This is a genomic window from Bradyrhizobium sp. SZCCHNRI3043 (assembly GCF_032377735.1).
GTDB lineage: Bacteria > Pseudomonadota > Alphaproteobacteria > Rhizobiales > Xanthobacteraceae > Bradyrhizobium.
Map to the genome: position 1 here is coordinate 225640 of NZ_JAUHID010000007.1, position 57064 is coordinate 282703.

Annotated in this window: 53 protein-coding genes and 1 riboswitch (2 of these 54 running past the window's edge); of the genes, 20 read left to right on the top strand and 33 right to left on the bottom strand. The window is 65.4% G+C overall.

What is annotated here, in order from left to right; translation table 11 throughout:
* From QX124_RS17330 to QX124_RS17345, 4 genes are all read right to left on the bottom strand, one after another.
* On the bottom strand, positions 1–475 hold the start of the coding sequence (locus QX124_RS17330) for an ATP-binding protein (protein ID WP_315797794.1). It extends 833 nt beyond the left edge of the window; the window shows 475 of its 1308 coding nt (coding positions 1–475); its start codon is at positions 473–475; its stop codon lies off the left edge, out of view.
* A gap of 28 nt (positions 476–503) precedes the next feature.
* A complete protein-coding gene (locus tag QX124_RS17335; protein WP_315740515.1) occupies positions 504–1559 on the bottom strand; it encodes a lysylphosphatidylglycerol synthase domain-containing protein in 1056 nt (351 codons plus the stop codon).
* 517 nt (positions 1560–2076) lie between these two features.
* Positions 2077–2382 (bottom strand): hypothetical protein, encoded by a 306-nt coding sequence (locus QX124_RS17340; RefSeq protein WP_315740516.1) that lies wholly within the window; start codon positions 2380–2382, stop codon positions 2077–2079.
* A 4-nt stretch (positions 2383–2386) separates the two neighbouring features.
* Positions 2387–3781, bottom strand: a complete 1395-nt coding sequence (locus QX124_RS17345; RefSeq protein WP_315797795.1) for an OmpA family protein — start codon at positions 3779–3781, stop codon at positions 2387–2389.
* A 164-nt stretch (positions 3782–3945) separates the two neighbouring features.
* Between QX124_RS17345 and QX124_RS17350 the strand changes: the two genes are divergently transcribed.
* Both QX124_RS17350 and QX124_RS17355 read left to right on the top strand, forming a co-directional pair.
* The gene (locus QX124_RS17350; protein ID WP_315797796.1) at positions 3946–5004 is read left to right on the top strand and encodes a polysaccharide deacetylase family protein; all 1059 of its coding nucleotides are present in this window, start codon (positions 3946–3948) and stop codon (positions 5002–5004) included.
* 115 nt (positions 5005–5119) lie between these two features.
* The gene (locus QX124_RS17355; protein ID WP_315717136.1) at positions 5120–5929 is read left to right on the top strand and encodes an SDR family oxidoreductase; all 810 of its coding nucleotides are present in this window, start codon (positions 5120–5122) and stop codon (positions 5927–5929) included.
* A 128-nt stretch (positions 5930–6057) separates the two neighbouring features.
* Here the strand turns inward: QX124_RS17355 and boxB are convergent, their stop codons facing one another.
* The 4 genes from boxB to QX124_RS17375 all read right to left on the bottom strand — a co-directional run bounded on the left by boxB (position 6058) and on the right by QX124_RS17375 (position 12068).
* Positions 6058–7509: a benzoyl-CoA 2,3-epoxidase subunit BoxB gene (gene boxB / locus QX124_RS17360; protein ID WP_315797797.1), complete on the bottom strand. Its 1452-nt coding sequence runs from the start codon at positions 7507–7509 to the stop codon at positions 6058–6060.
* A gap of 114 nt (positions 7510–7623) precedes the next feature.
* Positions 7624–9312, bottom strand: coding sequence for a 2,3-epoxybenzoyl-CoA dihydrolase (gene boxC / locus QX124_RS17365; RefSeq protein ID WP_315797798.1), 1689 nt, complete (start codon positions 9310–9312; stop codon positions 7624–7626).
* Positions 9313–9407: 95 nt separating this feature from the next.
* Positions 9408–10211, bottom strand: coding sequence for an alpha/beta hydrolase (locus QX124_RS17370; RefSeq protein WP_315797799.1), 804 nt, complete (start codon positions 10209–10211; stop codon positions 9408–9410).
* 339 nt (positions 10212–10550) lie between these two features.
* A complete protein-coding gene (locus tag QX124_RS17375; RefSeq protein ID WP_315797832.1) occupies positions 10551–12068 on the bottom strand; it encodes a benzoate-CoA ligase family protein in 1518 nt (505 codons plus the stop codon).
* A 127-nt stretch (positions 12069–12195) separates the two neighbouring features.
* Here QX124_RS17375 and QX124_RS17380 point away from each other — a divergent pair, with 127 nt between their 5' ends.
* The 3 genes from QX124_RS17380 to QX124_RS17390 all read left to right on the top strand — a co-directional run bounded on the left by QX124_RS17380 (position 12196) and on the right by QX124_RS17390 (position 13861).
* Positions 12196–13116 carry a helix-turn-helix transcriptional regulator gene (locus QX124_RS17380; RefSeq protein WP_315797800.1) on the top strand — a complete coding sequence of 307 codons (921 nt, stop codon included), beginning with the start codon at positions 12196–12198 and terminating at the stop codon, positions 13114–13116.
* Between the two features lie 132 nt (positions 13117–13248).
* A complete protein-coding gene (locus tag QX124_RS17385; RefSeq protein ID WP_315773699.1) occupies positions 13249–13602 on the top strand; it encodes a PilZ domain-containing protein in 354 nt (117 codons plus the stop codon).
* A 4-nt stretch (positions 13603–13606) separates the two neighbouring features.
* Positions 13607–13861 (top strand): hypothetical protein, encoded by a 255-nt coding sequence (locus QX124_RS17390; protein ID WP_315740526.1) that lies wholly within the window; start codon positions 13607–13609, stop codon positions 13859–13861.
* Positions 13862–13873: 12 nt separating this feature from the next.
* On the opposite strand, the gene QX124_RS17395 is transcribed toward QX124_RS17390, so the two are convergent.
* The 5 genes from QX124_RS17395 to QX124_RS17415 form a co-directional block, all read right to left on the bottom strand.
* The gene (locus QX124_RS17395; protein ID WP_315797833.1) at positions 13874–14242 is read right to left on the bottom strand and encodes a hypothetical protein; all 369 of its coding nucleotides are present in this window, start codon (positions 14240–14242) and stop codon (positions 13874–13876) included.
* A gap of 134 nt (positions 14243–14376) precedes the next feature.
* The gene (locus QX124_RS17400; protein ID WP_315797801.1) at positions 14377–15582 is read right to left on the bottom strand and encodes an agmatinase family protein; all 1206 of its coding nucleotides are present in this window, start codon (positions 15580–15582) and stop codon (positions 14377–14379) included.
* Positions 15583–15622: 40 nt separating this feature from the next.
* Positions 15623–16396, bottom strand: coding sequence for an ABC transporter ATP-binding protein (locus tag QX124_RS17405; RefSeq protein ID WP_315773702.1), 774 nt, complete (start codon positions 16394–16396; stop codon positions 15623–15625).
* Positions 16396–17217, bottom strand: a complete 822-nt coding sequence (locus QX124_RS17410; RefSeq protein ID WP_315773704.1) for an ABC transporter permease — start codon at positions 17215–17217, stop codon at positions 16396–16398. The genes QX124_RS17405 and QX124_RS17410 overlap by 1 nt, the downstream gene beginning before the upstream one ends.
* A 151-nt stretch (positions 17218–17368) precedes the next feature.
* Positions 17369–18439: a putative urea ABC transporter substrate-binding protein gene (locus QX124_RS17415; protein WP_315797802.1), complete on the bottom strand. Its 1071-nt coding sequence runs from the start codon at positions 18437–18439 to the stop codon at positions 17369–17371.
* A gap of 74 nt (positions 18440–18513) precedes the next feature.
* Positions 18514–18615, bottom strand: a riboswitch (guanidine-I (ykkC/yxkD leader).
* Positions 18616–18834: 219 nt separating this feature from the next.
* Here QX124_RS17415 and QX124_RS17420 point away from each other — a divergent pair.
* Positions 18835–19170, top strand: coding sequence for a hypothetical protein (locus QX124_RS17420; RefSeq protein ID WP_315740531.1), 336 nt, complete (start codon positions 18835–18837; stop codon positions 19168–19170).
* A 344-nt stretch (positions 19171–19514) separates the two neighbouring features.
* Here QX124_RS17420 and QX124_RS17425 read toward each other — a convergent pair whose 3' ends face one another.
* The 8 genes from QX124_RS17425 to QX124_RS17460 form a co-directional block, all read right to left on the bottom strand.
* Positions 19515–20219 (bottom strand): ABC transporter ATP-binding protein, encoded by a 705-nt coding sequence (locus QX124_RS17425; RefSeq protein ID WP_315797834.1) that lies wholly within the window; start codon positions 20217–20219, stop codon positions 19515–19517.
* Positions 20220–20235: 16 nt separating this feature from the next.
* Positions 20236–21006 carry an ABC transporter ATP-binding protein gene (locus tag QX124_RS17430; RefSeq protein WP_315797803.1) on the bottom strand — a complete coding sequence of 257 codons (771 nt, stop codon included), beginning with the start codon at positions 21004–21006 and terminating at the stop codon, positions 20236–20238.
* Positions 20999–21946, bottom strand: a complete 948-nt coding sequence (locus tag QX124_RS17435; RefSeq protein WP_315797804.1) for a branched-chain amino acid ABC transporter permease — start codon at positions 21944–21946, stop codon at positions 20999–21001. The genes QX124_RS17430 and QX124_RS17435 overlap by 8 nt, the downstream gene beginning before the upstream one ends.
* Complete coding sequence (locus QX124_RS17440; RefSeq protein WP_315740534.1) at positions 21943–22860, bottom strand: branched-chain amino acid ABC transporter permease; 918 nt, start codon at positions 22858–22860, stop codon at positions 21943–21945. The genes QX124_RS17435 and QX124_RS17440 overlap by 4 nt, the downstream gene beginning before the upstream one ends.
* 144 nt (positions 22861–23004) lie before the next feature.
* Positions 23005–24174, bottom strand: a complete 1170-nt coding sequence (locus QX124_RS17445; RefSeq protein ID WP_315797805.1) for an ABC transporter substrate-binding protein — start codon at positions 24172–24174, stop codon at positions 23005–23007.
* A gap of 261 nt (positions 24175–24435) precedes the next feature.
* Positions 24436–25656 carry an ABC transporter substrate-binding protein gene (locus QX124_RS17450; protein WP_315797806.1) on the bottom strand — a complete coding sequence of 407 codons (1221 nt, stop codon included), beginning with the start codon at positions 25654–25656 and terminating at the stop codon, positions 24436–24438.
* A 72-nt stretch (positions 25657–25728) separates the two neighbouring features.
* Positions 25729–26052, bottom strand: coding sequence for a 2Fe-2S iron-sulfur cluster-binding protein (locus tag QX124_RS17455; protein WP_315797807.1), 324 nt, complete (start codon positions 26050–26052; stop codon positions 25729–25731).
* Between the two features lie 8 nt (positions 26053–26060).
* On the bottom strand, positions 26061–27284 hold the full coding sequence (locus tag QX124_RS17460) for a cytochrome P450 (RefSeq protein WP_315797808.1): 1224 nt from the start codon (positions 27282–27284) through the stop codon (positions 26061–26063).
* A 78-nt stretch (positions 27285–27362) separates the two neighbouring features.
* Between QX124_RS17460 and QX124_RS17465 the strand changes: the two genes are divergently transcribed.
* The 3 genes from QX124_RS17465 (at position 27363) to atzF (ending at position 30792) form a co-directional block, all read left to right on the top strand.
* Positions 27363–27869 (top strand): MarR family winged helix-turn-helix transcriptional regulator, encoded by a 507-nt coding sequence (locus QX124_RS17465; protein WP_315740539.1) that lies wholly within the window; start codon positions 27363–27365, stop codon positions 27867–27869.
* 349 nt (positions 27870–28218) lie between these two features.
* Complete coding sequence (locus QX124_RS17470; RefSeq protein WP_409997709.1) at positions 28219–28758, top strand: DUF805 domain-containing protein; 540 nt, start codon at positions 28219–28221, stop codon at positions 28756–28758.
* Between the two features lie 246 nt (positions 28759–29004).
* Complete coding sequence (atzF, locus tag QX124_RS17475) at positions 29005–30792, top strand: allophanate hydrolase (protein WP_315740541.1); 1788 nt, start codon at positions 29005–29007, stop codon at positions 30790–30792.
* A gap of 186 nt (positions 30793–30978) precedes the next feature.
* Here atzF and QX124_RS17480 read toward each other — a convergent pair whose 3' ends face one another.
* From QX124_RS17480 to ugpB, 10 genes are all read right to left on the bottom strand, one after another.
* Positions 30979–31710, bottom strand: coding sequence for a GntR family transcriptional regulator (locus QX124_RS17480; RefSeq protein WP_315740542.1), 732 nt, complete (start codon positions 31708–31710; stop codon positions 30979–30981).
* A 2-nt stretch (positions 31711–31712) separates the two neighbouring features.
* Entirely contained in the window at positions 31713–32105 is a 393-nt protein-coding gene (gene hpxZ / locus QX124_RS17485; protein WP_315740543.1) for an oxalurate catabolism protein HpxZ, read from the bottom strand.
* Positions 32086–33486 carry an AtzE family amidohydrolase gene (locus QX124_RS17490; protein ID WP_315740628.1) on the bottom strand — a complete coding sequence of 467 codons (1401 nt, stop codon included), beginning with the start codon at positions 33484–33486 and terminating at the stop codon, positions 32086–32088. Before QX124_RS17490 ends, hpxZ begins: the two co-directional genes overlap by 20 nt.
* Positions 33487–33496: 10 nt before the next feature.
* On the bottom strand, positions 33497–33676 hold the full coding sequence (locus QX124_RS17495; RefSeq protein ID WP_315740544.1) for a DUF4089 domain-containing protein: 180 nt from the start codon (positions 33674–33676) through the stop codon (positions 33497–33499).
* 26 nt (positions 33677–33702) lie between these two features.
* Entirely contained in the window at positions 33703–35511 is a 1809-nt protein-coding gene (locus tag QX124_RS17500) for an ABC transporter ATP-binding protein (protein WP_315797810.1), read from the bottom strand.
* Between the two features lie 138 nt (positions 35512–35649).
* Positions 35650–36552: an ABC transporter permease gene (locus QX124_RS17505; protein ID WP_315740546.1), complete on the bottom strand. Its 903-nt coding sequence runs from the start codon at positions 36550–36552 to the stop codon at positions 35650–35652.
* Positions 36549–37562: an ABC transporter permease gene (locus tag QX124_RS17510; protein WP_315740547.1), complete on the bottom strand. Its 1014-nt coding sequence runs from the start codon at positions 37560–37562 to the stop codon at positions 36549–36551. The genes QX124_RS17505 and QX124_RS17510 overlap by 4 nt, the downstream gene beginning before the upstream one ends.
* Before the next feature lie 195 nt (positions 37563–37757).
* Positions 37758–39380: an ABC transporter substrate-binding protein gene (locus tag QX124_RS17515; RefSeq protein WP_315797811.1), complete on the bottom strand. Its 1623-nt coding sequence runs from the start codon at positions 39378–39380 to the stop codon at positions 37758–37760.
* Positions 39381–39604: 224 nt separating this feature from the next.
* A complete protein-coding gene (locus tag QX124_RS17520) occupies positions 39605–40555 on the bottom strand; it encodes an aminoglycoside 3'-phosphotransferase/choline kinase family protein (RefSeq protein ID WP_315797812.1) in 951 nt (316 codons plus the stop codon).
* Between the two features lie 2 nt (positions 40556–40557).
* On the bottom strand, positions 40558–41883 hold the full coding sequence (ugpB, locus tag QX124_RS17525) for a sn-glycerol-3-phosphate ABC transporter substrate-binding protein UgpB (RefSeq protein ID WP_315786390.1): 1326 nt from the start codon (positions 41881–41883) through the stop codon (positions 40558–40560).
* Between the two features lie 510 nt (positions 41884–42393).
* Between ugpB and QX124_RS17530 the strand changes: the two genes are divergently transcribed.
* The 10 genes from QX124_RS17530 to QX124_RS17575 all read left to right on the top strand — a co-directional run bounded on the left by QX124_RS17530 (position 42394) and on the right by QX124_RS17575 (position 53748).
* Complete coding sequence (locus tag QX124_RS17530) at positions 42394–44379, top strand: ATP-binding protein (RefSeq protein ID WP_409997710.1); 1986 nt, start codon at positions 42394–42396, stop codon at positions 44377–44379.
* Complete coding sequence (locus QX124_RS17535) at positions 44349–46094, top strand: DUF3369 domain-containing protein (protein WP_315740551.1); 1746 nt, start codon at positions 44349–44351, stop codon at positions 46092–46094. The genes QX124_RS17530 and QX124_RS17535 overlap by 31 nt, the downstream gene beginning before the upstream one ends.
* Positions 46091–46834 (top strand): response regulator, encoded by a 744-nt coding sequence (locus tag QX124_RS17540; RefSeq protein ID WP_315797813.1) that lies wholly within the window; start codon positions 46091–46093, stop codon positions 46832–46834. Before QX124_RS17535 ends, QX124_RS17540 begins: the two co-directional genes overlap by 4 nt.
* Positions 46835–47065: 231 nt before the next feature.
* Positions 47066–47677, top strand: a complete 612-nt coding sequence (locus QX124_RS17545) for a sigma-70 family RNA polymerase sigma factor (protein WP_315740553.1) — start codon at positions 47066–47068, stop codon at positions 47675–47677.
* A gap of 365 nt (positions 47678–48042) precedes the next feature.
* Positions 48043–49449 carry a cytochrome ubiquinol oxidase subunit I gene (locus tag QX124_RS17550; RefSeq protein WP_315778247.1) on the top strand — a complete coding sequence of 469 codons (1407 nt, stop codon included), beginning with the start codon at positions 48043–48045 and terminating at the stop codon, positions 49447–49449.
* Positions 49446–50456, top strand: a complete 1011-nt coding sequence (gene cydB / locus QX124_RS17555) for a cytochrome d ubiquinol oxidase subunit II (RefSeq protein WP_315778246.1) — start codon at positions 49446–49448, stop codon at positions 50454–50456. Before QX124_RS17550 ends, cydB begins: the two co-directional genes overlap by 4 nt.
* Positions 50456–50581, top strand: coding sequence for a DUF2474 family protein (locus tag QX124_RS17560; RefSeq protein WP_315757675.1), 126 nt, complete (start codon positions 50456–50458; stop codon positions 50579–50581). Before cydB ends, QX124_RS17560 begins: the two co-directional genes overlap by 1 nt.
* 109 nt (positions 50582–50690) lie before the next feature.
* Positions 50691–51284 (top strand): L,D-transpeptidase, encoded by a 594-nt coding sequence (locus QX124_RS17565; RefSeq protein ID WP_315740557.1) that lies wholly within the window; start codon positions 50691–50693, stop codon positions 51282–51284.
* Between the two features lie 67 nt (positions 51285–51351).
* The gene (locus QX124_RS17570; RefSeq protein WP_315797814.1) at positions 51352–52389 is read left to right on the top strand and encodes an amino acid ABC transporter substrate-binding protein; all 1038 of its coding nucleotides are present in this window, start codon (positions 51352–51354) and stop codon (positions 52387–52389) included.
* Between the two features lie 903 nt (positions 52390–53292).
* On the top strand, positions 53293–53748 hold the full coding sequence (locus QX124_RS17575) for a fasciclin domain-containing protein (protein WP_315797835.1): 456 nt from the start codon (positions 53293–53295) through the stop codon (positions 53746–53748).
* A gap of 215 nt (positions 53749–53963) precedes the next feature.
* Here the strand turns inward: QX124_RS17575 and QX124_RS17580 are convergent, their stop codons facing one another.
* Positions 53964–55103 (bottom strand): acyl-CoA dehydrogenase family protein, encoded by a 1140-nt coding sequence (locus tag QX124_RS17580; RefSeq protein ID WP_315797815.1) that lies wholly within the window; start codon positions 55101–55103, stop codon positions 53964–53966.
* Positions 55104–55261: 158 nt separating this feature from the next.
* Positions 55262–56446: an acyl-CoA dehydrogenase family protein gene (locus QX124_RS17585; RefSeq protein ID WP_315797816.1), complete on the bottom strand. Its 1185-nt coding sequence runs from the start codon at positions 56444–56446 to the stop codon at positions 55262–55264.
* Between the two features lie 161 nt (positions 56447–56607).
* Between QX124_RS17585 and QX124_RS17590 the strand changes: the two genes are divergently transcribed.
* On the top strand, positions 56608–57064 hold the 5' portion of the coding sequence (locus QX124_RS17590) for a carboxymuconolactone decarboxylase family protein (protein ID WP_315797817.1). It continues 89 nt past the right edge of the window; 457 of the gene's 546 nt are visible here — the first part of the coding sequence; the start codon lies at positions 56608–56610; its stop codon lies off the right edge, out of view.

The following is a 57064-nucleotide window of genomic DNA, read 5'->3' on the forward strand; positions in this document are numbered from 1 at the left end:
GAACGTGATCGTGATAGGTGGCGCGGCGGATCTCGGTGGTGGCGATCGCCTCGCGCAGCGCGGTGATGATCTCCGGCGTGCGCAGCGCGAATTGGGCGAGTTCGCCCTTGCGCAAGGCAGGCGCGAGCTGCGCGGCGGCGGCGTTGAGGTGGATGACGCGGCCGGCGCGATCGAGCAGCACGGCGGGATCGGGGATGCCTTCGACCACCGCGCTCACGGCCGGCGCCTCGACCGGGTTGGCGTGGCGCTCCTCCTCCCGCTTGGCGACCGCGCCATGCAGCCGCCACGGCACCAGGGCTGCGGCGGCGATACACAGGAATACCGCCAGGGCCCGCAGCGGCAGCAGCTCGTCCAGCAGCACGAGCCCGGCAAGCGCGAGCGCCGCAGCCAGCAGAATGATCGCAGAATGGCGCAGCCGGTCCGGCCAGGGGGTGAAGATCGAGAGCGCCGTGTCGGAGGGAGCGTCGAGAGCCATCTCGTCCTACTGTTCCCTTGAGCTGGCGTCAGGCACCGGAATCGCTGCGCTTCCTCACAAAAGCGGCTTCGGGCGGGGGGCCCGGATCGAGGCTGAGCGCGGCCTGCCGCAGCCGCTTCGACCGCGTGCTGATGATAACCTCGCGAAACGTCAGCAAGATTACAGAAATGAGGAACGGCGCCAAATAATACAGCATCCGGAACAACAGCATTCCGGCCAGCAGCTCCTCGCGGTCCATCTGCCACAGCCCGACCAGCATCGCGGCGTCGAACACGCCGAGCCCGCCGGGGGAATGGCTGGCGAAGCCGAGCAAGGTCGCCGAGACGAAGATCACGGCCACGACGACGAAGCCGAGATTGGGCTCGTCCGGCACCAGCACATACATCGCGAGCGCGCAGAAGCCGAGGTCGATGATGCCGATCGCGATCTGCAGCAGGGTCAGCGGGCCGCTCGGCAACACCACGGTCCACGGCCCGCGGCCGACCACGCGCGGCTTGGTCCACACCCAGGCGACATACCCCAACAGACCGACCAGGATCGCGATCGCCGCCATGCGGTTGGCCCAGGGCGGCAGCTGGTCGATCGAGGCCGCCGCCTCCGGATGATAGCTGATGCCGAGCCCGAGCACGGCGGCATTGCCGAGCCAGAACGTCAGGCCGGCGAGGAAGCAGATCTTGGCGACGTCGATGGCGTTCAGCCCATGGGCCGAATAGACGCGGTAGCGCACGGCACCGCCGGTGAAGACGCTGGCGCCGACATTGTGGCCGATCGAATAGCTGGTGAAGGCGGCCAGCGCATTGACGCGGTAGGGCACGTGGTCGTGGCCGATCGCGCGCACCGCGAACAGGTCGTAGAAGGTCAGCGTGAAATAGCCGGCGGCAACGAACAGCGCGGCGAGCGCGATCTGATGCGGCTCCGTGCTCTTGATCGCCTCGAGCACCTCGTAGGTGTCGATGCCGCGCAGCATGTGGTAGAGGACGTAGCAGGCGACCGCGATCACAGCGATGCTGATCAGCACGCCGAGCTTGTGCAGGACTTGCTTCTCGCGCAGGAACGTGGCCGCTCTGCGTATGGCTTCAAGCATCTACACCTCTCACCGTGATCCGATCACGACGGCCGGGGACGCCGCGCCCCGGAGGCCGCAGCGTCATGTGCGCATACAACGCCCTCGTAGCGCGTTTCGACGCATTGGGGAACACGGAGCGTGCGAACAAAAGCGTACACATGGATATACTTAGCAGGCTTTACGGAAATGCGATGCACCGTTTTGCCGCACATGAGGCAAGACATCAGGCAAAGACATCAGGCAAGCCATCATGCAGGACGGAGCGTCGGCGCACGCTCCCGGCCAGCCTGCAAAGCCCAGGTTAAACTTCGGTGAGGAACGCGCATCTCCGGGCTTTCCGGGGGGCCCCAGGGCTGGGCGGGTCGTCATCGTTCAACGATAAGCGCCGGCTGCGCGTTTGACAGGGTCGCACCTCGTCAAACCTTCGTGTCTCGCAGTTGCGATGACCCGGGCACGCGGACGGCGGCGCGCGCCGCCGCAGTCTTGGCAGCAGTCTTGGCAGGTGGCGTCGGGCGCAGACCGCCGGGCGGCCGCTTCAGGCCGCCGATTTCGTCCGCATGCTGCGGATCACCACCAGCGCCCGCAGCCACGTGCCGATGGCGCAGCCGACGAGGTAGGGCACGAACATGATCAGCAGCAGCTCGAGCCAGTAGCCGGCCCGTCCGGGGATCAGGCAAGCCACGGCCGCCGCGACCAGGCCGGCGGCCAGCACCGCCAGCAGCCAGGTCAGCCAGCCCGACACGCGCGGGGCGCGATGCACCACGGCGACCCAGCCCATCGCCAGCCCGATGGCGAAGGCGCCGGCCAGCCAGCCCCAGTGAAAGGCAACGAGATAGGCCATGACGTTACCTCACCACGAATTCGATGCGGCGGTTCTGTGCCCGGCCGTCGGCGGTGTCGTTGGAGACGACCGGCTGGGTGCTGCCATAGCCGATCGGGGTGAAGCGGTCGGCCGGCAGTCCGGCCTTGACCAGATAATCGACCACGGCCTGGGCGCGCTTCTGCGACAGCACCTGATTGGCCGCGGGGTCGCCATCGGCATCGGTGTGGCCGATGATCTCGACATTGGCGGAGGGGCAGCGGAACGCGATCTCGACGAGGCGGTCGAGCAGACCGGTGGAATCCCTGTCGAGGTCGCTGCGGCTGGTCTCGAATCGGATCTTCGCCTTGCCGAGCAGGTCCGAGAACAGCTGCTGGCACACCGTGGGATCGACCGGGGCGGCTGCCGGCTTCACCGTGATGTCGGCCTTCACCTGCCAGCCCTGCGGGACATCCTTGGCGAGCCCGGTCCGGATCTGGGCGGCGGCGGCGTCATAGAGCGCGTCGCCGGAGATCTTGATGTCGCGGTCGGACACCACCAGCGTGCCGGTCGACAGCCGCGACAAGGCGCCCAGCGCCGGCACCACCGCATTCACGAAGTTGGTGGGCGCACCGATGCTGTTCTTGAGATTGTCCACGACCTTCTCGCTGAAGAATTTTCGCGATGAAGAGCCGACGACGACGGCGTGGATGTTCTCGTCGGGAACGTTGCCGGCGAGCGTCACGGTGACCGCGACCGGGTCCTTGTAGGCCTGGAAGATGTAGGGCGGCGCCTTGACGTCGTTGCTGGCGACCTTGAAGCCGTCCGGCAGCTTGCCGAGCGCAGCTGCGATCGCCTCGCGGCCGCCGAGCTCGCGTGCCATGCCGGACAATGCGACCTCGCCATCGGAGATCGTGAACTTGCCGTCCTTCAGCCTGCCGATCTGGCCGATCAGCAGCAGCGCCGCATCCTCGAAGCGCGTTGGCGCGCCGCGCGCCAGGCCCATCTGGTCCGCGACCTCCACGCCTGGCAGCGCCGCCCGCGTCGCGTCCATCAGCCTGCCCTTCAAGGCGGGCAACGGCGCATTGCCGCCCAGTGTCACCCGGACGACGTCGCGTTCGGCCGACCAGACGAAGGGCTTGGCCTCGGGGACCAGCCGCGTCTCGTCGTTGACGAGCCGCACGCCGGCCACGCCGTCCACCGCAGCGACCGCATCGCGGCGTCCAGCCTCAGAAAATGCATTGGCGCGCAGCGAGACATCGCGGCCATCCACCGTGATGCTCGTCCTGTCGAGCACGGCCCCCTTCAGGACGGCCGAACTGCGGCCGGCGAGATCATTCTCCAGGGGAACGGTGCTGGTCCAGGCCGCGAGGCCCCAAAGCACGATCAGCGGGAGGACGCCAGGCCACCATTTCCCGCTCCACCTGAAAAGTCCACGCATTCGTCATCCGTCGCATCGAGGAAGCAGAGAGAAAACAAACCCTTGCATGCCTGTCAAACCGGAAATGAGGCGCGCCGCACGGTACGTTGCGACCGCAGGCTAAGGCTTTCTTCAATCATTCGTCGGTAACCTTGTCCCGACACTCACCGGGCCGCATATTTCAGATGAGGCGATTTCGCAAAACCTTTATCCGTGCCGGCCTGGAAGCGCTGTATCTGAGCGGCGCGCATGTCTGGCTGCGCCCGATCTTCTCGGGCGTGGGAGCGATCTATACGCTGCATCATGTGCGGCCGCACCACGACGCCGATTTCCAGCCCAATCGTCACCTCGAGGTCACGCCGGATTTCCTGCGCGAAATGTTGTCGCACCTGCGCGACCACGACATCGAGATCATCACCCTCGACGAGTTGCACAGCCGGCTGGTGGCGAAGGACTTCTCGCGCCGCTTCGCCTGCTTCACCTTCGACGACGGCTATCGCGACAACCGCGACTTCGCGCTGCCTGTCATGCGCGAGTTCGATGCGCCGTTCACCATCTATGTGACGAGCGATTTCGCATCGGGACTGGGCCGGCTCTGGTGGGTGACGCTGGAGCGGCTGGTCGCGAAGGCGCAAACGATCGACATCGAGATCGGCGGGCTGTCGCTGCAGCTCGATGCATCGACGCCGGCAGCCAAATGCGTGACGTTCCAGCGCCTGCACGATTGGCTGCGCGCACTGCCGGGCGAGCACGACGTCCGGCGTGAGATCAGCGCGCTGTGCGCGCGCTACGACGTCGACGAGGCCTCGATCTGCCGTGAGCTCTGCCTGTCCTGGGACGAGCTCCGGGCGCTTTCGACTGAGCCATTGATCTCGATCGGCGCACATTCGATCAGTCACTGCAATCTCGCCAAGCAGACCGAGGAGACGGCGCGCATCGAGATCACCGACAGCCGTGCTCGGATCGAGAACGAGTTGCAGCGGCCGGTGCTACACATGGCCTATCCCTACGGCGACCGCGCCGCCGCCTCCCAGCGCGAGTTCGTGCTGGCGGCCGCGAGCGGCTACAAGACCGCCGTCACCACCCGCCCCGGCATGATCTTCGCCGGGAGCGCCGATCATCTCACGGCCCTGTCGCGTGTCTCGCTGAATGGCCACTACCAGGACGCCCGCGTGCTGCCGGTGCTGACCTCGGGCGCGGCCACCGCGATGTGGAACGGCTTCCGCCGCATCGACGCGGCATAGCCCCGCCATAACGTTCCCCCGATTGAATTGCGGCGAATTCGTGCGACTGCGTCTCACTTGACGTGCTGGCGCGTCCCGCTCACAAGCACGCATGACATAAGAAAAGGGAGGCTTCATGCTCAGGAACTTGTTCTCACTCGAAGGACGCATCGCGCTCGTCACCGGCGGCTCGCGCGGCATCGGCAAGATGATCGCATCCGGCCTGCTCGCGCATGGCGCGGCGAGGGTCTACATCACCGCGCGCAAGGCCGGGCCCTGCGAGGCGACCGCCAAGGCACTGACGACGGAATATGGCGGCGAATGCGTCGCGCTGCCGATCGACATTTCGACGATGGCCGGCATCGAGACGCTCGCGGGCGAGATCAAGAAGCGCGAGCCCAAGCTCGACATCCTCGTCAACAATGCCGGCGCGGCGTGGGGCGCCGACTTCGACGAATTCCCGGAGAGCGGCTGGGACAAGGTGATGAACCTCAACCTCAAGACGCCGTTCTTCCTGACCAAGGCGCTCGCAGCTCCCTTGCGTGCGGCGGCCAGCGCCGAACGGCCGGCAAAGGTCATCAACATCGCCTCGATCGACGGCATCTTCGTCAACCCGCTCGAGACCTATTCCTATGCGGCGAGCAAGTCCGGCCTGATCCATCTGACGCGGCGCATGGCGGCCAAGCTGATCAAGGACCACATCGTGGTGACCGCGATCGCGCCCGGACCGTTCAAGTCCGACATGAACAAGGCCGCGCGCGACAACGCCGACGAGGTCGCCTCGCGCGTGCCCGCCGGGCGCATCGGCACCGACGAGGACATGGCGGGCACAGCGATCTTCCTCGCCTCGCGCGCGGGCGACTACGTGGTGGGGAATACGATCGCGGTCGATGGCGGTATCGTCTACGCAAACCCGGGGATTCCGGGCGCGGGCTGGGATAGCTGAGAAGGGCGAATAGCGAATAGCGAATAGCGAATAGCGAATAGCGAATAGCGAATAGCGAATAGCGAATAGCGAATAGCGAATAGGCTACTTCCCCTATTCGCTACTCGCAACTCGCTATTCGCCTCTCATCAAGTCTCGATCTTCACGTACTCGAAGTCACCCGGCTTGTTGTCGATGCCGACCTTCGGGGGCGCGATCCACGACGCGTACTCGCCGATCTCGGTGACCGGCTTCATCAGTGAGGAGATGTAGGCACCGTCATCGGTCGAGGGCAGCCAGTCGCTCTTGCGCTTGGCCCAGGTCCCCTCGTCGATCAGGATACCGTCGGGCGTCGCACGGACGTCCTTGAACTCGCCGATGGCGCGGTGGAAGGCGGTATGCGGCAGCTTGAGCTGGAAGTCGTAGCCGGCGGTGCTGATGATCTTGTTCCAGCGCAACAGGCCCTTGACGCAGTCCTGCGAGTAGTCGTCGCGCAGGCGCATGTTGAGCGCGGTCAGCGCCGGCTCGTCGACCCGCTTGATCTCGCCGTCGACCAGCTTGAGCACCGGATAGGTCGCGTTCTTGAGCTGGTGATCGTCCTGGATCTGGGTCTCGTGATAGCGGCCCTTGATGCCGGCATTGAAGGCGTTCGCAGCGTTGGTCGAGACCTCCGAGCCGAACAGGTCGAGCGACAGCGTGTAGTGCAGATTCAGCTTCTTCTGGATCGTCGGCAGATCGATGACGCCGAGCGCGCGGACCTTGGCGATGTCGGTGGGATCATCTATCCTGGCGGCCCGCATCGCCTCGACGGTGCGCTGGATGACGCGGCCGACGCCGGTCTCGCCGACGAACATGTGATGCGCCTCCTCGGTCAGCATGAAGCGGCAGGTGCGCGACAGCGGATCGAAGCCGGACTGAGCGAGCGAGTGCAGCTGCATCTTGCCGTCGCGGTCGGTGAAGTAGGTGAACATGAAGAACGACAGCCAATCCGGCGTCTTCTCGTTGAAGGCGCCGAGCATGCGCGGGGAATCCGCGTCGCCCGAGCGGCGGCGCAGCAGCTCGTCGGCCTCCTCGCGGCCGTCGCGACCGAAATATTTCTGCAGCAGATAGACCATCGCCCAGAGGTGACGGCCCTCCTCGACGTTGACCTGGAACAGATTGCGCATGTCGTAGAGCGACGGCGCGGTCTTGCCGAGATGGCGCTGCTGCTCGACCGAGGCCGGCTCGGTGTCGCCCTGGATCACGATCAGGCGGCGCATCAGCGCGCGGTATTCGCCGGGCACCTCCTGCCAGGCCGGCTCGCCATAATGCTCGCCGAACGGGATCTTGCGATCCTCTTCCTGCGGAGCAAGGAGAATGCCCCAGCGATAGTCCGGCATCTTGACGTAGTCGAACTTGGCCCAGCCGCGCGGATCGACCGAATAGGCCGTGCGCAGATAAACCAGCGACTGCTGGAAGCCCTCGGGGCCCATGTCATTCCACCAGTCGACATAGCCGGGATGCCAGCCTTCCAGCGCCTTGAGGACCTGGCGGTCCTCGGCGAGATTCACGTTGTTCGGAATCTTGGTCGAGTAATCGACGTTCATGATGTTCATGTTCATGGAGACCTCCCGGGGGCTTTGATCTGTTGGAGGCGAGTAGCGAATGGCGAGTAGCGAATAGGGGTTCCAGACATCCTTCCCTATTCGCTATTCGCCACTCCCTATTCGCTCCCCTTACACTCGCGTCATGTCGTATTGCGGCCGCTCGCCGGTGCCGTAGCGCCGGAGCGCGCCCTCCTCGCCGACCGCGTTGGGGCGCTGGAAGATCCAGTTCTGCCAGGCGGTGAGGCGGGCGAAGATCTTCGATTCCATCGTCTCGGGGCCGGCGAAGCGCAGATTGGCTTCGAGACCCGTGAGGCTGTCCGGCGAGAAGCTGGCGCGCTCCTCGAGGAAGACGCGGATCTCGTCCTCCCAGTCGATGTCGTCGAGCGCGAAGGTGACGAGGCCCAGCTCCTCGGCCTCATCGGCCTCGAGCGGCTTGCCAGTCTGCGCGCGGACACGCTCGAGATCGCTGGGATCCGCGAGGAAGCGCGACTCCAGCCGCGTCAGGCCGTGACTCATCGGATAGGGGCCGAAATTCATCGCCGACAATTCGATCGCCGGCGCCGGACGGTTGTCGCCCTGGATGGTGCCGATCAGCATGTAGGAGCGGTCGGAGGCGAACACGAGCTCGGCGAGTGTGCCGGCAAAGCAGGAGCCGGGCTCAACCAAGGTCACCAGCGTCCGCGACGTGACATCGATGCGCTTCAGAACGCGCTTCCAATAGTGACGGATCTCGTTGACCAGCCAATGCGCCTTGTTGGCCTCCAGGAAGGCGTCATGGGCTAGCACCTGGGCACGGTCGCCATGCGACTTGAACACCAGCATGGCGATGCCGAGCTCGTTGATGCGCAGATGCAGGATGGCATCATCCAGCTCGCGCGCAACCTGCAGCGGCCAGAACGATGCGCCCTGCGCGATCATGCCGTCGATGTCGGCGGGCGGCGCGGTTTCGGGGGCCGAGATCGTGATCGTAGCGATGCGGGCGGCGCGATCGATGTCGACGTTGACGAAGCCGTAGCGTACGCTTGACGCATCGATCACGCGCTTGAGCGGCGTGAGCGCAACGCCCTTGCCGCGGCCGTTGCGCTTGGAGGCGGCCGCGAACTCCTTGGCGCGCTCGGCCACCTTGGCATCGACCTTGGAGTTCGGCGCGATCTCATCGACCAGTCGCCACTGCACGGCGCGCTTGCCCTTGACGCCCTCTTCCGTCGTGCAGAACGCATCGGCGCGATCGCGGCGCACCTTGCGCTTGTCGACGACGCGCGTCAGGCCGCCGGTGCCCGGCAGCACGGCGAGCAGCGGAACCTCCGGCAGCGACACCGAGGACGATCCGTCATCGGCGAGGATGATGTGGTCGGTGGCGAGCGCGAGCTCATAGCCACCGCCGGCCGCTGTGCCGTTCACCACGGTAATGAAGCGCTGGCCGGAATTCTCGCTGGAATCCTCGAAGCCGTTGCGGGTCTCGTTGGTGAACTTGCAGAAGTTCACCTTGTGGGCATGGGTGGCGCCCGCGAGCATGCGGATGTTGGCGCCGGCGCAGAACACGCGCGGCTTGGCCGAGCGCAGCACCACGACCTTCACTTGCGGGTGCTCGAAGCGCAGCCGCTGCACGGCATCTGCAAGCTCGATGTCGACGCCGAGATCATAGGAATTGAGCTTGAGCTGGTAGCCCTCGAACAGGCCACCATTCTCGTCGACGTCCATGGCGAGCGTCGCCACCTCGCCGTCGATCGAGAGCTTCCAATGTTTGTAGCGGGAGGGATCGGTCTGAAAATCGATGAACGTCTTGCCTCCCGCGAGCACGCGGTCTTCCCCGGCCATGAGTCACCCTTCGTTGGAGTGCTTATCGTTGAGATGCACAATAATTCATGTTTTGACCAACGTCTACGACAAAAAGCCGAAACATGCACTTTGTTTCATGTTCGTGATGCCGGGGCCGGCAAGGTCGCGGCCGCGAACTCGGCGATGACCCGCAAGGTGGCGTCAGGCGACTCGCGATGCGGGGAATGGCCGGTCTTGGGAAGCATCGTCACCTCGACCGGGCAGTAGCACTCCTCCTGGATGATCTCGACCTGGCGGATGGTACCGTACTGGTCGTCGATGCCCTGGATCACCGCGACGGGGACGCGGATGTAGGCGAGGTCGCCGGTGATGTCCCAGGCCCGGAATGCCGGATCGAGCCAGGCGCCGTTCCAGCCATGGAACGCGTTGTCGACGTCCTTGTGCCAGCGTCCGAGCTTGGCGCGCAGCTCCGTGGTTTCGTAAATGGTCTTGATAGCGGCGATCGACGCGACCGAGACGTCCTCGACGATCACGTGCGGGGCGATCAGCACGACACCGTCGAGGCGATGATCGGCGCGGCCGCCGGCGTAGATCGCCGCGATCGAGGCTCCATCGGAATGGCCGACGAGGAGACCGCGCTGGAAGCCGATCGCATCAAGTAGCTTCGGCAGCACATCGCGGGCCTCGCGTTGCATGTAGTCGAGCGGCCGCGGCAGCGTCACCGGGCTTGAGGCGCCGTAGCCGGCGCGCGAATAGGCGAACACGGAGGCGCCGGTGGCTTGTTGGAGCTTGTCGGGAAAATCGCCCCACAGGCCGACCGAGCCGAGGCCCTCATGCAGCAGCACGATGCATGGCGCGTCGGATGGCTGCGGACCGATCAAGCGATATTCGAGTTGAGCGGTGTCGATGGTGAGGAAGCCTGATGCAGCTAGCGCCATCGCGACCGCTCCGTCTGCACGTGATGTAAAATGCTCCCGCAGCTCGCTCCCTCGTTCCCTCCCCCCTTGTGGGGGAGGGCTAGGGAGGGGGGTAAGCCACACGCACCGGCGCGCGTGGTACCCCCCTCTCCACCTCTCCCCCACAAGGGGGGAGAGAGCCGAGCGGAGTTCGCGGCGATGAGTTGCGTCACCATGCACATATCCCGGCCCCGACATTCCGGACGGCGCAGCGAAGCTGGGCCGATCCGGAATCTCGAGATTGTCTGTCGCTTGATCTCACCCACGTCGAGCTTCCGGATTCGCGACTGCGGCGCGCGCGGGAATGACAGCCAATGACAGCTAATGTGCCCCCTCGCGCAGCTTGAAGCGCTGGATCTTGCCGGTCGCGGTTTTCGGCAGGCTGTCCACCACCTCGATCCAGCGCGGATATTTCCACGGGCCGATCTTCTGCTTGACGTGTTCCTTCAGTGCCTCGTGCAGGGTCGAGCGATCGACGCTCGGGCGCAGCACGACATAGGCCTTGGGCTTCAACAGGCCTTCCGGATCGGCTTCCGGCACCACGGCCGCTTCGAGCACGGAGGGATGCGTGATCAGGGCGCTCTCGACCTCGAACGGCGACACCCAGATGCCGGAGACCTTGAACATGTCGTCGGAGCGGCCGCAGAAGGTGTAGCGCCCATCGGCGTCGCGGACATATTTGTCGCCGGTGCGCGTCCAATAGCCCTCGAAGGTCGAGCGGGTCTTGTGGCGCTGATTCCAGTAGCCCTCACCGGCGGACGGTGCATGCACCAGCATCTCGCCGACCTCGCCGTCCGGCACGTCCTGGCCGGCCTCGTTGACAAGACGAACCTGATAGCCCGGCACAGGGCGCCCCGATGAGCCGTATTTGATGTCCCCGGGCGCGTTGGACAGGAAGATATGCAGCAGCTCGGTCGAGCCGACGCCATCGAGAATGTCGACGCCGAACCGCGCCTTCCAGGCATTGCCGACCGATTCCGGCAGCGCCTCCCCGGCCGAGGTGCAGATGCGCAGAGCGCTGCCGGCCTTCTCATGGCGCAGCGACTCATCGTGCAGCATCGCGGCGAACAAGGTCGGCACGCCGTAGAAGATGGTCGGATTGTAGCGGTTGAGGAGCTTGAACATCAGCGCCGGCGTCGGGCGCTCGGAGTTGAGGATCGTGGTTGCGCCGACCGACAGCGGGAAGGTCAGCGCATTGCCGAGGCCATAGGCGAAGAACAGCTTTGCGGCTGACAGACAGACATCGCTCTCGCGGATGCCGAGCACTTGGCTGGCATAGGTCTCGGCCGTCGCGGCGAGATTGCCGTGCAGATGGCGCACGCCCTTGGGCATGCCGGTCGAACCGGATGAATACAGCCAGAACGCAGGCTCATCCTCGTGGGTCGCCACCGTGTCGAACTGATCGCTCTCGCGCGCGAGCTCCTCGGTGAGCAGCTTGTGGCCGAAGGCATTGGCGCCGGACACGACGACGCAATCGAGATCCGGCATCCGGCCGACAATGTCCTTCACCACGGGATACAGCGCCTCGGACACGAACAGCACGCGGGCGCGGCAGTCGGCGAGCACATAGGCGTATTGTTCCGAGGTCAGCAGCGTGTTGAGCGGCACCGGGACGACGCCCGCGCGCATCGCGCCGAGAAACACCGCGGGGAAATCCACCGTGTCGAGCATGATCATCGCCACGCGCTCCTCGCGGCGGACGCCAAGGCGGCGCAGCATGTTGGCGACGCGGCAGGTCTGCTGTTGCAGACCGCGATAGGTCAGCTCCGAGACCGTGTCCGTGTAGGCGAGCTTGTCGCCGCGACCCGCCTCGACATTGCGGTCAAGCAACCACGACACCGCATTGTACGACTTCACGGCATTCTCCCCGGATTTTTGAATTATAATTCATACAAGGCCATCAACGTCGCTTGCTGTCAATCCTCCTCGGCATTATGTTTCCTGGTCAAAAGAGTACCATAGGGATATGACGCCACACAGCGATGCCCCGCGCGACGACGGCCAGTCCGCGGCCGAGACCGATTTCCTCGACCAGCTGGGCCAGCGGGTGCGGCGGATGCGCGGGCTCGCCGGCATGTCGCGCAAGGTGCTGGCCGAGGTCTCCGGGATTTCCGAGCGCTACATCGCCCAGCTCGAAAGCGGCAAGGGCAATGTCTCGATCGTGCTGCTGCGCCGGATCGCCAATGCGATCAACGCGCCGCTCGACGACATCATCCCCGGCGGCGAGCCATCGCCGGACTGGCCGGTCATTCGCGATCTCCTGAAGAAGGCGAGCCCGAGCCAGATCGCGGAGGTCAAGGAGCTGCTTGCCGGCAGCGCATCGGCGCCGCTGCGGCGTTCGTTCTCAGGCATTGCGCTGATCGGCCTGCGCGGCGCCGGCAAGTCGACGCTGGGCAAGATGCTGGCGGAGCGGATCGGCTGGAGCTTCGTCGAGCTGAACAAGGAGATCGAGCGGCAGAACGGGCTTTCGGTTGCCGAGATCATCGCGCTCTACGGCCAGGAAGGCTTTCGCCGGATGGAGCAGGCCGCCCTGGTGCAACTGCTCGCGCGCAAGGAGCCGATGGTGCTGGCGACCGGCGGCGGCATCGTCTCCGAGCCGGTCACCTTCGACCTGATCCTGACCTCGTTCTACACCATCTGGCTCAAGGCCGAGCCGGAGGAGCACATGGGGCGTGTGCGCAAACAAGGTGACCTGCGCCCGATGGCCGACGACCGCTCGGCGATGGCCGAGCTGCGCAACATCCTGGCGAGCCGCGAGCCGCTGTACGCAAGGGCCAATGCGGTGGTCGATACGGCGGGGCTGTCGGTCGAGGCAGCCGCTGTGCGGCTGAGCGATGCCGTGCAGCCGGTGCTGACGGGCGACGCCCGGATGTTCGCGCGGGCGTGAGACGTCGTGCGACTTCGACCGCGCCGCAAGCGTCCGGTACGCATTAACCACCACCCACATTTCAATACCGGCGAGACTCGCCACACACCCTCCGATTGATTAATCAATCGTTAAGTCATTGGAGGACGTGGGATGCAAAATCGTCGTCGTGAGGCTCGCCAGCGCGTCTACTATGGCGGCGTGCTGACCTTCAATTCAGGCTGCTCGACGCTGGCCTGCGTCGTGCGCAATTTCAACCACCGCGGCGTCAAGGTCGAGCTCGAGGGCAGCGTGCTGCTGCCGGACCGCGTCGAGATCAGCATCGAACGGCGCGGATGGTCACGACCGGCGCAGATGGTGTGGCGCGACGGCGCGGGCGCCGGCCTCGCCTTCCATCACGACGATGGCGAGGTGATCGATCTCGAAACGGCGCGCGCCTTGCGCCTGCAGGAGCGCGCCAACAGGCAGCTCAAATCGCGCCTCGAGCAATTGCTCTCGGGGCACTGAGCAAATGTCCGAATCCTCGCAAGAGCACGACGACTGGCTGATCGCCCCCGATGCGCCGCCGCCGGTCGCGGCGCGCACCGCCGAGCGCCCGCGATCGCACTGGCTCCGGCGCGTCACGCTGCTGCTCGCCGCTCAATATGTCATCGTGCTGGTGATCGGCGTCGCCGCGGCCTCGACCGTGCGCGCATTCGTGCTGCCGGAAGTCACCGGTCGCTTCGAGGCGCTTGCAGCGGCGCTCAAGCGAACGCCGCTGCCTTGAGTTCTGAGCTGGTCACTCGATCTCCCGCAGCTCCGCATAGGTCAGCGGCAACAGGCCGGTGCCGTCGAAATAGACAAAGCGCAGCCGGCGGCGGCGTGAGATGAAGTTCGACGGCAGCGGATCGTAGCGGAAGGTGCCGCCGCCGAGATGCGGCGTCAGGCTGCCGACGTCGGTCAGCGCGTCGATCTCCACCCGCAGCAGCTTGAGGCTGGCGCCATCGCGCAGGATCTCGAACGGGATGCGCGCCAGCCGCAGGAAGCTGGTCGGATCGGGGGCGGCGATGAAGCCGTCGACGAAGGCGGCCTCGACCTTGTCGAGGTCGGGCTCGACGATGGCGGCCGGCTTGGCGCCCTCGGGCTGGTGCGGCGTCTGCCACTGCACCGGTGTGCGCCCGTGCGGATGGTTGTGCCCGGGGCCGTGCGGCGGATGGTCATGATGATGGTCGTGATCATGCGGATGGCCATGATCATGGTGGCGATCGCCGTGGTGGTGGTGGTGATGTCGCATCGCAGGCCTCAATAGCTGACCGGCTTGTTGATGATGGACTTGTGGCTGCCGAGCTTGCCATGGGCGACCATCGAGCCCAGCGCCTCGACGACGACGCGGACGCCGATCAGCGCGGTGATGTCCGAGGTGTCATAGGGCGGCGAGACCTCGACCACTTCGAGGCCGCATAGGCCCTCGGCGGCGACGAGGCCGAGCAGCTTGAGCGCCTCGCGCGGCAGGAAGCCGCCGGGCTCGGGCCAGCCGGTGCCGGGCACGAAGCCGCAATCGATGGAGTCAACGTCGAACGAGATGTAGACCGCGTCGGCATCCTTCCAGGCCAGCTCGAGCGCGATCTCCGCCGTCTTCTCCAGACCGATCTTCTCGATGTCCGCGATGGTGAGGACGTTGGTGTTGCGCTTGCGCGCGACCTCGACACCCTCGCGCGGCACCTGCCAGCCGCCGATGCCGAGCTGCACCAGGTTGGTCGGCGAGACGTTCGGCAAATTGGTCGCCCAGTACCAGGGCGTGGTGTGCATGCGCTCGTCGAGATCCTTCTCCTGGATGTCGATGTGGCGGTCGAAATGAATGATGCCGATGCGCTTGTCGGTACACTGCGCGATGCCGCGCACGCAGGGGAAGCCGATCGAATGGTCGCCGCCGAGCATGATCGGCAGCGCTCCGGACGAGAACACATGCGCGACGCCGCGGCTGATCTGGTCGAAGCTCTTTTCGAGGTTGGCGGGAATGGTGAAGACGTCGCCGGCATCGCACAGGGTCATCTGCTCGCGCAGGTCGACCCCGAGCTCGTAGTTGTAGGGCGTGTAGAGCGCGGAGATGCGGCGGATGCCCTGCGGCCCGAAGCGGGTGCCGGGGCGATAGGTGGTGCCGGAATCGAAGGGAATGCCGATCACGGCGGCGTCGTATTTGGCGACGTCACGGACGTTCTCGACATAGGGCGCCTTCATGAAGGTGTTGATCCCGGCGAAATGCGGCAGCTCACCGCGCGCAAAGGTCGGGATGTCGCGATCGGTCAGGCTGTCGGCACCGGGCAGGCCCATGTCGAGCGCCCATTGCCGCTCCTTGCGCCAACCATTGCTCGGCAGCTTGCCCTCGGCCTCCAGCGCCTGCCAGCCTTGGGTGGCCATCTTGTCGAAGTCCGGATGGTGACGCCGCATGCTCCGGCGCTGCGGCTGCAATCCGGCGCGGCGCGACCGGCGCATGGATGGGAATGACATGAAGACTCTCCTTCGTTTCTTTCGACGTTTCTTGAACTGACTATTGCGCCGCCTGCACGCTGGCGCGGATGAAACCGAGCACGGGCACGGCGCTGTCGCGGGTGAGATCGAGGTCGTAGGTGATGCGCGCGCCGAACCGCTCCGGCGCCTGCGGATCCTTGCGCGGCCGGTCGAGTGCGATCAGCCGCGTGGCGAGGCCGAACGCCTCCTTGATGTCGTGGGTGACCATCACGATGGTCATGTTGTGCTCGCGCCACAGCGGCTTGATCAGCGAATGCATCTGGGCGCGGGTGCCGGGATCGAGCGCGCCGAAGGGCTCATCGAGCAGCAGCACGCGCGGCTGCTTCGCCAGTGCCTGCGCGATCGCCAGGCGCTGCTGCATGCCGCCGGACAACGCGCTTGGATATTTGTCGCGATGCTCGGCCAGGCCGACGGCCTCGATCAGCGCGAGGCTCTTCTCCATCGCCTCCTTGCGCGCCGACCCGAACAGCCGCGCCGTGAACGGGCTCGCCGCGAGCTCATAGCCGAGCAGCACGTTGCCGAGCACGGTCAGATGCGGAAACACCGAGTAGCGCTGGAACACGATGCCGCGGTCCGGCCCCGGCTCGGCCGGGAAAGGCTGGCCGTCGAGCAGCACGGCGCCTTGCGTCGGCTTCTCCTGGCCGAGGATCAGACGCAGAAAGGTGCTCTTGCCCGCGCCGGAAGGACCGACGATCGACAGGAAGGTGCCGGAGGCGATCTCGAGGTTGATGCGTTCGAGCACGACCTGGTTGCCGTACTCGACCCAGACGTTGCGGAACGAGAGCGTGCTCATCAGCGCGCTCCGCCGTCATATGCCCAGGGGAACGCGCGCCGGCCGATCCACACCAAGGCCAGGTCGAACAGATAGGCGAGCAGCGTGATCCAGACGACATAGGGCAGGATCACGTCCATCGACAGATAGCGCCTGACCAGAAAGATGCGGTAGCCGAGCCCGACGTCGGAGGCGATGGCCTCCGCCGAGATCAGGAACAGGAACGCCGGGCCGATCATCAGCCGCAGGCACTTGATCAGGCGCGGCATGATCTGCGGCAACACGACACGGATCGCGACCTGCCAGGTCGAGCCGCCGAGCGTTTGCGCCTTGATCAACTGCTCGCGCGGCATGGCCTGCACCTCGAGTGAGAGATCGCGCACCAGTGTCGGCGTGACGCCGATGACGATCAGCACCACCTTGGACAATTCGCCGAGACCGAACACGATGAACAGAACCGGCAGCACCGCCATCGGCGGGATCATCGACAGCACCGCGACCAGCGTGCCGAAGCCGGCGCCGGCCACCGGCAGCAATCCTATGGCGAGTCCGAGCACGAGACCGATTGCGGCGGAAATGCCGAGCCCGAGCGCGAGGCGCTGCAGGCTCGCCGCCGTGTCGGACCACAGCACGTAGTCGCCGGAGCGGCGATCAGGCTCGGTCGCGAGCCGCTTGGAGGTCGCGACCATCTCGGAGACCGGCGGCAGCAGCTTGTCGTCGGGATTGTCCGCGCGCCGCTGCGCCGATCCGACCACGTAGATCAGCGCGATCAGCAGGAACGGCAACAGGGCCAGCAACAGCCGGCTGCCCCGGTTCGGAACGACGTTCATGGCGCGCGGCATCGACAGACTCCGTCATTCCTCATTGAAAGGAGGCGCGCCAGCGCCGTCTCGAACCATGTGGCCCCGATCCGGGCGTCATTCTTCGAGACGCTTGCGCTCGCGCAAGCTCCTCAGGATGAGGGGAGACACTGGTTGCCCGGCGGGAACACGGTCAGAGCTTCCCTTCGGCCGCCATCTTCATGAAGGTCGGATCGAAGCGCAGCTTCACGTTGCTGGCCGAGCCCAGCGCCTTCGTTGGCGTGGAGATGCCGACCGCGTCCTTCGACTTCACCTTCTCGCCAAGCAGATTGTGATCGAAGCAGAAGGTGCGCACGAGATCCATGATCTTCGGCAGCTCCGGCCCGGTCATGAAGGCGAGCGCGTCCTTCGGCTCATAGTACATGAACGTGGTCTTGAGCTGGGTCTCGAAACCGGCGAGATCGGTGCCCGACAGCTTGGCCATCGCCTCGCGCGCGGCCTTGCCCTTCTCGCTCTGGTCCTTCATCAGCGCGATGGTCTCGTACCAGATGCCGGTCAGCGCCTTGCCGAGCTCCGGATTGTCCTTGAGCGTCGCGCTGTTGACGACCAGAAGATCCTCGATCTCGCCGGGGATCTTGCTGGAATCGAACACCAGCGTGGCACCCGGCTCGGCCTTCACCTCCAGCAGTTGCGGATTCCAGGTGACCACGGCCGTCGTGTCCGGCGACTTCGCGGCGGCGACGATGTCGGCATCCGACGTGTTGACGGTCTTGATGTTCTTCTCGGAGAGCTTCGCGGTCTCGAGGCCGCGCGCCAGCAGATAATGCGACACCGAGAGCTCGACGAGGTTGACCTTCTGGCCCTTGATGTCCGCCAGCGTCTTGCCCTTCTTCAGCACCACGCCGTCATTGCCGTTGGAATAGTCGCCCATGATGATGGCCGACGTGTCGACGCCGCCGGCAGCGGGGATGGTCAGCGCATCCATGTTGGTGACGGTGACGCCGTCGAACTTGCCGGCGGTGTACTGGTTGATCGACTCGACGTAGTCGTTGATCTGGGTGATCTTGATCGAGATGCCGTATTTGTCGGCCCATTTCTTGACGATGCCGGACTCGGCCGCATACGGCCACGGCATCCAGCCGACATAGATCGTCCAGGCGATATTGAATTCCTTCTTCTTCTCAGCTGACGCGGGCGACAGCGATGCGGTCGCCAGCGTCGATGCAGCGAGCAGTGCAACAAACAGATTTCGCGCTTTTCCCATGTCCAGTCCCTCATCGGTTTTCTGACCGCGGACTGGCATGAAGAACCTCGTGCCTGCCAAGCGCGGCCACTGAGGTCTCCCGGGTTTTTATCCCGCCGTGCACCAGGGCTCTCCCCTGGCGGCTGCTCTCGGACCAGCATTCTCGATGGAGAACCGGAACCCTAGCTGCCAACTCTGATCAACAAGGGGAGCAATCCGCATGCCAGGAAAAATGCTTGCGATTCAACGGAACCGGCGGCACGCTGTGCTCAAAAATCAGGCACTCAGAATTCTTCTTGGGCGATGTGGCGCATCAGCCGACGCCGGTCATGCAACGACAGCATGAACCGTCTGGTGCACGGGGGCGACATCATCAGGCAGGCACGTCAGTCGCAGTGACTTGGAGTCTCGTTGATATGATCAGGTCTTCCGGGATCGCATTGGCAACCATTCTGGCTCTCAGCCTCGCCGCCGATGCAGCCTTCGCGCAGAGCGCGCCCGCTCCCGATGCGCCGGCGCAACCTGCTCCCGCCGCGAGCCCCACGCCGACAGCCACTCCCGCACCAGCCGCCTCGGCCGAGAAACCCGGCGACGCCAAGCCGGCCAGCGAGGCGACCGCGCCGAAGAAGACGCGGACGAGGACCAGCACGCGCAAGGAAGTCGAGGACTCCCTGCGCAGCGGCACGGTGCCGTCGCGCTATCGCAGCCGGGTGCCGAAGGAGTACCAGAAGTACATCCCGTTCCATCGCTGAGGTCTAGAGTGGCGGCGTCATTTTCACGATGATTCCGACGATCAGCATGAAGGCGAGACACAGCCCCGTCTCAAGGTCGGAATGAACAGACCAGAAGCCGCGCAGGCTGGCCACGGCTTTCTGTGGTGATTCGATTCGGATACGAGGTGCACGCATTTGTTCAACCTCTGATAAAAGGAAAAACAAACTACTACCCTGGAAAAATAATCCCGTCCAAGCCGCGCCTCAATGCGAAAAATCAGCGCATATCGGGGCAGCTGTCAAAATCTACGCCCCAACGCCCGACGCGATCTTGATTTGAGTCAATCCGCTTCCACGTCGGAATAGCCGGCAGCGCGCCGCCCTCAAATACCCAGATAGCGGTGCTGCAGCTCCGGCTCGGCCATCAGTTGCTCCGACGTGCCGTGCCACACGGTGCGGCCACGCTCGATGATGTAGTGGCGGTCGCAGATGCGGGTCAGATGTCCGACATTCTTGTCGATCACCAGGATCGACTGCCCGCGCGATTTCAGCAGCGACAGGCAGTTCCAGATCTCCTCTCGGATCAACGGCGCCAGACCCTCGGTCGCCTCGTCGAGAATGAGGAGTTTCGGGTTGGTCATCAGGGCGCGGCCGATCGCCAGCATCTGCTGCTCGCCGCCGGAGAGCTGATTGCCCATGTTGCCGCCGCGCTCGGCGAGCCGCGGAAACAGCGCGTGGATCTTCTCGAGCGTCCAAGGATCGGCCGCGCCGAGCCGGTTGGTCGAGGCCGCCACGAGGTTTTCAGTGACCGTGAGGTTCGGGAAGATCTGCCGTCCCTCCGGCACCAGGCCGATGCCGAGCTGAGCGATCCTGTAGGACGGCAGCTTTCGCGTCTCCTGACCGCTGAAGCGGATCAGGCCGGCACGGGCCTGAGTCAGACCCATGATCGAGCGGATCGTGGTGGTCTTGCCCATGCCGTTGCGGCCCATCAGCGAGACCATCTCGCCGGGACGGATCGCCAACGACAGGCCGAACAGGACCTGGCTCAGGCCGTAACAGGTCTCGATGCCGTCGACCTCGAGCAGCATGGCGCTTGTCCCCAGATCAACCATGGCCGACCACCACATGCTGATCGCCGAGATAGGCGCGCTTGACCTCCTCGTTCTGCCGGATCTCGTCCGGCTTGCCCGAGGCGATGATGCGGCCATAGACGAGGACCGAGATGCGGTCGGCGAGCGCGAACACCGCCTCCATGTCATGCTCGACCAGCACGATCGACACTTCCTTGCGCAGCTCGTTCAGCAGCTTCACCATGCGCTGCGACTCGGTCACCCCCAGGCCGGCCATCGGCTCGTCGAGCAGCAGGAGCTGCGGCTTGGTCGCGAGCGCGACCGCGAGTTCCAGCTCGCGCTGCTCGCCATGGCTGAGCTTCGACACCAGCACATCGGCGCGATGGCCGAGACCGACGCGCTCCAGCGCGGCCTGCGCGGCGGCACGCAGCGGCTTGTCCTTGCGCGCGGCGGCGAAGAAACGGAACGAGTGCTTGCCGTCATGGGCTTGCGCCGCAAGCGCGACATTGTCGGCTGCGGTGAAGTCCGTCAGCAGCGAGGTGATCTGGAACGAACGCGCCAGCCCCAGCGCGCTGCGCTTATAGGCGGGGAAATGCGAGATGTCGCGGCCCCCTAAGAAAATGCGACCCGCATGCGGCGCCAGGTGGCCGGTGAGCTGGCTGATCAGCGTGGTCTTGCCGGCGCCGTTCGGCCCGATGATGGCGTGGATCTCGCCCTTGGCAACGTCGAGACAGACGTGATCAGTCGCGACGATGCCACCGAACCGGCGCACGAGATTGTCGACGCGAAGCAGAGGTTCAGCCACGGTTCAACCTCCCGAGCATGCCCATGATGCCGCCGCGGCCGAACAGCACGATCAGGAGCAGCAGCGGCCCCATGATCAGCGCCCAATATTCGGTGATCTGCGACAGCACCTCTTCCAGCACCAGGAACACGACCGAGCCGACGACCGGCCCCATCAGGGTGCCCATGCCGCCGAGGATGACCATCACCATGAGGTCGCCGGAGCGGGTCCAGTACATCACGGCAGGGCTGACGAAATCGGTGTTGTTGGCAAGCAGCGCGCCGGACAGGCCACAGAGCATGCCGGCGATGACGAAGCCCGCCAGCTTGTAGCGCTTCGACGGGAAGCCGATCGCCTGCATGCGCTGCTCGTTGGAGCGCAGGCCCTGCAGCACGAGGCCGAAGCGCGAATTGACGATCCGCCAGACCAGCACGACGACGGCAAGCAGGCAGAACAGGCAGAGATAATAGAACTGCACGCGGTTGCCGAGATTGATCAGGCCGCCGAAATCGCTGCGCTTGTAGACGGTGAGCCCGTCATCCCCGCCGTAACGGGCGAGGCCGGACGCGACGTAGTAGGCCATCTGCGCAAAGGCCAGCGTGATCATGATGAAATAGACGCCGCGGGTACGCAGGGAGAGCGCGCCGATGACCAGCGCATAGAGCGCCGAAACCGCGATGGCGACCGCGAACTGTGCATAGCCGGAGCCGATGCCCTCCTGCGCCAGGATGCCGACGGCGTAGCCGCCGATGCCGAGATAGGCGGCATGGCCGAAGCTCATCATGCCGCCATAGCCCATGATCAGGTTGAGGCTGACGGCCGCCAGCGCCAGGATCACGATGCGGGTGAACAGCGTGAGGATGAAGATGTTGCCGGAGAGGTTCGAATAGACCGGCAGCAGCACCAGGCCGGCCACGACGATGACGGCCACGATGGTCGAAACGTTGAGCGAGGATTTCATCTGCGGTTGGCCGGAAACAGACCTTCAGGCCGCGCCACCAGCACGATCGCCATCAGGAGGTAGATCAGCATCGACGACATCGCCGGCGCCGCAGTGGAGGCCGCGGCCGAGTTCAGGACCTGGCGCAGCAGATTGGGCAGAAAGGCGCGGCCCATGGTATCGATCAGGCCGATCATGATCGCCGCGATGAAGGCGCCGCGGATCGAGCCGATGCCGCCGATCACGATCACCACGAAGGCGAGAATCAGGATGTTCTCGCCCATGCCGATCTGCACCGTGAGGATCGGCGCCTGCATGAGCCCGGCGAGGCCGGCGAGCGCGGCGCCGAGGCCGAACACCAACGTGTAGAGCAGCTTGATGTTGATGCCGAGCGCGCCGATCATCTCGCGGTTGGAGGCGCCTGCGCGGATCAGCATGCCGATCCGCGTCCTCATCACGCCGAGATAGAGCAGAAGCGCCACCAGCAACGCCACGACGATGATCGCGAGCCGATAGGCCGGATATTGGATACCGGGCAGGATCGTGACCGGGAAGGCGAGCCAGGATGGCAGCGGCAGCGCCAGTCCCGCCGGGCCCCAGATCAGCCGGACGGCCTCGTTGAAGAACAGGATCAGGCCGAACGTCGCGAGCACGTGGTCGAGATGGTCGCGCCCATAGAGATGGCGTAGTGCCGTGAATTCGAGCACGATGCCGAGCAGAAGCGTGGCACCGAGCGCCATGACCGCGCCGAGCACGAAGCTGCCGGTCCAGGCCACGAAGGTCGCCGCGAAATAGGCGCCCATCATGTAGAGCGAGCCGTGGGCGAGGTTGACGAGGTCCATGATGCCGAACACCAGCGTCAGGCCGGCGGCCAGCAGGAACAGCAGCAGTCCGAACTGCAGCCCGTTCAGGAATTGTTCGACGACGAGAAGCATGCCCCTCACTTCACGCTCAAAAAGACGGCGGCAGAACCCGTTCCAGGCGCTGCCGCCATGTCCGTCCCGATCTTAGGCCGGAGATGTTTTAAGCTTCAAGCAAATTCCAGGCCTGTTTCGTCCCTGGCTCGGAATTCTTTCCGCTCACTTCATCGGGCACTTGTCGTGGAAGCGGTCCTGGTCGTTCTCGACGATGGTGGCGACCATCTTCAGCGACAGCTGGCCGTCGGCGTCCTTGACCACGTCCTGCAGGTAGAAGTTCTGGATCGGGATGTGGTTGTTGCCGAACTTGAAGGAGCCGCGCAGCGACTTGAAGTTGGCCTTCTCCATCTCGGCCTTCATCGCGTCCTTCTTGGACGTGTCGCCCTTGACCGCAACCACGGCGCTGTTGATCAGCTGCGCCGCATCATAGGCCTGGGCGCCGTAATAGGTCGGACGCAGGCCGGTGTATTTCTTGCGGTAGTCGGCGACGAACTTCTTGTTCTGCTCGTTCGGCAGGTCGTTGACCCATTCCTGGGCGCCGGGCACGCCGATCGCATTGTCCTTCTGCAGCGGCAGCGACAATTCGTCGACGGTGAAGGCGGTGTAGAGCGGCATCTTCTCCTTGAGGCCGGCCTGCGAATATTGATTGAGGAATTGCACGCCGGCAGCGCCGGGATAGAACACGAAGATGGATTCGGCGCCCGAGGCGCGCGCCTTGGAGAGCTCGGCGGAAAAGTCGAGCTGGCTCGGCCACACCGTGTATTCCTCACCGACGACCTGGCCCTTGAAGGTGCTCTTCACGCCCGCCAGCATGTCCTTGCCGGCCGCATAGTTCGGGCCGATCAGAAACACCGACTTGACGCCCTTCTGGTTCATGTAGAGGCCCATCGCGGCGGGCGTCTGGTCGTTCTGCCAGGAGGTCGAGAACACGTAAGGCGCGCACAATTCACCGGCGAGCTGCGACGGGCCGGCATTGGCCGAGATCAGAAAGGTCTGGGAATCCACCGCGGTCTTCAGCGACGCCAGCAGCACGTTCGACCAGATGTAGCCGACGATGAAGTCGACCTTGTCGGACTGCACCAGCTTCTCGGTCTTCTGCTTGCCGACGTCAGGCTTCTGCTGGTCGTCCTCGTAGATCACCTCGACCGGTTTGCCGTCGATCTTGCGGCCGAGATGGTCGAGCGCGAGCTCGAACGAATTTCGCATGTCGTTGCCGATCACGGCGGTCGGACCGCTGAACGTCGAGACGAAGCCGATCTTGATGGTGTCGCCGGCGAAGGCCGTGCTCGAAAACAGCAGCGCCGCGGCGCCTGCCAGCCAGAACCTCTTCATGGTCTTCCCTCCCCTCAAGCAAATCGTTCTTATCGTTGTTTCGTCGCCGGCACGCAGTAGCACGACCAGCGGCGGCGTTTCGCCGCAGCATCCGTCGCGCGGTGCTCATCCTGCGCGCCGTCGATCTATGCACCATAATTCCCGGAAACGGACAAAGGCAAGAACTATAGTGCCTGTTAAGGATACCGCAGCACAGCAGAACCGGCCGCGTCAGCCTGACACGGCCGGCTGCGACACTCTCGGTATCACTCGCAACGAGCGTCACTTCACCAGCGCGCAACCACCGTCCGCAATCGGCCGGAACGCCTGCTCGGCCGGAATCGTCGAGACCAGACGATAGTAGTCGTAAGGATATTTCGACTCCTCCGGCTTCTTGACCTCGAACAGATACATCGCGTGGATCACGCGGCCGTCGGCCCGGATCGTCACATCGCCGAACAGCTTGTCCTTGCCCTTCACCGTCTTCATCTGCGGCACGACGTCCTTGGCATCGTCACTGCCGGTGGCCGCAACCGCATTGAGATAGGCAAGCGTCGAGGCATAGACGCCGGCCTGGTTGCCGCTCGGCATCTTGCCGTTCATGCCGGGGCGCGCCGCGAAACGCTTGGCGAAAGCGCGGGTGTCGTCGTCCATGTCCCAGTAGAAGGCCTCGAGCAGTTGCAGGCCCTGCGCCGCCTTCAGGCCCATGCCATGGATGTCGTTGATGAACAGCAGGAACGCGACCAGCGACTGGCCGCCCTGCTGAATGCCGAACTCGGACGCCTGCTTGACCGCATTGATGGTGTCGCCGCCGGCATTCGCCAGCCCGATCACCTTGGCCTTCGAGCCCTGCGCCTGCAGCAGGAACGAGGCGAAGTCCGTCGTGCCGAGCGGATGCTTGGCCGAGCCGAGCACCTTGCCGCCGTGCTTCTCGATGTAGTTGGTGGCCTCCGCCTCGATGCCCTGGCCGAGCGCGTAGTTGACCGTGATGAAGTACCAGTCCTTGCCACCGCGGCCCATCATCGCGGCTGCCGTGGTGTTGCCGGTCGCCCAGGCGTCGTTGACCCACTGGATCGTATTGGGCGAGCACGCCTTGCCGGTCAGATCGGAGCTGGCGGTGGACGAGGCTAGGAACGTCATCCGGCTGTTGCGTAGCAGCTCGTTGACGGTCAGGCCGACCGCGGAGTTGGGCACGTCGACGACGGCATCGACCTTGTCGACATCGAGCCATTTGCGTGTGATCGCCGAGCCGACATCGGCCTTGTTCTGGTGATCGGCATAGACGATCTCGACCTTGATGCCTTTACCGCCGCCGTTGAAATCCTCCGCCGCCATGCGCGCGGCCTCGACCGAGCCCATGCCGTTGGTGTCCTGGAAGATGCCGGAAATGTCGTTGAGCACGCCGACGCGTACGACATTGTCCGAGATCTCGCCGGCCCGCGCCGCGCCTGCAAGGCAGAATATTGCGACCAGCGCCAGCGAGCACGAATTGAGCTGCTTCATGATGTCCTTCCCCGTGTGTGTTGCTTGTTTGATTGTTGTCGTTGCGACTGGAGATCGTCTCCAGTTGCGAAATCAGCTCTGCCGATCCGGAATGCGCACCACCAGTCCGGCCAGCGCCGGCTGCACCTTGATCTGGCAGGACAGCCGGCTGTTCGGCCGCCACTCGGCTGCGGTGCCGTCCAACAGCGCATCCTCATCGTCGGACACGGGATCGAGCTTCCCGGTCCAGGCGTCGTCGACATAGACGTGGCAGGTGGCGCAGACGGCGTTGCCGCCGCATTCGGCGACGATGCCGTCGATGCCGTGGGTCAGCGCCGCCAGCATGACGCTGGCGCCGTCCTCGGCCTCCACGCTTTCGCTGCGGTTGTCGGGATGAATGAAGGTGATCGTGGTCATGGTACAGCTCAGGCTGGAGTAAAGGTGACCGGCAGACTCTCCAGCCCGCGCAGCGTGTTGTTGTAGCGGCGCTTCGGCTCGCCGCTCATCGTGATGCTCCCGACCTTGCGTGCGAGCGCCGTCAGCACCGCCTCGCCTTCGAGCCGCGCGACGAGCTGGCCGACGCACATGTGGATGCCCGAGCCGAAGCCGACATGGCCGGAGACTTTTCGGGTGACGTCGTAGGCGTCGGGCTGCTCCCAGCGGCGCGGGTCGCGATTGGCGCTACCCAAGAACATCAGCACCTTCTCGCCTTCGGGAATCGTGACGCCGCCGAGTTCGACGTCACGCGTGGTGGTGCGGAAGAAGGTCTGCACCGGGCTCTCGAAGCGGACGGCCTCCTCGAAGGCGTTGCGGGCGAGCGAGGGATCGGCGCGCAGTCGCGCCCATTGGTCGGGGAAGCGCGCGAGGCAATAGACGGCAGCACCGATGCCGTAGACGGTGGTGTCGAGCCCGGCCGACAGCAGCGAGCGCACCAGCAACGGCGCCTCGGCCGGCGTGATCTCGCCGCTGTCGCTGAAGGCGTGGATGCAGGAACCGAAGCCGCCGGGCGCGAGATTGTCGCGCTGGCACTGCTCCGTGACATAGGCCTGGTGCGGCGCCGAGCGCTCGATCGCCTGCTGGCGCAGCTCATTCGGCGGGCCGAATGCGTTGAACACCAGGCTCGCATAGGGAATGAGATGCTCGCGCCCCTCCGGCTTCAGCCCGAGCGCATCGGGAAAAACCGACAGCGGATAGGCCTCGGCGAGATCGGGGATCGCGTCGAACGAGCCACGGCCTACGAGCTCGTCGACCTTGGCCTCGGCCGCCGCCATGAAGCCGTCGCGCAGCCGCTTCATGACGGCCGGCGACAGAACCTTGCTCAGCACGGCGCGGGTGCGCGTATGCGCCGGCGGATCAGCCTCGAGGATCAGGCTCGGCGGCCGCCACGGCTTCTCCTTGGCGAAGTCGCTCAAGCCCACGCCGCGGCTGGAGCAGAACGTCTGGGGATCGTTGAGAACGGCATAGACCTCGGCGTAGCGGGCGACGCCGTAGACGTTCCACGCGTCCAGATGGACGACGGGGCCGGCCTCGCGCATCTCCTGATGCGCGGGATAGGGATCGTCGAAGAATTCATACGAGAACGGGTCGATGGCGAGGTGCGGGATGGCCGGCGCCACACCGGCAGCAGGGGAAAGACCTGTTGGGTTCATGCGGAGCTCCCGAAGTTTGGCCTTGTCATGCGGCTTTTCGTATCCGTATGAGTGGCGATGCATGGACGTTGGGGGATCATGAGCGAGAAATCCGGGACGCCGCGCAAGGCGCAGCCGCGCGAAGCTGAGGGGCAAGGCCTCACGCTCGATCTCGACCGCTATGTGCCGGCCTTCATCACCTTCATCGCCAACAAGCTGTCGAACAGCGCCACCGCGTTCTATCAGCGCAATTTCGGCGTCAACGTCACCGAATGGCGTATCATGTCGCTGCTGGCGATCGAGCCGGGCATCCCGGCCTCGCGCATCTGCAGCGTGATCGGCTTCGACAAGGGGCCGGTCAGCCGTACGCTGGCGCTGATGAAGGGCCGCGGCCTGATCGCGATCCGCAACGATCCGGAGGACGGCCGCAGCCATTCGATCTCGCTGACCGCCAAGGGCCGCGCGACGCACGACAAGGTCATCATCGCCGCGCTGGAACGCGAGCGGCGTCTGCTCGCCTGTCTCGACAAGGATGAGCGGGAAGTCCTGATCACGCTGCTGCGCCGAATCCACGACAATCTCGACGCCGTCACGGGCGCGAGCTGAGCCACTCAGGCAGGAGCCGCCGAACGGCTGACCCGTCCGCTGCGGCAATCTGTTGGCGCGCGCGCAAGCGGCCGCGCCTGCGGCGAGCAGGCTGCGCATGACGTTCCCGTCCCTTCTTCGAGACGCGGATCATCCCGCGCCTCCATTGCTGATCGGGTCGATCGTTCCACATATTAGTTGCTTTAGCAACGATATATTTTCGGCCGCATGAGATCCCGCAGCGCGAAAGCGCCGTCGCACTCGATCCTTCAAATTCTAGCTATCGGCGAAGGCGCGCGGCAATTTCGCCCTGATATGCCGTGTCGGCTGCGCTCCCGATTGCGGCGCGGCCTGCGGGGAGAGGCGGATGTTGGGGTTCATTTTCGGTTTCAATGCGCGTCTCGGCCGTCTGCAATATTTTCTCGCCTCGCTCGGTCTTGCGCTGGTTTCGGTGGTCCTGATCGTGGTTGTGGCCGTCGGTCTTGCCGCCCTCGCTCCGCAGACGTCGGAGCTGACGGTGAGCCTGCCGATCGTGGTGCTGATCGGCCTATGCCTGGTGGCGAACCTGATGCTGCAGGCGATGCGCTTTCGCGACATCGGCTGGGACCCGGTCTGTGTGATCCCGGCCTGGATCGCCGTCATGGTGCTGGACTACGTGATCGCCGGCCGGTTTCCCGAATACGCGGCGACATCATCGCACCACGGCACGTGGGTTGGCGCCCTGGTCAATCTCGGCCTGAGCGTTGCGCTGCTGTTCTTCCCCAGCGGGGCTGACGACGCGCCATCGTCGGGAGCTACCATGAGTCGCTCGCCGTCTGCATCGTTCCGAACAGCCCGTGGCGCCGGCTCGGCCACCGAGGCACGGCTCGCGCGCATCACGGGCGGGGAGGCCGAGCGGCGCGGGTACTAGGCGGCGGCGGCGCCCAGCCTGCTCACCAAATAGGCAAATCGCCTTCGGCAACCCCGTCCGAACGCCCGACGGCCTGCCGGACGGCGCACCAACCCACTGACTTTCAAGATTTTTCCGTATCAGGCCCGCATCCCCGCCATGTACACAATGGCACATGGCTTGCTACGTTCGCAGCCGGATTGGCGAAGCGGAGCGCAAGGGAATGGCAGGCCAGAGTTTGGGCTCGGACGAGACGCGGAGCGCCGCGTGACCGAGACCATTGCCGAGATCGTCGCCGCCCATCGCGCCGGCCTGACAACGCCAAGCGACACGATCGCGCGCTGCTACGCCCGGATTCGCGCGCACAACGACCCCGCCATCTTCATCAGCCTGCGCGGCGAGAAGGACGCGCTCGCGGAGGCCGAAACCCTCGCCGACAGGGACAGATCGTTGCCGCTCTACGGCGTGCCCGTTGCGGTGAAGGACAACATCGACGTGGCGGGCCTGCCGACCACCGCCGGCTGCCCGGCCTTCGCGTACACGCCATCTCGTGATTCCACCGCGGTGGCGCGGCTGCGCGCCGCCGGCGCGATCATCATCGGCAAGACCAATCTCGACCAGTTCGCCACCGGCCTCGTCGGCGTGCGCTCGCCCTATGGCATTCCGAAAAATCCGGTGCGCGCCGATCTCGTTCCGGGCGGATCGAGCTCGGGCTCGGCGGTCGCCGTCTCCGCGGGTCTCGTGCCGCTCGCGCTCGGGACGGATACTGCCGGCTCCGGCCGTGTGCCGGCGATGCTCAACAACATCGTCGGCCTGAAGCCGAGCCTCGGCATGATCTCGACCTCCGGCCTGGTGCCGGCCTGCCGCACGCTCGACTGCATTTCGGTGTTCTCGCTGACGGTCGACGACGCCGTCGCGGCGCTCTCGGTGCTGGCAGCGCCGGATCCGCTCGATCCATTCTCGCGCGACCGGCCGCTTGCGGCCGTGACGGCATTTCCCGAGGGCGTGAAGCTCGGCATTCCCCGCCCCGGGCAATTGATCTTCTTCGGCGACAAGGCAGCGGACGCCGCCTATGGCGCTGCGGCCGCGCGCTTCGTCAAGCTCGGCGCAGAGCTGGTCGAGTTCGACCTCGAGCCGTTTTACGAGACCGCGCGGCTGCTCTATGAAGGCCCCTGGGTCGCCGAGCGCTATCTCGTGATCCGCGATCTCCTCGCCTCCGATCCCGATGCCATCCATCCGGTCACGCGCGAGATCACCATCGGCGGCGCGCGCGGCAGCGCCGCTGATACCTTTGCTGCGCTGTACCGCCTGCAGGCGCTGCGCAAGGTGGCCGAGCACACCTTCGCCGATGTCGACGCGCTGGTGCTGCCGACGGCGCCGACCGCCTACACCACCGCGGACGTGCTCGCCAACCCGATCGAGCTCAACAGCCGGCTCGGCACCTACACCAACTTCGTCAACCTGCTCGATCTCTGCGGGCTTGCCGTGCCGGCTGCGATGCGCAGCGACGGCGTCCCGTTCGGCATCACCCTGCTTGCGCCAGCCGGCCGCGATGCGGCGCTCGCCAGTCTCGGGCGCGCCTTCCATGCCGACACGGCGCTGCCGGTCGGCGCCAAGCCGGTCCCGCTTCCGCCGCTCGCGCCCGTGTCTCCGGCACTGCATGGCGACGAGATCGCCGTCGTCGTCGTCGGCGCGCATCTCTCTGGCATGGCGCTCAATCACGAGCTGACCGCTCTCGGCGGCCGCCTGCTGGAAGCAACGACCACCGCGCCTGACTACAAGCTCTACGCGCTGTCGACCACGCCGCCCAAGCCCGGCATGCTGCGGATCGACGACGGCCAGGGTACTTCGATGGCGGTCGAGCTCTGGGCGCTGTCGGCGGCGAGCTTCGGCAAATTCGTCAACCTGATTCCGCCGCCGCTGTCGGTCGGCACCATCCGCTTGGCGGACGGCCGCACCGCCAAGGGCTTCCTCGTCGAGCCGGCCGCGCTCGATGGCGCCCGCGACATCTCGGAGTTCGGCGGCTGGCGAGCGTATATGGCGCAGAAGGGCTGATCTATTTCGCGCGTCATGATTGCGTGCGCTGCCGTAGGGTAGGCAAAGGCGCGCCCGTACTGTCCCAACGAGCGAGATCGCGGTTGCGCCGTGCCCACCGTTTCGCCGCGGAGTCCGTGGCCCGATGGTGGGCACGCTACCGCCTAACGGCGGCTGCTTTGCCCACCCTACCGCTCGAACGAAGAGCTACACCGACACCGCGTAGATCTCGTATTCGCCGCGCACCAGCTCGATGTGGGCTTTCATGGCACTCGCCGCGCCGGCCTTGTCGCCGCGCAGGATGGCGACGACGACGCGGTCGTGCTCGGCATGCGACTTGGCGAGGCGGCCGAGATTGCGGAACTGTGCGCGGCGGAACGGCTGCACACGCACCCGCGTCGCCAAGGTGATCTCGGCGATGTAGGCATTGTGCGCGCCGGCATAGATCGCGTTGTGGAAGCGCTCGTTGACCTCGTGGAAGCGCTCGGGATTGCCGGCGTGGCTGAGATTGCGCAGCTCCTCGTGGATGGCTTCCAGTCGCTGCCGCTCGACCGGCGTCATGCGCTGCGCCGCGAGACCGGCGCACAGGCCCTCGAGCTCGGCCATCGCCTCGAACATGCCGGTGAGGCGGTCGGCCGACGGCCGCGCCACCACCGCGCCGCGATGTGCACGCGCCTCGATCAGGCCGGACGTCGCCAATTGACGCAGCGCTTCGCGCACCGGCGTGCGCGAGACATTGAAGCGCTTGGCGATCTCGGTCTCGTCCAGCGGCGCCCCCGGCGCCAGCGCGCCGCGCACGATCTCATCGGCGAGTTGCAGGCGCAACTCCTCGGCGCGGGTGATCTTCGCAACCGCAGGCGGCGCGCGGTCGATGCGCTTGATCTCGGAGTCGCGGGCGGGCCGCTGCCGCGTTCGCGGCGGAAGATCGTCCAGGCTCATCCTCAGCCGCCTTTTGCTTCATCGATGATGCTGACATGGGCAGCGACGATTCTCCAGCCTTCCGGAAACCGGATCCAGGTCTGCATCTGGCGTCCGACCTTGCCGGGCGCGGTGTCGCGATAGAACAGCGTCGAGGCGACCGCCGCGTCACGGCCGTAAGCGGTGATCACGGTGCGCGCGGTCCGCCGCATCAGCCCGGCCGGCGAGCGCGCGGCGCGAAATGCCGCGATCTCGCCGTAGCCGTAGAGGTTCTCGCCGATGCCGTAGCGCAGCGTGCGGGAGTCCTGCTTGAAAAGCTCGTCGAGCACGGCGACGTCGTTGCTGATCAGCGCCTGTTCATAACGCTGGAACTGCGCGGTGACTTCCGCGACGACGTCAGGCAGATCGACTTCCATTCTCCAGAACTCCTCGCGGGGCCGGCGCAGCGGCGACGCCAAGCTGTTGCAAGGCGTGGGCCACACGCAATGCGACATGTTCGCACCACGGCGCCGCGATGATCTGCACGCCGATGGGCATCGGCTCGAGCGGAATCGGAACGGCGACGACGGGAAGCCCTATGAACGAGATCGGCTGGGTATGAATGCCGATATTGGCGCGCACCGGCAGCTCGACGCCGTCGAGCACGAAGGTCGTCTGCCCGAGCTTGGGTGCAACGCAGGGCGTTGCCGGCGCGATCAGCACGTCGACGGACTTGAACAGCTCCAGCACCCGGGCGTGGTACCAGCGGCGAAACTTCTGCGCGCGGTCGACCATCGGCGCCGGAATCATCGCACCCGCAATCAGGCGGTCGCGCACCGCCGGATCGAAATCACCCGGGCGCGTGCGCAGCCGGTCGAGATGCAGCGAGGCGCCCTCGGTGGTGCTGATGACGTAAGCCGCGGCGCGGGCGCGCGCCGCTTCGGGCACCTCGATCACCTCGGTGACCTTCAGCGCGGCCGCGACACGAGCGACCGCTTCGGCGGCTTCGGGAAACAGATTCTTCTGGAAGTGCCCTCCGGCAAGGGCGATGCGCAGATCGCCGATGCCTTGCGAGAATCGACCGGAGACCGGCTCCGGTGCCCGCGTGGTGCACGCGGCGTCGTCCGGATCGGGCCCCTGCATGGCGTCATAGGCGAGCGCGAGATCCTCGACTGAGCGCGCGAACGGACCGAGATGATCCAGACTCATGACGAACGGAAACGAGCGCGCGCGCGACAGCCGACCATAGGTCGGCTTCAGGCCGAAGATGCCGCAGAACGAGGACGGCACGCGGATCGAGCCGTTGGTGTCGGAGCCCAGCGCGATCGGCACCAGGCCGCCGCCGACGGCGCTGCCCGAGCCGCCCGACGAACCGCCGCTCATCCGCGTCGGATCATGCGGATTGCGCGACGGGCCGTCATGCACGTTCTCGCCGGTGAAGTCGTAGGCGTATTCGCCCATGTTGAGCGCCCCGACCAACACCGCGCCGGCGGCTTCCATCCGCGCGATCAGCGTCGAGTCCCGCGTCGCCGCCGGGCGATCGCGGTTGATCCTGGAGCCGGCCCGGGTCGGCAGCCCCGTGACGTCGAACAGGTTCTTCACCGCAAACGGCACCCCGGCGAGCTGGCCGACGGGCTTGCCCGCAGCGATGGCCGCATCCACGGCGCGCGCCCTCGCTCGCGCACGCTCGGCGGTGATGTCCGTAAAGGAATTCAGCACACCATCGCGCGCCGCAATCCGCGCCAGCGCAGCGTCGGTGGCCTCGACGGCGGAGAGCTTGCGGGTGGCGACTGCGGCCGCAATCGCGCGCGCGGTCATGTCGGCAGGATCAAGCGGTGAAGACACTGGCAGGCTCGGCTTCGTCAGGCAGGGAGAATTCGTCGACCAGCTTCGCCATCTTCAGCGAGACCTCGAGATTGGCGCGAATCGCCGGGCGCCACGCGTCCTCGATCGGCAGAGCCAATGCATGCCCGACCGCGTCGATGTAATCGTCCAATGGCTCCGCCATCAGCTTTTCTCCTCAAGCTTTCACGCTCAATGCGCCGGCAATGGCGGGTGCGGAATCGCCGTCAGCAACTCCCGCGTATAGTCATCCTGCGGATGACCTAGCACACGTTCGGAGGTGCCCTCCTCGACGATTCGGCCCGACCGCATCACGATCACACGATCGCACAACAGCCGCACCACATTCAAATCATGGGAGACGAACAGATAGCTCATACCTAATTGCTGCTTGAGGTCCTGCAGCAGATTGAGCACGACCGCCTGCACGGAGACGTCGAGCGCCGCCGTGGGCTCGTCGAGGATGACGAGCTTCGGGTGCAGTGCGATGGCGCGGGCGATGCCGACGCGCGCCTTCTGGCCGCCCGACAATTGGTGCGGAAAGCGGTCGAGCAGATCGAGCGGCAGGCCGACCATGGTGGCGAGCTCCTCGCAGCGCGCACGAAGCGCGTCGCGGCCCTTGATGTCGCCGAGCTGCAGGATCGGATCGGCGATGGCACGCGCCGCGGTGAAGCGCGGATTGAGGCTGTCGGTCGGATCCTGGAACACCATCTGGATGCGGCTGCGCAGCGGAAGCCGGGCAAAGGCCTGCGGCAGGATGTTGCCGATCTCCTCGCCATCGAAGCTGATGCGGCCCGAGCTCTGGTCGAGCAGCCGCATCACCATCATCGACGTCGTCGACTTGCCACAGCCGGATTCGCCGACCAGGCCGACGCTCTCGCCATGACCGACCGTGAAGCTGATGCCGTCGACGGCGCGGAACATCTCCGGCTCGACCGCCGGCTTGCGGCCGAACAGCTTTGACAATGTCGCCGAGGCGCCCTGGCGGGGATACTCCTTGACCAGCTTGTCGACGAGAAGGAGCGGCTTGGTGCTCCTCGCACTCCGGTCGTCCTCCCCACTCCGCTCGTCACCCCCGGGCTTGACCCGGGGGTCCATCACCTTCGACGAGTCTCGCGCAACGGGATGGATGGCCGGGTCAAGCCCGGCCATGACGGAGTGAGGTTGCTGCGACGCCTCCTCCTCCGGCAGCAATTCGCGCAGGGACACGCCGAGCCGCGGCGTCGCGCGCATCAGCTTGCGCGTGTAGGGATGCTGCGGGTTGGCGAAGATGTCGGCGGCCCTGGCGGTCTCGACCACCCGGCCCTTCTCCATCACCACGACGCGATCGCAATAGGCAGCGGCGAGACCCAGATCGTGCGTGATCAGGATCGTCGACATGCCGCGGCTCCTGGTCAGCTCGACCACGAGATCCATCACCGCCTTCTGCGTGGTGACGTCAAGGCCGGTGGTCGGCTCGTCCGCGATCAGCAGCTGCGGATTGCAGGCCAGCGCCAGCGCGATGACGACGCGCTGGCACATGCCGCCGGACAATTCGAACGGATAGGCGTGGTAGCGCTCGCGCGGGCGGACGATCTTGACCTGCTCGAGCGCTGCGATCGCCTTTTCGGCGCGATCAGTCGCGGCCGCCTGGGCGTGCTGCCTCAGCACGTCCTCGATCTGCTGGCCCACTTTCCGGATCGGATTGAGGGCCGCGCGGGGGTTCTGGAAGATCATCGAGATCTCGCGGCCGCGCAGATCGCGCATCGCGCTTTCCTCGGCCGCCTTGACGTCGATCCCCGAGAACATCACCGAGCCCTCGGCGATCCGTCCGGCACGGTCGAGGATGCGCATCACCGCGTAGGACGTCACGGACTTGCCCGAGCCGGACTCGCCGACGATCGCGAGCGTCTCGCCCTTGGCGACGGAGATGTCGACATGCTGCACGGCCTTGACGATACCGCGCCGGGTGGAGAATTCGACGGTGAGATCGCGAACGTCGAGCAGCGGCTGGGCGGTCATCCATGGCTCCGCTTGTTACGACCGTCATGCGCGGGCTTGACCCGCGCATCCATCAAGCCAGGGAAGGCCTGTTCCAAGGGATGGATTGCCGGGTCAAGCCCGGCAATGACGGAGTCTCTTTGTGGCGCGCTCATCGCTTCACGTCCTGCGCTGCGGATCGACGATGTCGCGCAGGCCATCGCCGAGCAGGTTGAAGCAGAATACCGCGATCATCAGCGCAAGGCCCGGAAACAGCGCGATCCACCATTCGCCCGACACCATGAAGGAGGCACCCTCGGCGACCATGATGCCCCATTCCGCCGTCGGCGGCCGCACGCCGAGGCCGATGAACGACAGGCCTGCGGCATTGAGGATCGCGTAGCCCATCGTCAGCGACATCTGCACGATCATGATCGGCATGATGTTGGGCAGGATGTGGCCGAGCAGAATGCGCAGCTCGCTGTTGCCCGACAGCCGCGCCGCCTGAACGAAGCCGGCGTTGCGGCGGACATTGGCCTCGGCGCGCGCGACCCGCGCGTAAAGCGGGAAGTTCACGATGGCCGTGGCGATGATGATGTTCTGCACGGTGTTGCCGAGCGCGGCGACGATGCCCATCGCCAGCACGAACAGCGGGAACGCCATGATGGTGTCGGCGATGCGGCCGACGATGCGGTCGGTCCAGCCGCCGAAGAAACCGGCGGCGACGCCGGCAAGTCCGCCCATGAAGAACACCAGCGCCACCGAGGCGACCGCGATGAAGGTGTCGAGCCGGGTCGCGACCACGACGCGGCTGAAGATGTCGCGGCCGAGCTGGTCGGTGCCGAACCAGTGCGCCGCCGACGGCGGCTTCAGCGCCGACGCCGTGTCGCTGGCGAGCGGATCATACGGCACGATCCACGGACCGAAGACCGCGGCGAACAGGATCACGACCAGGAGGCCGAAGGCGAAGCCCGTGACCTTGTTCTCGGCCAGCACATAGCGCGTGTGCCCGATCAGGGCTGACAGTCCCGACATTCGCGAGGGAACGGTGGCAGGCTCAATGGTCGGCGCGACGGTGCTCATCCTTCCAGCCTCACACGGGGATCGATGACGCCATAGAGAATGTCGATGACGAGGTTCAGGACGACGTACATCACAGCCATCGTCAGCACGAAGCCCTGCACCGGCGCGAAGTCGGAGGCAATCAGCGCCTCGACCGCGTAGGAGCCGATGCCGGGCCAGGCAAACACCTTCTCCACCAGCACATTGGCGCCGAGCAGGAAGGAGAACACCATCGACAGCGTCGTGATGACCGGCAGCATGGCGTTGCGGAACGCATAGGTCACGGTGACCGTCGCGGGCGACAGGCCCGAGGCGCGCGCCGTGCGCACGAATTCCGACGACAGCACCGACAGCATCGAGGCGCGCGTCATGCGCGCGATCGGCGCCAGCGAGAAGATCGCGAGCGTGGCGGCGGGCAGGATCAGCTGACTCAGCGCCGAGCGAAACGCCTCACCGTCACGCGCGATCAGCGTATCGATGAGGTAGAAGCCGGTCACGGGGTCCGGCGCGCTATAAAACACGTCGAGCCGGCCGAGCGGCGCCGGTGACCAGCCGAGCCGGAAATAGAACACGTACACCAGCACCAGCCCGGTGAAGAACACCGGCAGCGAAACGCCCGCTGTCGTGACGACGCGGCAGGTATGGTCGATCCACGACCCCGGCCGCGTCGCCGCGAGCACGCCGAGCGGCAGCGCGATCGCGACCGAAACCAACAGACCGAGCAAGGTCAGCTCGGCCGAGGCCGGCAGGCGGTTGCGGATCTCGCTGGCGACCGGCTGCCCTGTGGTCAGCGAACTCCCTAGATCGCCATGGGCGAGATCGACGGTGTAGCGGAAGAACTGCTCGACCAGCGGCTTGTCGAAGCCGAGCTTCTTACGGATCTGCTCGACGGCCTCTTTGGTCGCCGCAGGGCCGGCGAAATACGCCGCGGGATCGCCGGGCAGCGCACGCGTGAGCAGGAAGGTGACGATCACGACGCCGATCAGGGAGGGAATCGCGAAGGCGAGGCGCTTGGCGATAAGGCTCAGCATGGGCAGCCCCCCGCCCGAATTGGCCCAGATCCCACAGCACGGCGCAGTCTGCTCCCTCCCCCCTTGTGGAGGAGGGTTGGGGAGGGGGGTAAGCCGCGGCGGCAGTGGGTGCGGCTACCCCCCTCCCTGCCCCTCCTCCACAAGGGGGGAGGGAATGAGAGAGCTGGGCTCACACCACCAAGGTCACCCACGTCCTCACCCCTTCACCAGAGCCCGATAGTCGAGCCGGCGGTGGAACCAGTACTGATAGCCGGAGATGTTCTTCTGCATCGCGACGTTGACGAACGGCTGATATAGCGGAATGCGCGGCACCTCGGCGAAGGCGAGATCGACGAAGCCTTTCACGTCGGCGTCGTACGTGGCCTTGTCCCCGGTCGCGGCGGCGTCGCGCGCACCGTTGATGAGCTTGTCCATCTCGGGCGACTTGTAGCTCATCGTGTTGAACACGGAATTGTTGCCGTGATAGCACCAGTAGAAAAAGTACTCGGGGTAATCGAGCCAACCGGAGAAGATGTTGGTGAAGAGCGGCATCTCCTTCTTGTTCAGCTCGGTGCGCCAGTTGGCGCCGGGTACCTTGTTGATGGTGGTCTTGATGCCGAGCCGGGCGAGGCTCTCCTGCACGAGCACGCATAGCGGCTCGTTGACCTGCGCGAAATTGAGGTCGAACGAGATCGTGGTCTCGAAGCCGTTGGGGTAGCCGGCTTCTGCCAGCAGCGCCTTGGCCTTCTCCATGTCGGTGACATACTTCGTCGGCTGCGGCCACGCCACCTCGGTCGCCTTGTCGGACGGCGCACCGAACATCGGATTGGCAAGGCCGAACATCACGGCGTCGATGATCTTCTGATAGGGCATCGCATAGGCGAGCGCCTGCCGAACCTTGGGATTGTCGAACGGCGGCTTGGTCACGTTCATGCCGATATACTGGATGCCGTTGGAGATCGGCAGCGAGATCACGGTGTGCTTGCCGTTCGACTTCATCTCCTGGAAGTCCTTGTTCGGCAGCTCATAGGAGATGTCGGCGTCGCCACGCTCAAGCAGCGCGCGGCGGTTGCCGGCCTGCGGCACCATGCGCCAGATCACGCGCTTGATCTTCGGCAGCGGACCGCACACCCAGTCATCGTTGCGCTCCATGATCACTTCGGTACCGGCGGTCCACTTCGTCACCTTGTAGGCGCCGGAGCCCGCGGTCTGCTGCTTGGTATATTCGAGCCCCCATGGGTCTTTGTCGGTCGCGTTCTTCTTCACGAGCTCCGAGTTGACCACGCAGGGTACGATGACGGCGAGATCGGGGATCGTCAGCCGGTCCTTCTTCAGGAAGTCGACGCGCACGGTGTGGTCATCGACGATGACGAACTGCTCCGGCTTGGTCAGCGAGCCCGCGCTCATCTGGAAGGTCGGGAAGCCACCGACGCTGACGGCGCGATCGAGCGACCACTTCACGTCCTTGGCCGTGACCGGCGTGCCGTCGTGGAATTTGGCGTTCTTGCGCAGCTTGAAGGTCGCCGACATGTCGCCGATGGTCATGTCCTCGGCGAGCTCGGGCTTGAACTTGTCGCGGTCATAGTACGGCACCCCGCCGGGGCCGCTCTTCATCTCGTGGCTGATCAGGCGATCATAGCAGTTCCAGGACACCTCGTAGCCCGGTACGTTGGTGCCGACGCCGTGGATGTCGAGGTTGTTGGGACCGCCTTCGGACACGATCAGCAGCGTCTCGGACCGCGCATCGGCCTTGGCGGAAGACATGATGGCCGGCACCATTGGCAGCGCGGCCCCCGCAGCCAGACCGGACACGGATTTCAGAAAATCGCGACGCTTCATCAAATGCTCCCGAGAATAACGACTGTCGGGAACAGTGATCGCAAGCTTCGTGCCAAGCCCGGCCGAAAGCTAAGCTATTGAAATATCGCCGCGCCTTCACCGAGTGGTACGGCTCGACGCCTCCTATTGCATACAAAGCTGCATATTTGCTGAATTTATAATCACTTCAAATAGCCTGCGACAGATTTACGCAATGCCTGTTGGACCGCCGCCCCGGTTGGGGATCACTCCGGCCAGATCAGCGCCTGCAGCTCGTCGAAGTCGCGGACCTTGGCCGGCCAATCCGGAATGCAGATGTGGCGGAGCGGATCGCTCGCCTGGTGCAGTAGCATCAAGGCGAGCAGCCGTCGCTTCAGCTGCCAGTTGATGTCCTCCAGGGCAAATCCGTAACCATCGAACAAGGCACGCACGCGCCCGGGCTGACCCGCTGCCATGAAGGCGCTCGGCCCGAGCAGATCATATTCGCCAAGACCAGTCATGACGTCGCCGAAGTCGAACAGCCCGCTCAGCTGCCAGCTATCACCGCTGCGCGTGACGAGGAAATTCTCCGGAATGTATTCACCGGTCAGGATGACCGGCGGCGGATCCTTCGGCAGCAGTGCTGCGGCCTCGCGCAGGAGATCGTTCAGCCCGGCAAGCAGCGTCGGCGGCAAGCCGAGCCTCTGATGGCGTGCATGACATCCGGCCATCTGCATCCTCAAAAAATCCGACCAGCGCGGACCGAGCGCGAGCAGCTCGCCAGGCGGGACCCGCTGCACGGCGGCGATCAGACGACCGACCTGCCTGAGCAAGAGCTGCTTGTCCTGCTCCTGTAGTTGCCGCCAGACATCCGAAGCAGGCATGCCGCCGAGCCTGGTCATGATCAGATAGCACCAGCCGTCGCGCTCCCCCTCGTGGCGCAGGTCGGGGGTACGGACGTCGCCGACGCCACCGGCGAGCACGCGCAAGGCCGCCCGCTCGGACTGAAACTTGCCGCGATGAAACGGCGGGAAGACTTTCAGGATCAGTCCGTCGTTCAGCGCGAGAACCAGATTGGTGCCCGCCGCGAACGGCGCCAGCCGCGCGTCGTCGTAGCCATGGTCGCGCGCAATATCGCGTGCAGCCGGCAGCCAGCGCGTCGCGTCGGCACGGAGGCGCCGGAGCTGCGCGCTATCGGCGACCGGTGGCAAAGCCATTTTCAGCGATCCGGGCTCGCGCGCTCGAACTGGCGCAGCAGACGGTTGCCGCGGTCGACGGCCGCATCGATCGCCGCCTGCGCCGGCTTGCGGCCGCTGAAGGCCTGCTCCATCTCGTCCTCGATGGCATCACGGATCAGCACGAACGAGCCCAGCCGCAGGCCGCGCGAATTCTCCGTGGGAGGATTGAGCGTCACCTGCTCGATCGAGATCGCTGCTCCCGGATTGCGGTCGTAGAAGCCCTGCGCGCGCGTCAGATCGAATGCCGCCTGCGTAATCGGCAGATAGCCCGTATTCTGGTGCCAGGCGGCCTGAACATCGGGCCGCGACAGATAGGCGAAGAACTTGGCAACGCCCTTGTACTCGGCCGCGGGACGGTCACGCAGCACCCACAGCGTCGCGCCGCCGATGATCGAATTCTGTGGCGCGCCCGCAACGTCAGGCCAGTACGGCATCATGCCGTAGCCGACCTCGAACTTCGAATTCGCCTTGATATCGGCGCGCGTCGCCGAGGAGCCGATGAAGATGCCGCACTCGCCCTTCTGGAAACGCGGCTCGGCTGCCTGGCCGCGGCCGCCATAGTCGAAGACCTTGCCCTTCTGCCATTCCGCGAGCTGGGCGATGTGCCGCGTGACCTGCGGATTGTTGAACGTCAGCACGGCGTCCAGTCCGGCAAAGCCGTTGGCGCGGGTGGCGATCGGCAGATTGTGGAAGGCCGAGAAATTCTCCACGTTGATCCAGGCCGGCCACGACGTCGTGAAGCCGCAGGCGACGCCGTTGTCGCGCAGCCGCCGGGCAGCCTTGCCGAGCTCGGGCCAGGTCTTCGGCGCCGCGCCCGGATCCAGCCCGGCCGCGCGAAACTGATCCTTGTTGTAGTAGAGGATCGGCGTGGAGGCGTTGAACGGAAACGACAGCATGTTGCCGTCGGCGTCGGCATAGGTGCCGGCGATCGCGGGCAGATAGGCCGACGGCGAAAAGCTCTCCTGCTCGTCGCGCATCAACTCGTAGACGGGGTAGATCGCGCCCTTCGCCGCCGTCATCGTCGCGGTCGCGATCTCGTTGACCTGCACGATGGCCGGCTGGCTGCGCGAGCGGAACGCGAAGATGGCCGCCGTCACGGTCTCGGTATAGCTGCCCTTGTAGCTCGGCACGATGCGATAGTCGGACTGCGACGCATTGAAGTCGGCGGCCAGTCTGTCGACCTGCCTGCCGAGCTCACCCGACATCGCATGCCACCACATGATCTCGGTCGCGGCCTGGGCCGTGCTTGCGCAAACAACCGTCCAGAGCAGGATTGCAGACGAAACAGAACGCAAGAGGACCGTCAACGGGAGCCAACTCCAATTCGATGAATGAATCTGCCCGGGCTGAGATCGCAATCGGACCGAAAATGGGGTCCAACAACCCAAGGCTGCAATAGCCTATCAACAAACCATTGACGCGTATCGCTTTGACGTCAGAATGGCCTTATAGCACCTGTTCGGGAGTGCATTGAACCTTTTCATGTCCGGGCCGACCTCATCATCAGGGGGAAGAGTGTTGCCTGTGTACCGCGCCCATCTTTCGTCGATCTCGAGAGTGGACGTCACGCCGGTGCTGATGCGCGCTGAGGCGGGCGCGCGGTACCGCTCGTCCCTTTCATGCTCGGCGTCGCGACTGGCTGCGCCGCAGCATACAAGCGCGGCAGAGCGCGGCAGAGCGGACGCAGGCAGGCTCCGCACGACCGGCCCGAGGTAGCGATCGTGGCGCGATCCGAGCAGCGGAAATCCGTCGCGCGGCCGCTCAGTCTGGCGGTCCTGGGGCGGGCACGGATCGTTCGCGCGCTGCGGGCGGTTCCGATTCGCTGGCGCATCCTCTCGATCGCCGCGCTCAACTCAGCTGTCGTGATCGTGCTGGCGGCGCTGATCTGGAACGGCGCGACGGTGCTGGGCACGGCCTGGGACGACGTTCGCCAGGTCCGGGAATCCGACAAGGTGCTGGCCCTGCTCGAAAGCGAGACGAGCCGGCTGCAGAACCTCATTCATCGCTACATCAATCAGCCGAGCCCGGAGCTGTTCGCCGAGATCCTGCTGCTGCGCGAGGCCGTGCTCGGGACGCTCACGACGCGCGCCTCGACCGACCCGATGCTGTCGGGGTCGGTCGAGGAGCTGGAGCGCGTCACCGTGCGTTTCCTGGACGGCTTCGGCGAGCTGCGCAGTCTGCAGGCGACGATCTCCAAGACCTATGAGGAAGAGGTTCTCGGCCCCGCCCGCGACATCGCCGGGCTCTATTCGGTGATCGAAGGCGCGACCGGCCATCGCGACGCGCAGATCTGGCCTTCGCTCGGCAAGTCGCGCGAGGCCTTCACCGCCATGCTGGTCGCGGCCAATTCCTATTATCTGTCGCTCGCGCCCGCCTCCGCCGACGACGCGCGCCGCAACACGGAGACGATCGAGAAGACCATTCCGGTGATGTCGAGTCTTGCGGACAATGATCTGCAGCGGCTGGCGCTGCAGCGACTGTCGGCCCGGACCGCGGCGCTGCGTGCAGGATTTTCCAAGCTCACCGATCAGCTCACCAACCGCACCGAACTGCTGCGCAATACCATCGATGCGAGCCAGGCCGAAACCATCGGCGCCATCGACGGCCTGTCGGTCAAGATGCGCCAGCACGAGCAGAAGGCGCAGGCGACCTTCGACCGGACGTTGAAGGACATCTCCCGTCGCGTCCTCTCGATCGCCGTGATCTTCCTGGGAGTCATCCTGTCCGCCGGGGTGCTGATCGCCTTGTCGATCCGGCTGCCGTTGCAGCAGATCATGGCCTCGATGCGCGCGATCATGCTGGGCGACTACGACCGCGAGGTCCAGGGCACCGAGGCGCGTGACGAGGTCGGCGCGATGGCCCGCGCCGTCGAGACCTTCCGCGAGAACGCAATCGCCAAGCGCAAGACCGAGGACGAGCTCCGCGCCGCGAAGGAAAAGGCCGAGAGCGCGCTGCTCGAACTCAACGCCGCGCAGCGCAACCTGATCGATGCCGAGCGGCTGGCGGCGCTGGGCGGGCTCGTCGCCGGCGTCGCACATGAGGTGAATAATCCGATCGGCATCAGCCTGACGGTGGCCTCCAGCTTCGCGCGCCGGGTCGAGATGTTCGAGGCCGCACTGCGGTCGCCCGAAGGCGGCCTGCGCCGGTCGCAGCTGGAGGAGTTCGTGCGCTCCTCGCGCGATGCATCCGAGCAGCTGGTCGCCAATCTGCAGCGCGCCGGCGAGCTGATCCAATCGTTCAAGCAGGTCGCGGTCGACCGCTCCCATGCGGAGCGACGGACCTTCGTCCTGAGCGAGGCGACCGATCAGATCATCACCAGCCTCAAGCCGGTGCTCAAGCGCGCGCCGATCACGCTTGCGGTCGACGTCCCCGAGGGACTTTTCATCGATGGCTATCCCGGGTTCTACGGTCAGATCCTCACCAACCTGTTCCTCAACGCCGTCAATCATGCCTTTGTCGACGGGCGCGCGGGCACCATCTCGATTACGGCGCGGCCGCGCGGCGCGGATGACATCGAGATCATTTTCGCCGATAACGGGGCCGGCATGCCCCCCGACGTCCAGCGTCAGGCCTTCGATCCGTTCTTCACGACACGCCGCAACGAAGGGGGAACGGGGCTCGGGCTGCATATCGTCTACAATCTGGTGACGCAGCAGCTCGGCGGCCGCATGATGCTGGAATCCCGCGAGGGACAAGGCACCACCTTTCGGATTATCATGCCGCGGGTCGCCAAGGGCGGCGCCGAGACAGCAATGGGCGACGGAACGACGCAATGGCCGAACAGGACGATGTCCTCCAACTGATCGAGGATGCCGGTTTCGACGAGGATGACGGTTCGGCTCGGAAATGGAAGATCGCCGTCATCGACGACGACCATGCCGTGCACGAGGGCACCCGCTTTGCGCTGTCGGATTACAGCCTGAACGGCCAGGGGCTCGAAATCCTGTCCGCCTATTCGGCGGCCGAAGGCCGCGCGCTGATGCGGGAGCACACCGACATCGCGGCCGTGCTGCTCGACGTCATCATGGAGACCGACGTCGCCGGGCTCGAGCTCGTCGAATACATCCGCAACGAGATCAAGAACGAGACCGTCCGCATCATCCTCCGCACCGGACAGCCGGGTCAGGCGCCGGAGCGGCGCGTCATCGTCCAGTACGACATCAACGACTACAAGGCCAAGACCGAGCTCACCGCCGACAAGCTGTTCACCTCGCTGACGGCGGCGCTGCGCAGCTACCAGCAGCTCGAGCGCATGGTACAGACCCGCCGCGGCCTCGAGATCATCATCGACGCCGCCTCGACGCTGTACGACTTCAAGTCGATGCAGCGGCTGGCCGAGGGCGTGCTGACCCAGATCGCTTCGCTGCTGAACGTGGATTGCGCAGGCATCCTGGTGCTGCGCGACGACGGCAGCCAGACCGACGATTTTTCGGTGCTGGCCGGCTCCGGCTGCTACAGCCGCTTCTCCGGCGCCGTCACCTCGCGCTCGCTCGATCCGGATCTGCGCGACATGGTGGAGGCCGCCTTCAGGCAGCGCAGCAACGAATTTGCCGACCATCGCACCGTGCTCTATGTCCGCACTGGCTCGGGGCGCGAGGTCGTGGTGCTGCTGCAGGCGGAGCGGCCGCTGTCCGAGACCGATCGCTCGCTGGTCGAGATCTTCTCCAGCCGGCTGTCGATCGCCTTCGACAACGTGATCCTCTATCAGCAGCTGCATGAGGCCAACACCCAGCTTGAGGACCGCGTCGCCCAGCGCACCCGCGCGCTGATGCAGGCCAACCGGCGGCTGTCGGCGCAATGGCTGCGGCTGCAGCGCGCCAACGGCTTCAAGAACGAGATTTTGGGCACCGTCGCCCACGACCTGAAGAATCCGCTCGGCGTCATCCTCGGCCGCACGGAAATGCTGACCGAGCTGATCGCGACCGGCGCCTCCGCCGACGGCATCACCAGCCAGGTCGGACATATCCGCGATGCCGCCAAGCGGCTGACCTCGATGGTCGACCATCTGATCTCGGATGCGATGGCCGACGCCTTCGACATCACCATCCGCCGTGAGCCGGTCGACATCGCAGCCCTGGTCCACGAGGTGGTCGAGGCCAACCAGCCGCTCGCGCTCAACAAGCAGCAGGTCATTGCCGTGTCGGCGCCGCCGCATCTGTCGACCATGTGCGACATCGACCGGATCCGCGAGGCGATCGACAACCTCCTGAGCAACGCGATCAAGTACAGCCCGATCGGCGGCAGGATCACCGTGAATGCCGCCGATGACGGCGACAACACCATCATCGGCGTCACCGACCAGGGAGCCGGGCTGTCGCCGGAGGATCTCGGCCGCCTGTTCGGCCGGTTCCAGCGGCTGTCGGCCAAGCCGACCGCCGGCGAGAGCTCGACCGGGCTCGGCCTGTCGATTGTCAAACGCATCGTCGACATGCATGGTGGCGAGGTGACGGCCAGGAGCGATGGGCCGGGATCCGGATCGACCTTCACGATCACACTGCCGGCGGCCGAATTGTCATGAGTCAGAGCCAGCACATCATCATCGTCGACGACGAGGCCCCTGCCCGCGAAATGGTGGGTGATTACCTCAAGATGCACGGCTTCGCGGTGACGCTGTGCGACGGCGGCAAGAGCCTGCGCAGCGCCATCGAGACCGGCCCGGCAGATCTCGTCGTGCTCGACCTCAACATGCCCGAAGAGGACGGCCTTTCGATCATCCGCGATCTCAAGGGCCGCACCAATATCCCGGTGATCATGCTGACCGCCACCGCCAGCCCGATCGACCGGGTGGTGGGGCTCGAGCTCGGGGCCGACGATTACGTCGCCAAACCGTGCGAATTGCGCGAATTGATGGCCCGGATCCGCTCCGTGCTGCGCCGCAGTGGGCCGGCCAAGACTGCGGCGGCCACTACGGACTCCGCTCCCGCCCAGGCGAAGGACCCGCAATTGGTGCGGTTCGGTACCAAATGGCTCGATCTCGATGCCCAGGCGCTGCGGGATGACGAGGGCAACGAGCACCCGCTGACGGCGTCCGAATTCGGCCTGCTCAAAGTGTTCGCTGCCAACCCGAAGCGGGTGCTGTCGCGCGAACGGCTGCTCGAGCTGGCGAATGCCCGCGATGCCGAGGCATTCGACCGCGCCGTGGACCTGAGAATCATGCGAATCCGCCGCAAGATCGAGCCGGATCCGACCAAGCCGGCGGTGATCCGTACCATCCGCGGTGGCGGCTACCTGTTCTCGCCGGCGGGCGAGAAGGCCTGAGGACGGCCGGTCGGCGGCGGCGGAAGCGGCCTCTGCATCCACATCCAGTTCCGTATCTTGGAATAGGGCACAATTCCGCCACGAGTGTTTCGCGATGTGCGCCGCGACGAAACATTTCCGCAGGCGCACGAAACCATTTTCCTGTTTTCGTGCAGACGTCCCGAAACGGGCGCTCCTTAACAATCCCTCCCGTCGAAACGCCGCAAGGGGGCGGCGGAACGGGAGAGTGCCATGCAGAACGTCGTTGCCATCAATTCCGCAGCCAGCCAGGGCATCATCGCAGCCCAGGCGACCACGGACGGCATGCTCCTGGAGAGCATTGCCGATGGCGATCGCACCGCGATGCACACGCTTTATGCGCGCCACAATGTGCGGGTCTATCGCTTCATCCTGCGCATCGTCCGCGACACCACGATCGCCGAGGACCTCGTCAGCCAGGTGTTCCTGGACGTCTGGCGCACCGCCAGGCAGTTCGAGGGCCGCTCGCAGGTCTCGACCTGGCTGCTGTCGATCGCCCGCTTCAAAGCGTTGACCGCGCTGCGCCAGCGCCGCTTCGAGGACATCGACCAGGACGAGGTGCGCGAGATCGCCGACGACTCCGACACGCCGGAGACCTCGCTCGAGCGCTCCACCACCAGCGCCATCCTGCGCGCCTGCGTCGCCAAGCTGTCGCCGGCCCATCGCGAGATCATCACCCTGATCTACTACCACGAGAAGTCGGTGGAGGAGGTCGGGCAGATCATCGGCATTCCGCAGAGCACGGTGAAGACGCGCATGTTCTATGCCCGCAAGCACCTCGCCGAACTCCTGCGCTGTGCCGGCGTCCACAGCCTCGCCGCCTGACCAAGGTTCATTCTCGTCGGGGCTGATGTCCCGACGGGTTCCAAAGACGACGCACGAAAATCACCGAACGAAACAATTGAAACAATCGGCGAAATCACCTGGAAAATTTCGGCCGCTAGAACGTTATCCATCGACCGAGCCTCAGTCCCCCAGCTGATCTCGGTTTCGAGCGAGCAAATTCAAGGATAACCTCCACCTCCCAAGGTTGCTCCGAAGACCCGGCGGATGCCCCCGCCGGGTCTTCGTCGTTTATGGACCTGCAGCGCCGCCTTGGTCGATTTGACCATTTGATATCGCGCGTTGCCGGTGCAATCTTCCGTCATGGGGCGATGCGACAAGCCCCGTGGCAATGACGGACGGTGCTGATGTTCGGTTTGGATGCGGTTGAGCTGGCGCGCGCGCAGTTCGCCTTCACGGTCACCTTCCACATCATCTTCCCCGCCTTCTCGATCGGGCTCGCGTCCTACCTCGCCGTGCTCGAGGCGCTGTGGCTGTGGACCGGGCGCGACGTCTATCTCAACGTCTTCAATTACTGGCTCAAGATCTTCGCCATTACCTTCGCCATGGGCGTCGTCTCCGGCATCGTGATGTCCTACCAGTTCGGCACCAACTGGTCGGTGTATTCCGACAAGGTCGGACCGGTGATCGGCCCGCTGATGGCCTATGAGGTGCTGACCGCGTTCTTTCTCGAGGCCGGCTTTCTCGGCGTCATGCTGTTCGGCCTCAGGCGGGTCGGCCCGAAGCTGCATTTCCTGGCCACTCTGATGGTCGCGGTCGGCACCCTGATTTCGGCGTTCTGGATCCTCTCCGCCAATTCCTGGATGCAGACGCCCGCCGGCTACGCCGTCAACGCCGACGGCCAGTTCGTCTCGGTCGACTGGCTCAAGGTGATCTTCAATCCGTCCTTCCCCTATCGCCTCGTGCACATGGTGCTGGCGGCGTATCTGACGACCTCGCTCGTGGTCGGCGCCGTCGGCGCCTGGCATCTGCTGCGCAATCCGCACCTGCCGGGCCCGCGCGTGATGTTCTCGATGGCGATGTGGATGGCGGCGCTAGTGGCGCCGCTGCAGATCCTGGTCGGTGACCAGCACGGCCTCAACACGCTCGAGCACCAGCCGGTGAAGATCATGGCCATGGAAGGCCATTTCGAGAGCCACAAGGACGGCGCGCCGCTGTATCTGTTCGGCTGGCCGGACCAGGCCAAGGGCGAGCTGACATGGGCGCTCGGGATCCCTAAGTTCGGCTCGCTGATCCTCAAGCACCAGATCGACGCACCGATGGCCGGCCTCGACACCGTGCCGCGGCAGGACTGGCCGCCGGTGGCGATCACCTTCTGGTCGTTCCGCATCATGGTCGGCCTGGGGCTGTTGATGCTGGCGCTCGGCCTGTTCAGCCTGTGGGAGCGCTGGCGCGACCGGCTGTACATCAATCGCGGCCTGCACCGCTTCGCGATTGCGATGGGACCAGCGGGATTCATTGCCGTCATGGCCGGCTGGATCACCACCGAGACCGGCCGGCAGCCGTTCACCGTGTACGGGCTGCTGCGCACCACCGATTCCGTTTCCCCGCTCGCGGCCCCGGCCGTGGGTGCCTCGCTGCTCGCCTTCATCATCGTGTATTTCATCATCTTCGCCGCCGGCGTGCTGTACATCCTGCGCCTGATGGCCGAGCCGCCGCATCCCGGTGAGCCGGGCCCGAGCAGCGAGCAGCCGGTCCGCACGGCCGGCATCACGCCGGCCGCGGGCGTCGTGCAGGGAGCCGTCGGATCATGAGTGTTGCCGTCGATCTCGCGACCCTCTGGGCCTTCATCATCGCGCTCGCCGTCTTCATCTACGTCGTGATGGACGGTTTCGATCTCGGGCTCGGCATCCTGTTTCCGCTGTTCCCGGGCAAGCAGGACCGCGACGTCATCACCAACACGGTGGCGCCGGTGTGGGACGGCAACGAGACCTGGCTGGTGCTCGGCGGCGGCGGCCTGATGGCCGCCTTCCCGCTCGCTTATGCGATCCTGATGCCCGCGCTGTATGCGCCGCTGATCGCGATGCTGGTTGGGCTGATCTTCCGCGGCGTCGCCTTCGAATTCCGCTGGCGCACCCGCGCGCAGCGCAATCTGTGGGACCTCGCCTTCGCCGGCGGCTCCTGGGTCGCGGCGCTGGCGCAGGGCATCGCGCTCGGCGCCATTCTGCAGGGCGTGCATGTCGAGGGCCGGCACTATGCCGGCGGCTGGTGGGACTGGCTGACGCCGTTCAGCATCCTCACCGGCGTCTCGCTCGTGGTCGGCTACGCACTGCTCGGCGCGACCTGGCTGATCCTGAAGACAGAGGGCGACCTGCGCGACAAGGCGTATCGCATCAGCTGGTATCTCCTGTTCGCCATGCTGCTCGCGATTGCCACGGTCAGCCTGGCGACGCCGCTGCTCACCATTCAATATGCGCAGCGCTGGTTCACCTGGCCGGCCGTGGTCCTGACCGCGCCGGTGCCGCTCGCCGTCATCGGCGTCACCGTGCTGTTGATGAAGCACCTCGCCCAGAAGACCGACGGCTGGCCGTTCTTTCTCGCGCTGGCGCTGTTCCTGCTGTCCTATGCCGGCCTCGGCATCAGCATGTACCCCTACATCGTGCCGCAGAGCATCACGATCTGGCAGGCGGCGGCGCCGGAGCGCAGCCAACTGATCATGCTGCCGGGCGTGCTCGTGCTGGTGCCGCTGATTCTCGGCTACACCGGTTGGGCCTATTGGGTGTTTCGCGGCAAGGTCGGGCACGACAGCGGCTATCATTGATGCCGTCCGAGCAGCCTGCCCCGCTCGCGAAGCGCCTCGCCTGGTTCGTCGTGCTGTGGCTCGCCGGCGTGGCGGCCGTCGGCACCGTCGCCTTCCTGCTGCGGCTCTGGATGAAGCTTGGATGACGGCGGGCGCCCCGCGCTCACCTTGACTTTGCTGCGAATATGCCCCTGAAATTTGGCGGGTGATTTTAATCGGGCGAGCTTCGCAGGGGTCCGTTGAGGAGAGCTTTGAATGCCGAGTTTCCGTCGCCTGCTGTGTACCACCAGCGCCATCATCGCGCTGGCGCTGTCTACGTCGCACAGTTTCGCCCAATCCGAGGATCCCGGTGATCAGCCCGGCCTCGTCGCCGATGACGGCTACGAGCTCGATCCCGAATGGCGCAAGCAGGTGGTGTATTTCCGCACCACCGAGCCGCCAGGCACGATCATCGTGTCCACCGCCGAACGCCACCTCTATCTGGTGCAGCCGGGCGGCCGCGCCATCCGCTACGGCATCGGCGTCGGCCGTGACGGCTTCCAGTGGCAGGGGCTGCTGTCGATCACCAAGAAGGCCGAGTGGCCGGATTGGACGCCGCCGCCGGAGATGATCCAGCGCCAGCCCTATCTGCCGCGCTTCATGGCCGGCGGCCCCGGCAATCCCTTGGGCGCGCGTGCGATGTATCTGGGCACCACCGTGTACCGCATCCACGGCACCAATCAGCCCTGGACCATCGGCAGCAAGATTTCCTCCGGCTGCTTCCGGCTGGTGAATGCCGATGTCGCCGATCTCTATGACCGCGTGCCGGTCGGCACCAAGATCGTGGTGCGGCAGAAGCCGGAACTGTGACGGCGGCGCCCGCCGCCGGACATTCAGCCATCGCTTCATCCTGACATTTTTTCGAAAGAGATTGACCATGCGCACTTTCCGAGGCGGCCTGCTGATCGGGCTCGCCGTCGCCGTCCTCGTCGCGGCGCTCGCCGTCACCTATGAGATGTACGACACCCGCACCTTGAAGCGGACCATCCGCCGCGGCGAGGTGCTGTGCGGCGTCAACGCCGGGCTGCCCGGCTTCTCGATTCCCGACGACAAGGGCAATTGGAGCGGCTTCGATGTCGACTTCTGCCGCGCCGTGGCGGCTGCGATCTTCGACGATCCGAAGAAGGCGAAGTTCGTGCCGCTCGACGCCAGTGAGCGCTTCAAGGAGCTGCAGAGCCGCAAGGTCGACATCCTCTCGCGCAACACCACCTGGTCGATGGCACGCGAGCAGAATTACGATCTGTATTTCCCGGCGGTCGCCTATTACGACGGCCAGGGCTTCATGGTGCCGCGCGCGCGCAAGCTGGAGACCGCGCTGGACCTTAACGGCAGCAAGGTCTGCGTGCAGGATTCCACCACCAACGCGCTCAACGTCGGGGACTATTTCCGCACCAACAACATGAAGTACGACGAGGTGAAGTTTCCCAAGCTCGACGACGTCATCAAGGCGTATGACAGCGGCAAGTGCGACACCTTCACCGCCGACGTCTCGCAGCTCTACGCGCTGCGCCTGACGCTGTCGAAGCCCGGCGATCACGACATCCTGCCCGACCTGATCTCCAAGGAGCCGCTCGCGCCCGTGGTGCGCCAGCGCGACGACGACTGGATGATGATCGTGAAGTGGACGCTGTACGCGATGATCAATGCCGAGGAGCTCGGCATCACCTCCAAGAACATCGACGAAGCGCTGAAGTCGAAGAAGCCGGACGTGATGCGTCTGGTCGGCAACGAGGGCAGCTATGGCCAGGACCTCGGCCTGACCAAGGACTGGGCCGCGCGCGTGATCCGTCACGTCGGCAATTACGGCGAGGTCTATGAGCGCAACGTCGGCAGCGAGTCGAAGCTGAAGATTCCGCGCGGCATGAACCAGCTCTGGAACGCCGGCGGCGTCCAGTACGCGCCGCCGATCCGGTAAGGATCTCTGCACACTTCCACCGTCATCGCGAGGAGCAACGCGACGAAGCGATCCAGGGCTGTTGTAAAGACTCTGGATTGCTTCGCTTCGCTCGCAATGACGGAGCATGGCCTGACCTTCTCGCGACGCCTCACGCGTCCGAGCTTTGCAAATTCGTCCGCCCTCTGGAAATCGAGGGCGCAGGGAAGGCCGGGCCTCGGCTGAGGCCCGTGGCCCGCCTGCGAAAAAAATGCAGGCGGCAGGAACCACAGGTACAGCCGGAACGACCCGGCCCTCCCTGCGCGATGGCTTTAACGGTTATGGCGCGCTCTCCCCGGTGTCCGGCTTGTTAGCCACCGTCGCCGGCAGGATCATCATCACCCGCCGACTTGGCGCCAGCATCGGGGCGCCAGGACCACACGTCTTCCCGTCCGCATCGCAATCGTTCGTCGGCGCGATCAGCTCACGCTGCGATCCGATGCGGCCATCGCATCATCAGCCCGACACTCGTGACGACCGCGAAGCGTCCCTCTTGTGGGCCAAGACGGCAGCGACTGTGCCGGTGATTTGCCCGACGACACAACGCCCGTCGGGTTGCGACAAAATGGCACGACGGGCAATGCGGATGCTCCCGCAAAGCAATTAGTCCCGCGGATTCATGGCTCTCGCGCGATCTGCCCTGGAGGTTCGGGCAGCCGCTCACGAGCTCGTGAACTCATTCTCAAATCCAGCCAATCGCAACGATCGTAACGAGCCTGACCAATCCGGTCGGGTGATGCGCCCCTGCACAACAGGGAGAACAAGAGGTACCGAAATCCTTTTGCGCATCAGCCAACTCATCAGTTCAGTTCACAGGGAAAAACTCGAATGACGCTGGGATTCCGTTCGTTCATGGCCGGCGCGCTGATGCTGGGCGCGCTCTCCATGTCAGCAACCGCGGCACGTGCCGCCGATATCGTCGACACCGCCGTCGGCGCGGGCCAGTTCAAGACGCTGGTCGCCGCCGCCAAGGCCGCAGGTGTCGTGCCGGTGCTGAAGAGCAAGGGTCCCTTCACCGTATTCGCACCGACCGACGCGGCGTTCGCCGCGCTGCCGCCCGGCACGGTCGAGGATCTCCTGAAGCCGAAGAACAAGGGCAAGCTCGCCGCGATCCTGAAGTATCACGTGATCCCCGGCGCGGTGAAGGCGGGCGACGTCGCCGGCAAGAAGCTGAGCGTAAAGACCGCGCAAGGCCAGCCGGTGGCCGTCGACGGCACCTTCTTCGGCGTGCAGGTCAACGACGCGCATGTGGTGCAGGCCGACGTCATGGCCTCGAACGGCGTCATCCACGTCATCGACAAGGTGCTGCTGCCACCGGCCAAGACCGCGATGCATCATTGATCGAATGAGAGCGCGCCATCGGTGATGGCGCGCTCTTTTTTGCGAACTCTGCTGTTGCCGTCGATAGTCACTGTCGTACGCCGCGAAGGCGGGGTACCCGGTACCCTGTGGCTTGTCGGTCAATCACACCTCTCTCGGCGTACTGGATCGTCCACCTTCGCGGACGATGACAGCTGAGCGTGTGGAGTCGGCGGGGTGCCGACAAGCGGCCTTGCTTAGTACCCCCTGAGCTGAGCCAGCTGCGCTGCGTGATAGTTCGCATCGCCCAGCATCTCCTCGCAGACCCGGGCGCGCTTCATGAAGAAGCCGATGTCGAACTGGTCGGTCATGCCCATGCCGCCATGCATCTGCACGCCTTCCTGCACCGCGCGCGTCGCGGTGGCGCCGGCGCGGGCCTTGGCGACCGCAACTGCGGCTGTTGCGCCAGCCGGATCGGCATCAAGCGCCTGCAGCGCTTTGAGCACCGCGGCGCGGGTGATCTCGATCTCGATGTAGAGCTGCGCGGCACGGTGCTGCAGCGCCTGGAATTCGCCGATCGCCTTGCCGAACTGCTTGCGCTCCTTGAGATACGCGACGGTGCGTCCGAACACCTCCTCGCTGAGACCCACCATCTCGGAGGCGACCGCGCCGCGGCCGAGATCGAGCACGGCGCTGAGCGTGGCAGCGCCACCATCGACCTCGCCGAGCAAGTGATCCGCGGTGACCTCGACGTTGTCGAGCGTGACCCGCGCGGCGTTGTGCGCGTCGACCATGATGGTGCGTTCGATCGCCACGCCCTTGGCCTTGGGATCGACCAGGAACAGCGTGAGACCATCGCGATCGCCAGGCGAGCCCGCACTGCGCGCGACGACGAGCAGGAGATCAGCGACGTGGCCGTCGACCACCATCGCCTTGGCGCCGTTCAGCTTGAAGCCGTTGCCGGAGCGCTCGGCCTGCAGGGCGGTGTGCAAAGGACGATGCTTGGAACCTTCGTCGAGCGCCAGCGCGGCGAGCAGCGCGCCGCTGGCGATCTTCGGCAGATACTCGGACTTCTGCGCCGCCGAGCCGGCGCGCGTGAGCGCCGAGGCTGACAGCACCGCAGTCGCCAGGAACGGCGACGGCATCAAGGTGCGGCCGATCTCCTCCATCACGACACCGGCCTCGACCGCACCGAGGGCGGAGCCGCCATGCTCCTCCGGCACCAGCAGGCCGGCGAAGCCCATCTCGGCGAAGGTGGCCCACAGCTCGCGCGAGAAGCCAGTCTCGTCGCGCGTGTCGCGCAGCTTGCGCAGGTGAGACACCGGCGCGTGATCTGAGATCAGGCCGCGCGCGCTGTCGCGCAGCATCGATTGTTCTTCGGTGAGGAGGAGAGGCATGGCACGAATCCCTTGAAAACTGCGTCTGACCGGTTCGCTCTCAACCCTCATGGTGAGGAGGCGCGCAAGCGCCGTCTCGAACCATGAGGCCAACGTCGGGGCCTCATCCTTCGAGACGCGCGCCGAGAGGCGCGCTCCTCAGGATGAGGGGAAATAGTTCACGCCCCCGGCAGATCGAGGATACGCTTGGCGACGATGCCGAGCATGACCTCGGAGGTGCCGCCTTCGATCGAATTGGCCTTGGTGCGCAGCCAGGCGCGCGGCCGGGCGCCCTCGCCGGAGCGGTCGCTCTCCCATTCCAGCGCGTCGATGCCGCCCGATGACATCAGCAGCTCGTGGCGTCGCTTGTTGAGCTCGGTGCCGTAATACTTCATCGCCGACGAGAACGCCGGATGGCCCTGCCCGGCTTTGGCGAGGTCGACCATGCGCTCGGCCGCGGCCGCAAGCGCGGCCTCGTCGACGTCGAAGGCCGCGATCTCGGCGCGCAGCAGCGCATCGTCGAGCCGGCCCTGCCCGTCGCTGCCGACGGAATCGGCTGCGACCTGGCCGAGCGGGCGGCTGCCGCCGCGCTCGCCCATGCCGGAGATCATCGCGCGCTCGTGCTGCAGCAGGTACTTCGCAACGTCCCAGCCACGGTTGACGGTGCCCAGCACGTTGGCCTTGGGCACCCGGACATTGTCGAAGAAGGTCTCGCAGAACGGCGAGCGGCCGGAGATCAGGAGGATCGGCTTGGTCGAGACGCCCTTCGACGTCATGTCGAACAGGATGAAGCTGATGCCGTCATGCTTCTTCGCCGCGGGATCGGTGCGCACCAGGCAGAAGATCCAGTCGGCGTAGTTGGCGTAGGACGTCCAGATCTTCTGGCCGTTGATGATGTAGTCGTCGCCGTCGCTTTCAGCGCGCGTCTGCAAGGAGGCGAGATCGGAGCCGGCATTCGGCTCGGAATAGCCTTGGCACCAGCGAATGAGACCGGCGGTGATCTTGGGCAGGTGCTCGCGCTTCTGTTCGTCGGTGCCGTATTTCAGGAGCGCCGGCCCGAGCATCGAGATGCCGAACGAAGTGATCGGGGCGCGAGCGCCGATCGCCGCCATCTCCTGGCGCACGATCTTGGCCTCCTCGCCGTCGAGACCGCCGCCGCCATATTCCTTCGGCCAGTGCGGTACCGTCCAGCCCTTATCGCGCATGCGCTCGAACCAGACGCGCTGCGGCTCGGAGGAGAATTTTGCGTTGCGGCCGCCCCAGAACGTGTCCTCCTCGGAGGTCATCGGGCGGCGCATCTCTGGCGGACAATTGGCCTCCAGCCAGGAGCGCGTTTCGCGGCGGAATGTGTCGAGATCGGCCATGTCTGGTCCTCGCGCGTTTCCATGATTGCTGTCGTTGGCAACGACCTAACCTCAGCGCTTCCTGGAATTCAACATCGATGTCGCCGCAAGGGCGGTACGCCCTCGCCTTGCATGGCGTTCTATGGTCATGATGCCGCCGCCCGAAATATGAGGACACCGACATGCGCCTGAAACTTCTTTCGCCTGGCGAAATGAGCGCCGACCAGCGCCAGACCTATGACGAGTCGATCGCCAGCAAGCGCGGCGCGCCGCCGCCGCCGATGATGGCCTGGCTCAATAGTCCGGAGATGGCGCGGCATGCGACACGGCTCGGCGCCTTCCTGCGCTACGACACGGTGTTTCCAGCTGACCTGTCGGAGATCGCGATCCTGGTAACCGCCCGGCACTGGACCGCGCATTACGAATGGTACGCGCACAAGCGCCTCGCGCTGGCCGGCGGCCTCGACATTAAGATCATCGAGGCGATCCGCGACCGCCGCACGCCGGAGTTTTCAGATCCCAAGGCGCAGGCGATCTACGACGTCGCCAAGTCGCTTCACGAGGGGCATGGGCTGACCGATGCGCTGTATGCTGACGCGATTGCGCAACTCGGCGAGCGCGGCCTGGTCGAGATCATCG

Excerpts from the sequence above, each read along its gene's own strand:
- QX124_RS17350 (WP_315797796.1), top strand. The coding sequence starts at position 3,946 with ATGAGGCGATTTCGCAAAACCTTTATCCGTGCCGGCCTGGAAGCGCTG.
- QX124_RS17345 (WP_315797795.1), bottom strand. The coding sequence starts at position 3,781 with ATGCGTGGACTTTTCAGGTGGAGCGGGAAATGGTGGCCTGGCGTCCTC.
- QX124_RS17390 (WP_315740526.1), top strand. The coding sequence starts at position 13,607 with ATGTCCGAATCCTCGCAAGAGCACGACGACTGGCTGATCGCCCCCGAT.
- QX124_RS17575 (WP_315797835.1), top strand. The coding sequence starts at position 53,293 with ATGTCAGCAACCGCGGCACGTGCCGCCGATATCGTCGACACCGCCGTC.
- QX124_RS17495 (WP_315740544.1), bottom strand. The coding sequence starts at position 33,676 with ATGGCGGAGCCATTGGACGATTACATCGACGCGGTCGGGCATGCATTG.
- QX124_RS17410 (WP_315773704.1), bottom strand. The coding sequence starts at position 17,217 with ATGCCGCGCGCCATGAACGTCGTTCCGAACCGGGGCAGCCGGCTGTTG.
- QX124_RS17385 (WP_315773699.1), top strand. The coding sequence starts at position 13,249 with ATGCAAAATCGTCGTCGTGAGGCTCGCCAGCGCGTCTACTATGGCGGC.
- boxC (WP_315797798.1), bottom strand. The coding sequence starts at position 9,312 with ATGGCCGGGGAAGACCGCGTGCTCGCGGGAGGCAAGACGTTCATCGAT.
- QX124_RS17500 (WP_315797810.1), bottom strand. The coding sequence starts at position 35,511 with ATGACCGCCCAGCCGCTGCTCGACGTTCGCGATCTCACCGTCGAATTC.
- QX124_RS17560 (WP_315757675.1), top strand. The coding sequence starts at position 50,456 with ATGCCGTCCGAGCAGCCTGCCCCGCTCGCGAAGCGCCTCGCCTGGTTC.
- QX124_RS17565 (WP_315740557.1), top strand. The coding sequence starts at position 50,691 with ATGCCGAGTTTCCGTCGCCTGCTGTGTACCACCAGCGCCATCATCGCG.
- QX124_RS17355 (WP_315717136.1), top strand. The coding sequence starts at position 5,120 with ATGCTCAGGAACTTGTTCTCACTCGAAGGACGCATCGCGCTCGTCACC.
- QX124_RS17520 (WP_315797812.1), bottom strand. The coding sequence starts at position 40,555 with ATGGCTTTGCCACCGGTCGCCGATAGCGCGCAGCTCCGGCGCCTCCGT.
- QX124_RS17450 (WP_315797806.1), bottom strand. The coding sequence starts at position 25,656 with ATGAAGCAGCTCAATTCGTGCTCGCTGGCGCTGGTCGCAATATTCTGC.
- QX124_RS17440 (WP_315740534.1), bottom strand. The coding sequence starts at position 22,860 with ATGCTTCTCGTCGTCGAACAATTCCTGAACGGGCTGCAGTTCGGACTG.
- QX124_RS17400 (WP_315797801.1), bottom strand. The coding sequence starts at position 15,582 with ATGTCATTCCCATCCATGCGCCGGTCGCGCCGCGCCGGATTGCAGCCG.
- QX124_RS17490 (WP_315740628.1), bottom strand. The coding sequence starts at position 33,486 with ATGACCGCGCGCGCGATTGCGGCCGCAGTCGCCACCCGCAAGCTCTCC.
- cydB (WP_315778246.1), top strand. The coding sequence starts at position 49,446 with ATGAGTGTTGCCGTCGATCTCGCGACCCTCTGGGCCTTCATCATCGCG.
- QX124_RS17510 (WP_315740547.1), bottom strand. The coding sequence starts at position 37,562 with ATGCTGAGCCTTATCGCCAAGCGCCTCGCCTTCGCGATTCCCTCCCTG.
- QX124_RS17435 (WP_315797804.1), bottom strand. The coding sequence starts at position 21,946 with ATGAAATCCTCGCTCAACGTTTCGACCATCGTGGCCGTCATCGTCGTG.
- QX124_RS17535 (WP_315740551.1), top strand. The coding sequence starts at position 44,349 with ATGGCCGAACAGGACGATGTCCTCCAACTGATCGAGGATGCCGGTTTC.
- QX124_RS17585 (WP_315797816.1), bottom strand. The coding sequence starts at position 56,446 with ATGGCCGATCTCGACACATTCCGCCGCGAAACGCGCTCCTGGCTGGAG.
- QX124_RS17550 (WP_315778247.1), top strand. The coding sequence starts at position 48,043 with ATGTTCGGTTTGGATGCGGTTGAGCTGGCGCGCGCGCAGTTCGCCTTC.
- QX124_RS17580 (WP_315797815.1), bottom strand. The coding sequence starts at position 55,103 with ATGCCTCTCCTCCTCACCGAAGAACAATCGATGCTGCGCGACAGCGCG.
- QX124_RS17335 (WP_315740515.1), bottom strand. The coding sequence starts at position 1,559 with ATGCTTGAAGCCATACGCAGAGCGGCCACGTTCCTGCGCGAGAAGCAA.
- QX124_RS17455 (WP_315797807.1), bottom strand. The coding sequence starts at position 26,052 with ATGACCACGATCACCTTCATTCATCCCGACAACCGCAGCGAAAGCGTG.
- QX124_RS17480 (WP_315740542.1), bottom strand. The coding sequence starts at position 31,710 with ATGAGCCTGGACGATCTTCCGCCGCGAACGCGGCAGCGGCCCGCCCGC.
- QX124_RS17445 (WP_315797805.1), bottom strand. The coding sequence starts at position 24,174 with ATGAAGAGGTTCTGGCTGGCAGGCGCCGCGGCGCTGCTGTTTTCGAGC.
- QX124_RS17370 (WP_315797799.1), bottom strand. The coding sequence starts at position 10,211 with ATGGCGCTAGCTGCATCAGGCTTCCTCACCATCGACACCGCTCAACTC.
- QX124_RS17515 (WP_315797811.1), bottom strand. The coding sequence starts at position 39,380 with ATGAAGCGTCGCGATTTTCTGAAATCCGTGTCCGGTCTGGCTGCGGGG.
- QX124_RS17540 (WP_315797813.1), top strand. The coding sequence starts at position 46,091 with ATGAGTCAGAGCCAGCACATCATCATCGTCGACGACGAGGCCCCTGCC.
- QX124_RS17505 (WP_315740546.1), bottom strand. The coding sequence starts at position 36,552 with ATGAGCACCGTCGCGCCGACCATTGAGCCTGCCACCGTTCCCTCGCGA.
- boxB (WP_315797797.1), bottom strand. The coding sequence starts at position 7,509 with ATGAACATGAACATCATGAACGTCGATTACTCGACCAAGATTCCGAAC.
- QX124_RS17465 (WP_315740539.1), top strand. The coding sequence starts at position 27,363 with ATGAGCGAGAAATCCGGGACGCCGCGCAAGGCGCAGCCGCGCGAAGCT.
- QX124_RS17425 (WP_315797834.1), bottom strand. The coding sequence starts at position 20,219 with ATGCTGCTCGAGGTCGACGGCATCGAGACCTGTTACGGCCTGAGCCAG.
- QX124_RS17570 (WP_315797814.1), top strand. The coding sequence starts at position 51,352 with ATGCGCACTTTCCGAGGCGGCCTGCTGATCGGGCTCGCCGTCGCCGTC.
- QX124_RS17415 (WP_315797802.1), bottom strand. The coding sequence starts at position 18,439 with ATGGGAAAAGCGCGAAATCTGTTTGTTGCACTGCTCGCTGCATCGACG.
- QX124_RS17545 (WP_315740553.1), top strand. The coding sequence starts at position 47,066 with ATGCAGAACGTCGTTGCCATCAATTCCGCAGCCAGCCAGGGCATCATC.
- QX124_RS17380 (WP_315797800.1), top strand. The coding sequence starts at position 12,196 with ATGACGCCACACAGCGATGCCCCGCGCGACGACGGCCAGTCCGCGGCC.
- QX124_RS17460 (WP_315797808.1), bottom strand. The coding sequence starts at position 27,284 with ATGAACCCAACAGGTCTTTCCCCTGCTGCCGGTGTGGCGCCGGCCATC.
- QX124_RS17405 (WP_315773702.1), bottom strand. The coding sequence starts at position 16,396 with ATGAGCACGCTCTCGTTCCGCAACGTCTGGGTCGAGTACGGCAACCAG.
- QX124_RS17420 (WP_315740531.1), top strand. The coding sequence starts at position 18,835 with ATGATCAGGTCTTCCGGGATCGCATTGGCAACCATTCTGGCTCTCAGC.
- QX124_RS17340 (WP_315740516.1), bottom strand. The coding sequence starts at position 2,382 with ATGGCCTATCTCGTTGCCTTTCACTGGGGCTGGCTGGCCGGCGCCTTC.
- hpxZ (WP_315740543.1), bottom strand. The coding sequence starts at position 32,105 with ATGGAAGTCGATCTGCCTGACGTCGTCGCGGAAGTCACCGCGCAGTTC.